We start from the raw sequence: 57,671 nt of genomic DNA, 5'->3' as shown, positions 1-57,671 counted from the left end.
AAAATTCTACATCAAGAGATAATATTTTTAAATTATTAAGAAAAGTAAATAGTTCAGAATCAATCCAATTATTAAACGAACTGAATGATTTTAAATCTGAATTGAATTCTTTAACAGACACAAGGGATAAATTTTATGCGCATTTAGATGAGGATTATAGAGACTTTTTAAAGTCTTTTGAAATAGAAAATTATTATAAGACATTTGAATATATTGAGTCGGCCATTATGATTTTAGGTAAAGAAAAAGAATTGAGAGAATTACTTAAAAACATTCCTTCAAGAGATGAATTTAAACTTAAAATATAAAACTAGCTACAACAAAGAACCAAGCCAAAAAATCACTCCTTCCTATCAAACCTAAAAACCTTACCATTTTGCTTTACATGAAAAAACTTGCAATTTGAGTAATGTACAAATTCAAAAGATTCATGATAATTAAAAACTTCAGTTTCTAATTTAAAAACAGCATGTACATCTACGTTTCCAACGGGAGAAATTCTTCTAAAAATATATTCTGAATTGGTTTCTGTTCTATGTAACTCAAACCACGCTCCTGCTGCAATACCTGGCAGCCATTGTGCATTTTCATGCAAGCCATCAACGGGTTTTGGTTGTAGCGTTCCTATAAAATTAGGCGTGTGGTTTTTAAGCTTATCTAAAAAACAGCGGACGTTTTCGCTTTTTTGAGAGCCTTCAAATTTTGAAATGAAACCGGTTTCACTCACTTCAAAAGCATGGGCTTCCGTGTTTGCCAACAGCACATTTCCAACCGTACTTGGTGTAAACCATTTTGATTTTTCAAGTTTCTTTTTTATCGAATTATCGGTTACCGAAGCTATCAACGTATCAGTTACAAAACGCGCACAATTGCAGGCATCTTTTATAAAAGCGGCATAACGTATAAAATGTTTTTCCTGCATGTAGGTAATATGCGCTCGTGCCTTTTTGTAATCTACGGCTTTACATACCGATGCCAGCATTTTACCATCACCATGTGTTAGCTTAGGGTGGGTTGCCAAAAATTCTAAAATGCTATCTAAGTTGGTTATTTCGTCATTCTCAATATTTGCCACCAACGGAAAATGCAATTCGTTATCGGTATCACTACCACGAACACGTCCCGTTGGTTGTGGGGTAATGTATCGGCCAAAATCGTGGTACTCCAAAATACCTGTTTCCTTATTTATAAGTACCAATGCCGCATGACCAGCACGTAGATAATTCTTTTTTCCAACACCCAAAAACCTTAAAAATGGAGAAAACCATTCTTTTGAAACCATGACAATAGTTTCTGGGTATGCCAAGGTTAAAATAATACCTGTATTATTCATTTACAGTTTCGGACATATGAAAGGTTTTACTAGAAATGGTTTTATTTTGAAAATTTTCATAATACATTTCAAGCGAATCACCGAATTTTTCAACCTGGGTCATACTGGTTGTTTTTACAAAACCACGATTCATGATAACGCCATAATCTTTATTATCTGATGCCGTTGTTTTATGAAACTTCAACAAAGATTGGGCATTTAAGCTGTTTTCTTCTTTAAAAGCTTCAAACCATTGCAAGCGTTCATGTTTCATTTCGGCATCATAAAGTGTGGAAGATGACCACAATTTAGGTTCTAGAGGTAATTCTTGAAAGTGTTTTTCAATACCATCCCAAACCAACTCATAAAACTTTAAAGTAGTATTCCAATCGGCAATCACGGTGGTAAAAGGTTCTATGTCTGTCAAATCAAATTTTTCAATGGCAGTAACTATTTCATCTGCTGTCATGAAATCTAAAGCTACCAAACCACGACTTTTTCTGTAATTATCTTTTCGCTCATGCATGGTAAAACCTCCATTCAACATACAAACCAATCGGTTTTTTTCACTTAAACCAATCCACGTTCCACCCGATTGTTCATCCATAGGGAATAACAATTTCGCACCCTTTTTTAAATAAAAATCTGGAGGTAACGATTTTCTGTTAGGCGCTTCGTCTCTATTAGAAGTTAGCACAAAATCGTTGTTTTCTTTTGGAAAAATTGTAACTGTACACATAAAACCTGTAGTCTAAAAACCGTGTAGCAACTTACAAAAAATAAATAAACTTTAACGTGCTTTTAAGAGCCAATCATTCATGTAAATCGTTTGAAAATTCGTAGATTTGTAGCTCATTTACTGATAATTCAATAACAAAAATAAACAAAACATGGGAAAAGGTTTTTTTAATGTACCAATTGCTGTTAACGAACCTGTAAAAAGTTATGCTCCGGGAACTCCAGAGCGCGACGCTGTATTACAGGCTTATAAAGAGATGTACAACAGTACTATTGAGGTGCCATTATATATAAACGGACAAGACGTAAAAACAGGAAACACCAGAACCATGTCGCCTCCACACGATCATCAACATGTGGTTGGAAGCTATCATTTAGCCGAAAAAAAGCATATTGAGGATGCCATTGCAACTGCTTTGGAAGCTAGAAAAACATGGTCTCAAATGCCATGGGAACAACGTGCAAGTATCTTTTTAAAAGCAGCTGAATTGGTTGCTGGTCCATATAGAGCAAAAATTAATGCCGCTACCATGATAGCGCAATCTAAAAACATACACCAAGCTGAAATTGATGCTGCTTGTGAATTGGTTGATTTTTTACGCTACAATGTACAATACATGACCGACATTTATGGTGAACAACCAGAAAGCACGAGTGATGTATGGAACCGTGTAGAATACCGCCCACTTGAAGGTTTCACCTATGCAGTAACACCTTTTAATTTTACCGCCATTGCTGGAAATTTACCATCGTGTATGGCACTTATGGGCAATGTAGTGGTTTGGAAACCTAGTGATAGCCAAATATATTCAGCTAAAGTAATTATGGATATTTTTAAAGAAGCTGGTGTACCTGCAGGTGTTATTAACGTGGTTTTTGGAGACCCAGTGATGATTACCAATACCGTTTTAGCGAGTCCTGATTTTTCCGGATTGCACTTCACCGGTTCTACCTTCATATTTAAAGAACTTTGGAAACAAATAGGCGGCAACATACACAACTATAAAACCTACCCTAGAATAGTAGGAGAAACAGGTGGAAAAGATTTTATTATGGCACACAAAAGCGCTGTACCAAAACAAGTTTCTACGGCTATTATTCGTGGTGCTTTTGAGTTTCAGGGCCAAAAATGTAGTGCAGCTTCCAGAGCTTATATTCCAAAAAGCTTATGGAGCGAGGTTAAAAAACTGGTCATAGAAGATGTGAAATCTTTAAAAATGGGTTCTCCTGAAGATATGAGCAATTTTATTACTGCCGTTATTCATGAGGGGTCTTTTGATAAATTAGCAAAATACATTGACCAAGCGAAAACCGACAACGATGTTGAGATTATAGCTGGAGGCAATTACGATAAAAGCAAAGGTTATTTTATTGAGCCTACCGTTTTGGTAACCACAAACCCAAAATACACTACCATGTGTACCGAGTTGTTTGGACCTGTAATAACTATTTATGTATATGAAGATGACGCTTACGCAGATACCTTAAAATTGGTTGACGGAACAAGCGACTATGCTCTAACAGGTGCTATTTTGGCAACCGATAGATATGCCATAAATGAAGCAACTACTGCTTTACAAAACAGTGCAGGAAACTTTTATATAAACGATAAACCTACTGGCGCTGTTGTAGGGCAACAACCTTTTGGAGGCGCTAGAGCTTCTGGAACCAATGATAAAGCCGGAAGTGCTCAAAACTTATTGCGTTGGGTTTCCCCAAGATTAATAAAAGAAACTTTTGTAACGCCAACAGATTATCGCTATCCGTTTTTGGGTGAATAAAAAAATAACATGCTAAAATAAACCCATCGTAATCGATGGGTTTTCAATTTAAAAACTCTTCAAACAAAAAATTAAACTAATCCATAATAATTTTTTTGCTAACAATTCCTTTCTCTGTATTCAATTTAAAAATATAAATACCTAAACCTAAGGACACTTTTATTGAAGCATTTTTATTGGTATTTAGTTTTGAATATTTAACTTCGTGACCAGACAAATTGTAAAGCGCCATATCATTAAGCTTAATTTTGTTGTTGTTAATTATATTAATTTCGGAGGTTGTAGAATCATAATAAGCTATTGCTGCACTATTTTCCTCATTAAGAATTTCATTTAATCCATTTTGATTTCCTTGAAATACTAATTTGAATCTTTCATTATATATTCCAGCATCTAAATAGACCTCAAAAGAATTGTAATTTATTTTATGTGTTAAACCAGTCGAAACATCTTTGATGAATATATCCTGGCTTGCTGATAAATTTTCTACAGCATCCAATCTAATTTTAGCTATACCACTTTTATTGACAATTAAACCTAATGAAAACTCTTGGGAAGCGTTAAAATCAGAAACACCTTGAATCACAAATCTATTATTGGAAAAACTCCAATACATATCTTCTTTATTGGTATCGAGCATAAAAGCATCATAACCCAAATCGAAACCATTAGATGCTTTTTTATTAGCTCCCAATACAATTTGTCTGTGAAATCCAGATGGAGAATCAAACATTAATCGAATGGTTGGGTTATTATCTACAATATCGTTACGGGATATTTTACTGGCCGTTTTACTTTTAGAAGATTTCATAAAAACTGAAGCTAGGACACTGGGTGACGATTCCTCTAATTCTGTAACAAAAACACGTTGACTGTTTTTAAATACAATATCACCACCGTCTACCGTTACAATTGGCGTACCGTTATAATTATCAAAGCCTTCTATTGCCGTCGAAACAAAGAACCCTTGATTTACGGGAATATAAGGCCCAGGAACTTTTGTCCCTGTAGACAAATCATTATTTATTCGAACATCATTGGAAATGGCCGCAGCACCCCCTATTAAATTACGAGTGGCATAACCACCAACATAATCTTTTAAAACATGTGAGTTTGCTTGTCCGAAATGGTCCCAAAAATAAAGTGCTCCATTAATAACGGTCCCAGTTGCATTGTTACCACCATCTGCAATACTTAAATTATCTAAAATAAATGCTGTGGCATCAATTGCAGAAGGATATGGATTCCCAATCAACCTATCAACATCACCTGATGATTTATCTAATGCTAAAGTAATATCACCGTTATTTGGCAAGCCTTTAAATACATAATTTTGCAGTGTCGATATTGGAGTTGTAGATAACCCACTTGTACCCTTCATTGTAAAACCTTCACCAGCAAGTAGTGATGATGTTTCGTTAATTTTTTCCCATGCATAATAATCATCGGTAGGACCATAAAATTTATATAACCAATAGGTGCTTATCGTTTTCGCAAAACCTGGGGGTGGTATAGTGCCACTTCCATTAAGAGATGCATTAAATAATAGGGGTTGATAGATTTCAGAATCTGTCCCGTCGTTTAGAACATTGGCTATGGTATAGCTAGTATTTGTATTAGCGACTCCGGTTCCTCTTGTTGCAGAATTCCCTATGATTGGTCCAACAGAAGATGACCAATAGTTATAGTTAAACCCGTTGGCTGTACCTTGTTGGTCTCTTTCAATGTAACCACCGCTATCGGCATCCACAATACTTCCCTCAGTTTGAATTAATTGAGATTCCCCAACCAAATCAATGACACCATCTAATTCTAGATAATGCGTAATAGTTAATGCCTGACCAGAATTAGTTTCATCTTGAGAATCTATAGGATCAGCAATAGTTAATGTCCCAGAATTGCTAAGCAGCCCTAAAAGGGAAATATCCCTATCACCCGAAACAATATCATGATTTAATTCAACTATATTCCAATCAATTATGGTCGTTCCATCTAAACTTAACGAATTAGGAATTATTTGGTCTGCATTATTGCTCCAAGTTGTACCTGTATCCCAATCACCATTAGCAGTCGATATATAAGGTACCGGTATTGTTTGTACGTCTACAACGGTTTTATCTTTATTTAAATATTTTAGTCTTAAAAAATTTCTATCATCTGTCAGTCCCTCAACAGTAGTTCCGTAAAACGAATTAAAATCATAGTAAGCTTTAAGTTTGCTCCAGCTAATTGTTGATACTTCGTTACTTGACGCTGCAAACGGAATTATTTTTCCACCAACTAGATTGCCCGAAACTTTTTCCACTTCTTGATTCATAAGGTAACGAACTTGACTTTCGTTTAACCCCTTATCCCAAACATACACTTCATCAATTTCACCTAAAAAAGGATTTAAAACAGTGTTTTTATCTATATATAATGCTCCAACAGCAAAACGATTGAAATTAGGTGAAGGAGCCACAACATTCAATTCAGACTTATCTAAAACACCATCTACATATAAAAAAATGGTTCCGCTATCATAAACAAAAGATATTTGGTGCCATTTATTATCATTTAGTGCCATTGACGAAACAAACTTAGGCGTTACATCATCATCTACCATCACTTCTATTTGATCACTAGTATTGAGCCTAAGTTGCAATTTACTTCCTTTAGACATGATTGTTCTAGGATTTACACTTGCAGTGCTATTTTTCACCCAAGCTGAAATAGTAAAATCATTAACATTTAAATTAAGTGAATACTCTCCCACCAAATAATCGCCAGAAGAGATGCTTACTGAATGATTTTCTGATAATTTAGGAGCTTTACCAAATGTAAAATACTTAGTTCCATCAAAATCATACCACGTTTTAAGATTTCCAAATCCGTCTGATTTTAAAGGGATAACGTCTATAATATCTGTATTAGCGAACGCATCATTATCAGCAACAATAAGTACATATTCTTCATTGGCATCTAATAAGAAGCTACTAAAAGCAGTAGATGGCACTGATACATATACATTTTCAACATCGCCTCCAGAACCAGCTTCAATAGATTCCACGACTTTCCATTTTCGATCAATCCGTATTAAAGAAGTGGTAACGCCAGTAGCAATTGTGATTGTATTAGCATTTGAACCAGTATAATTACTATTGTTGCATCCCCAAACCAAAAAGTCGCCATTTTCATTAAATTCATTGCTATTTGCACTATTTGTGCTAAAAATACCGTTTAGGCCAATAGTTACTTCGTTGGCTGTATTTATGGTTTTGGATTGCTTTTGATTCAAATCGGAATCATCATCTCTACCAATTCCTGCCACGTGGTGGTTATAACCTAAATTTGCAGTAATATCCCAAACTTTAGTATCAAAAGAATTGATATAATCCTTTTGAGCTTGACTCGATGTCCCTAGAGTAATGCCATATTTAATTGCTAAATAAGACTCTATTTTTTGTCTTCCCGCTGCATCTACTCTAGTTCCAAATGTAAAAATTTCAGCGATTCGTCCATTTAGACTGCCAACTAAGTCAAAATTTCTACCAATCCAATATTTATTACCATTTACATTTGTAAAAGAATTTGAAACTGTAGATGTTGTTAAAAGATTAGAGTTATACAAAATCTCCTGACCTGTTGGAGTTGAAGTTGTATTGTTTCTGATATTTATAATTCCTGCTTTGGAATAGGTTGAACTTATTTCTGCAGTACCGTTAAAAGTTCCCGTTCCTGCTACATCTTGATTGTACGATAAAGTTTCGTTTGCAAAAGCTGTTGAATAATTTCCAAAGCCAACACCAGTAATGTCGCCTGCGGTTTCAGAATCCACACCTGCAAAAATGGTATTTCTTGAAGAGGCGTTTGTAATGGTAGCGTCTGGAATGACTACAATAAATATATCTGCACTATAAAAACCACTTAAAGGTGCATCACTGTTATACATATATTGTTCTGTAGCTCCGCCATCATTTTGAAACTTTACAACTGGATTAAAATTTATATTATCTGTTGCAGTATCCAAATAAGTAGGCTCTTTACCTGCAACTGTAGTTGCATTTTTTCCATTAGAGCCTACATCATTCCATTCGGTAAGAATAGATCCTGTTTTTGATATTCCTCTTGTAGATTTTAACCAAAGCCTAAAGTCGGTAGTAATACCTCCAGGACCCGGAATGTTATAATTAAACATTTCCGCGCTTACATCAAAAACAAAGGTTGTATTGGCATTGTTAGAAATACTTATGGTTGATGTTTGGGTTCCTGTACCAGCTACTGGACCTGTAAAAGTTACTTGTAAAATAACATAAGAACCTGGGTCAATACTTGCTGTAAAACCCGTTGGTGTATAATTTGGTAACAAAACGTACGCCGGCACCACAAAATTAGGAGATGAACTTGAAATCGTAGATACATTTAAAGGACAGCTTCCTGTATTGGATATAGAAAAATAACGCGTAACACTTGCTCCTTCATCTACTACACCAAAATAGGTACCATTGGTAGCACTTGTAGCAGTAGAACCATTTAGCACATCTGCAGAAGGGCTGCCTCCTAAAACATTAATTTTAGGATTACCACTTATAAAAAATGTAAATATATAGTTAGGAGTATTTTTAACCACAATATTGATATTTGTGCTAGCACCACAATTTCCACTAATATTTCTTAATGTAAAGTCTACATATTTGGTACCTCCATTACAGTTTAAAGGTTTTATTTTTTTAGGCAGGTCATCGGACGAAAGTGAAAAATCAGTAGCGTTTGTAATATTAATATCCTGAATTTCCATATAACCGCAATTACCAGCTATATCGGTAATTCTAAAATTAATAGAATTCCCTGCGGTAATAGAAATCGTCGATCCCTCGGCTACAATTGAGCCTCCAATAATTTGAACTTGAACATCTCCTTGTGCATTACCAATAAATCCTAAAATAAAAAACAAAATTAGGTATCCAATTGATTGCAGATTAGGAGCAATTTTTGTGAGATAGTTTTTTTCCATTAAAAAAAGATTGCAATTTACGCTCCAAAAATAGCATTATATTTTTAAAAACAAACGATAAAGTGTATAAAATTATCGACAAAATGCATAATTAATGCATTTTGTCGATATAAACGAAAAATTATGTTGTTATTTGTAAGAAAAAAGTTTTTTTTTATTAAAAGGTCTATAACATTTCATAAAATCCATATTTTTTGATTTTATGAAGTTTTAATAAGAAATAATTAAAGTGTAATTTTATTAGATTTTTTCATTATTCAAAATAAATAATATACTATTTGAAAATGTTAAGTTTATAACAAAGTGTTTATAATTTATATTTTTGTTATACGTTTATAAAAATAAAAGTCTATGAAGAAGTTTGTGCTTATTGCAATTTTATTTCCTTTAATCTCTTTTGGGCAAGCCAACAAGTTTTTTAGACAAGCTACCAAAACAACCAATTTAAGCGAAAAAATAGAACTTTACACCAAAGTGATAGAGTTGGAACCTAAAAACCTTGATGCTTATTTTTACAGGGGCATTGCTAAAAACGATTTAGGTGATTATTCGGGCGCTATTGTAGATTATTCTAAAATAATCCTTTTACAACCTGATGCCGACACTTACTACAACAGAGGAAATTCTAGATATAGTTTAAAAGACCTAGTTGGCGCACAAGAAGATTACCAAAACGCCTATAATTTAGACCCAAATTTTATTGATGCCCTTTACAGTTTAGGTTGCGTAAAGTACGATTTAGGCGATTATGAAGCCGCCATAAAAGACTTCTCATTGGTTATAAACAAGGCTCCTAGAGAACCCAAAACGTATTTACTAAGAGCATCAGCTTATGTTGCTTTAGAAAAATATCCATTGGCTTTACAAGACTATTCTTTTGCTATTTTGGCAGACCCCAGTTCTGATTCTTACTACAAAAGAGGTGTTTTTTATATGGACATCAACTATTACGAAAAAGCATATCAAGATCTTACATTCGCATTAAAGTTGAATGAAAACAATAGTTATGCGTATTTTTACAGAGGTGCTTCCCAGTTACTTTTAGGTAAATATTTGAATGCTGTATCAGATTTTAATTCCGCTTTAGATTTCGATGCTTTAGATTTTGATGCCCTACTTGGTCTAGCTTTAACCTATTATAAAATGAACGATATGGCTAATGCTAAATTATTCTTTCAAAAAGCTAGATCCATTATAGTACCAAGTGAAAATGAAGCAAACATCGAAGCTTTTAAAAATACCTATTGGTACCAAAACCAATCTTTCTTTTTCAAGGATAATTTCAAAGGATTATCTTCCTTATAATTAAAATTTTAGCCTCTATACTTTAACGGTAAATGCACTACTTTTTTGGTTTCGTAGAAGTCTTCAGTATAAAAATCGCTTAAATTATAAATGGTTGCTGTTTTGTAATCCTGTAATTCCTCACTTAAATCGCCTCCTTTTAGATATAAAATACCATTTTTCAGGGTGTTTCTTTGTTCTTTGGCAATTTTTCCTTTTACCCAATGCACAAATGTTGGCATAATGGCTACGGCGCGACTTACTATAAAATCGAACGTGTCATTAATTTCCTCAACACGACTGTGCGTTGTTTTTACATTGGTTAACCCTAAACCTTGTACAACCTCATCAACTACTTTTAACTTTTTAGCAATGCTATCCACCAAATGAAACGAGCAATTTGGAAACAAAATAGCCAATGGAATTCCTGGAAAACCACCACCTGTACCAACATCTAAAATTTTACTACCATCTTTAAACGCCATCACTTTAGCTATACCCAATGAGTGCAAAACATGGCGCAAATAAAGCTCATCAATGTCCTTACGAGAAACCACGTTTATTTTCAAATTCCAATCTTGATAAAGTGCTTCCAATTGTTTGAATTTATTTATTTGGTCGTCTGTAAGATTAGTAAAGTATTTTAGTATCAGCTCCATTCTTGTTAAATTTTCAACAAAAATATACTTTTTAAATACATATTTTTACAAAAAAACGTTATTACTTAAGTTGGTTTATGCCTATCTTTGCACCGTATTTAATATAGCCAACTAATTATTTACAATCATTAAATTAATAGCATGACAAAACAAACTCTTTCGTTTTCGAGAACAGATTCTGCAAAGTTCTTTAGAACACTTAACAAGCGTGTGAACGATTACTTTAAAGATAACGACATAAAAAGAACAGGAAACTGGAAACTATGGGCAAAAACCATTGTTATGTTCTCTCTATTTTTAACGCCTTATTTTTTACTTTTAACTTTAAACATACCTGGTTGGGCACAGTTGCTATTGACCATAGTAATGGGAGTTGGTATGGCAGGAGTAGGCATGAACGTAATGCATGATGGCAACCACGGCTCTTTTTCCAATAAGGAATGGATAAACCGTTTAATGGGAAGCAGTATTTACATTCTTGCCGGTAATGTTTATAACTGGAAAGTACAACACAATGTTTTACACCATACATACACGAACATTCATGGGCATGACGAAGACTTAGAAGCAGGTCGTATCATGCGTTTTACCGAACATTCCGAATGGCGTTGGTACCATAAATTTCAACAGTATTATTCAGTTTTACTATACGGATTATTAACTATTAATTGGGCTATTACTACCGATTTTCAGCAAATGCGCCGTTATATGAAACGTAAATTATCTTATGGAAAATTCCCAAACCCCGTTTTAAATTGGAGTAAATTGGTTATCTCTAAAGTGATTTATGTAGCTGTTTGGATTGTGCTTCCTATGCTGATTTTAGATATTGCTTGGTGGAAAATTTTAATTGGCTTTTTTGTGATGCATTATACTGCTGGTTTAATTTTAAGCGTAGTGTTTCAATTAGCACACGTTATGGAAGATGCTGAAATGCCTCTACCTGAAAAGGATGGCACCATGAAAAACACATGGGCTGTTCATCAACTTAAAACCACGATTAATTTTAGTACTAAAAGCAAAATAGTAAATTGGTTTACTGGCGGATTGAACCACCAAGTAGAACACCATATTTTTCCACATATTAGCCATATCCATTATACTAAAATTTCAAAAATAGTTAAGGAAACCGCTAAAGAATTCAACTTACCTTATAACGAATATAAAACTACCCGTAAAGCCATTATTGCCCATTTCAAGCATTTAAAAGAAATGGGAATGAAACCAGCTTTACACGTCTAACAATTATTATTTATTTTAAATGCAATTACTATCCGATAGAATTTTAAACATGGCTCAGTCTGCTACGTTAGCTATGGCTGCAAAAGCAAGAGAGTTAAAAGAAGAAGGCAAAGACATTATTGGGTTAAGTTTGGGTGAACCAGATTTTAATACACCTGACTTTATTAAAGATGCCGCTATTCAAGCAATTAACGACAATTACAATTCGTACTCACCTGTTGATGGGTATGGCGATTTAAAACAAGCTATCATCACTAAGTTTAAGCGTGATAACGGCTTAACTTACACGCCAAACCAAATTGTAGTTTCTACAGGCGCAAAACAATCGTTAGCAAATATTGCTGCGGTTATGACCAACAAAGGCGATGAAGTTATTATGCCTTGTCCTTACTGGGTTAGTTATGCCGATTTGGTAAAATTAAACGATGGTATTCCTGTTGAAGTTAAAACAAGCATTGATACCGATTTTAAAATGACACCTGCACAGTTAGAAGCGGCTATTACACCAAAAACAAAAATGATTTGGTTTAGTTCGCCTTGTAACCCAAGTGGCTCTATTTATAGTAAAGAAGAATTACGCGGTTTAGCTGATGTTTTGGTGAAATACCCTAATATCTACATAGTTTCTGATGAAATTTATGAACACATAAACTATGTTGGCGGTCATGCAAGTATGGCTCAATTTGAAGATATGTACGACAGAACCATTACTGTAAACGGTGTATCGAAAGCGTTTGCTATGACTGGATGGCGTATTGGATATATTGGTGCTCCTGAAAAAATTGCTCGCGCATGCAACAAAATGCAAGGTCAAATTACAAGTGGTGCTAACTGTATTGCACAACGTGCTACTATTACTGCGCTTAACGAATCGCCAAGTCGTGTACAATACATGATTGATGAGTTTAAAGTTCGTCGTGATTTAATTTTAAGCCTATTAGGTGAGATTGAAGGTTTTAAAACAAACGTTCCTGAAGGTGCTTTTTATGTATTCCCTAACATTTCTTATTTCTTTGGAAAAACCATAAAAGGACACACTATTAATAATGCTTCCGATTTTTCAATGTTTCTATTAGCTGAAGCTTTAGTTGCAACTGTTGATGGTGAATCGTTTGGAAATCCAGATTGTATTAGAATTTCATATGCGGCTTCACAAGAACAAATTATTGAAGCTATTAAACGTATTAAAGTGGCTGTAAGTTAAAAACTTCGCTTTTATAAATATAAAAAAAGACTGCTTTTGGGCAGTCTTTTTTTGTTTTGCTTAATATTACTAATTTACAGCGTCTTCAATTCCATCTCCTACTTCTTCCACACCATCTTGAATTTTTTCTCCAGGTGTCTTTTTCTCTCTACAACTTGTAAAAACAAGCCCCACTGTAACCAAAAGTAAAAATGTATATACTAATTTTTTCATCTTTTTGTTTTTTTAAGTTAATTAGAGACCTTATTAAAACTGATATCTAATACCTAAAGCAATATCAAAATCTAGATCGTTATTATCATAAACCTCATTACCAAAACCTATTTCTGGTCTAAAGTCTAACGAAATCAATAAAGGAATATCAAAATTGTATTCTATACCAATATCACCTGCTGCAAAGGCAAACGTATCGGTATAATCATTTCCATTATTATTGTTAAAACTATAAGATCCTAAACCACCACCAACACCAGCGTACCAATTAAAACCTCCATCTATATTCCAAACCCATTGGTGTAATGCTGCTAGCTTAAAACCATCATAGTATTTACCATCTCTCCAACCTAAGTCTAATTCTAACCTACGATCTGGAGCTAAACGCGCTTGGTAGGATATTTCGCCTCCAAAACCATCGCTATCACCTAATCGCAATCCCAATGCGTTTTTCGAAATGTCTTGTGCATTCATTGATACACTTGCTATTAATACTAAAATACCTGTTATTAAATATGTTTTCATTTTTTTGATTTTTAAGTTATTTATTTACTAATGATTATTTTTTTGCATCGGCATTTTCTTCCGATTTGGCACCCATCCTGTTAAATGTGTACATAGGTGCGAATTTCAATTTTAAACCGGCAATTTTTCTATTATCAGCACTCGACAGGCCTTCTTTTTCAACGGTATTTTTTCTGGTGTCTATAGCTTCATAAAGCAATTTGATTTCATCCCAATCTTCTCGAGAATACGAATCTTTATTTTTAGCAACGGTATCAACAAAATTTTGGTAAACACTTAAAATATTGTCTTTGTTAATCCATTCAAACTTCATATCGCCTCCTGTATATTGACCGCCAAGTAATGATTTACGCATCATCACCTTAGATGCTTCAGCTTGCTTTCTTTCGTTTTCTGCAATTACTTCTGCTTTATACGTTTCGTATTTTACAGTAGATTCGTCTATGGACATTTGTAAGTCGGCATTTTCTTCAACAGATGCAACCGCGCTATTTGTTTCCGCTTTCATTTCCAGGTAATTTGCTTCAATAGCTTCCCAGTTTTCTGCTGCTTTATCGGCCGCTACACTGCTTACGGAATCAATATATTGTTCATATCTATCTACTTTTTGTTGAGCCAGTTCTTTTTGGCTATCGGTACATGCCACAAACATTACGGATGCAGCTACCATTACTAATGTTCTTTTTAGTGTTTTCATTTTCTTTATTTTTTTTTTTAATTTATTTTTCTTTATCTGTACTTACTTTTTTTGAAATAAAATTGGTTACTGTATACTGCATAGCATATCCTAAAATCTTTTTCACTAAAGAATTTGATTTGCCTACGAGTATTTTTTTTGAAAAATACCCACCTGTAATACTTAATATGGTTTCAAAAAGATTTGTCTTTACTTCTGTCCCCTCTCTAAAATCTTTTACAGCTTGGTTGAATATGTTTATGGGTCTAAAATTTTCGGAAGTTTCATAAAATTGAAGTTTTAATTCTTCATATTCCTCCCGTCTCCTTTCCTCAAGAAGCAGCATAGCATCATTTAATAACTCAATCTGATTTTTAGGCTTCTTCATGATCGTTTTCTTTAAGGATGTCTGGAATATTAAAATCGGAATTTTTAGATTTTAATAATTTTGCAATTATTAAGTTGGCTACGGGTGTTTCAATAAGTTTGTCCTTAAACTTATAAAGCACTAAAGCCAATATCAAATAAAACCCAGACACTATAAAAAACCCTAAATAATATTCATCTAATAGATTACCTATAAATAGGCTTAAACCTATATTAACAAATAGCGTAAACATGGCTACAACTATAACAACAAGCACTATAGATGTTAAGGATGAAAGTACATCGGCCGTTTTATCAACTGCTTTTAGTGCGAGTAATTCAGCACTTATTTCGGTGTACTTTTTGGCCTTTTCATAAAGCATATCAATACTTTCTGCCATATTCCCTGGGTTATTCATTCTTTTTAATTTTTAAAATTTACAGTTTCTCATTCACTGTTTTCTTAACTTCTTTTTTTCCTTTTTCTAAAATTTCCTCCCCATTCTTAACCACTGAGTCGTATTTTTTTGATACGGTATCTAAAAAGTTATCGAACTCTTCTTTTAAGCTTTCTTTAGCTTCTACAGTTTTGTTCTTTATTTTTTTTCTGGTTTTTGATCCTTTATCTGGCGCAAATAGCACACCTAATACTGCGCCTGTTGCAATTCCTGCTAATACTCCTAATACACTTGATTTCATAATTTAAATTTTTTGTTTTTTTCTATTGTTAATTTCCCTTCGTATGATGGTGTTTTTGTTGTTTTAATTTTAGGCATAAGCTAAATGCCCTTACCGCCTATTAATCTTAGTAAAATGGCTACTACAGCTATTACTAATAAAATGTGAATTAATCCTCCTGCACTGTAAACAAAGAACCCTAAAGCCCAACCTATTACAAGCACTACTGCTACTAGATATAATAAACTTCTCATAATATTATTTTTTTAATGGTTAATAATTATTTTAATGTTTTAAACGATTCCACAATACTTGATTTTACTACACCAACTTTAACAAATGAATTCACTATTCTTTGTGCTTCTTCTAAGCTTGTTGATACACCTGTAGAATGTCCATTATTGGTTACAACATTCCATGTATATATCTTTTCGCCTGCTTCCAAAGCATTATCTATAAATGGCATGGGTGTAATATTTTTTTTAAGAATTTTTTCTCCTTTTGCAACATGAGCTATTTCTTCATTTACTTTATTTATGCTTTCACAGGTTCCTGTAAAAACATCAAACTCCGTTTCTATAGTCCATTGATATGATGCTGTTGTATAGCTATTACTGTTACTGATTTTTGCTTCAGCCGTATTATTGTAAAGCATACTTGACGCCACTATACCTGTTGCTATGATTGCTTTTTTCATAATACTTGTTTTTAACTATTACTAATTCTTTTTAATTATTTTGTTTATTTGATTTAAGTTATAATCTAACTTTACTAATATTTTTGCTGCTAGCACTTTAAAATCTATATCGCTTGTTATGTTCGATAAATATTCCAATTGCATGATTTCACTTTCTAACAGTTCCTTTACTTTACTTAGATATGCTTTAGAAAAATCAGTTTTATCAATTTCATTTAGTTCCTTAATTTCCTTTTTATCTAAACTATTTGGTAGCAGTATTAATTTTTTATAGGCTAAATCATTTAAGCTTTTATTAATTTCTGTATTATCTTTTATTAGCTTATTTGATATGGTTTTTACACTATAAATTGTACTTCTTTCTGCTGATAGTTGACTCAAACCAATTATAGTTTTGTTTAAAACAACTATGTCTGAAAGCACTTTAGCTTCTTCTATATTGGTTTTTACTCTATCGTTTACAATTTCACTATTGAATAAATTGTTGTCGTTTTCTTCTCTATCAAAATCGCAAGAAATAAAGCTGACACCTACTGTTATAATTAGTGTGAGTACTAAGTGCTTTATTATGTTTTTATTAATTGTCACTTGCTATTGTTTTACTACATTACAAAGATGCAACCCTCTTTAATATTTTGTGTTACAGTATTTTTTGTGTTTGTTATAGAATTTCAACACATGCCAAAAAAAATCATATTTTCCGCATAAAAAAGCCCCAAAGTATTTTTTACTTTAGAGCCTTTTTATAAAACTATTTTGAATGCTTAAACTGCTTATACAGGGAGATAAATGGTGAATACAGCACCTACTTGCGGTTCGCCATTGGCTATAATAATACCGTTGTGGTTATCTACAATTTTTTTACAGATTGAAAGCCCAACTCCTGTTCCTGAATAATCTTGTTTGTTATGAAGTCTATTAAACAATTCGAATATTTGTTCGGCATATTTTGGTTCGAAACCGATGCCATTATCTGAAAATGTTATTTTATGATAATGGCTTTTTGGTACATTTACCAAATTTGAATGATCTTTAGAATTGACTTTTGAATACATAACCTTAATGATTGGCACCACATCATTTTTACTGTATTTTAACGAATTGCTTAATAAGTTTAAAAACAATTGGTGTATTTGAAAAGGTATTACAGATAGTGTAGGCAGCTCATCACTTGTAATTAAAGCATCTTTTTCCGCAATGGTCTCTGCCACATCTTGTTTTGCATTTTCCAGTAGTTCATTTAAATTGGTTTCAACAAATTCTTTGTCGGGTTTGTTGGTTCTTGAAAACTGAAGCAAATCGTCTATTAACAAACGCATTCTGGTGGCAGCTGCATTGATGCGTTCAAGGTATTGAACTCCCGAACTAGAAAAGTTTTTCGCTTCTTTTTCTTCCAACCTAGATATAAACGTTTGTATTTTCCGGAGCGGTTCTTGCAAATCATGACTGGCAACATAATTGAATTCTGAAAGTTCGGCGTTGTTTTTTTCGAGTTCCAAATTACGCTCTTCAAGTGTTAAATAATTTTCAATTTCATCTGAAATATCAGTTATATTACCAACAACTCGTTTATCTCCGTCTGAATTCACCAATAATTTACCATAGCCTTTTAAATGTCTTACCGTACCGTCTTTTTTAATAATTCTAAAGTATGTAAAAGGCAAATCTTCTGTTTTCATCATTTCATCTATATCTAAAGCAAACTTTTGCTTATCGTCTGGATGAACAAACTCCATAAAGTTTTTTAAAGTAGATTTAAAAGCACCTGGGTTTTCACCTAAAACCCGATACAGATTATCTGAAAACGTAAAAGTATTTGTGTCTACATGCCATACCCAATTACCATGCTTTCCAATACTTTCTAATTGAATTGTAGCTTCTTTAAATATTGACAGTTGGTTATTAAATAGTTTAATATTTTTAAAATCATTACTTATTCTATTATATGAAATTATGATTAGCACCAATGTGAACAAAAGCAATAAATACAAGAACAAGGGGGTAAATTGCAAATTACTTTGGTACTGTTTTTGGCGTTCTTTAAGTTCCTGATTTTCAATTTCAATCATCTCGTTAACTTTCTGCCTAATAGAATCCATAATTATTTTTTCTTCAAAAAAATTAGATTTAAATTCTTCGGTTAACGTAAGTTTGTTTTCAACAAACGCATTAGTTTGTGTAAAATTTCTAAACAAATTATCAATATATCTGCTTAATATTTTTAAATTTTCTTCTTGAACCTTACTATGGCTCGCTATTTCTTTTAATTCCGCAAACGATTCATTAACATTTTCTCGGGCAGTTAAATAGGGGTCTAAATGTGTAGTGTCTTTAGTTAAAATATAATTCCTATGACCGTTTTCGGCATCTTTTAAGTATGAAATAACTTGCTCTAACTCTACATTAACTTTATAAGTACTAACAACTTGTTTGGTAGAGTTTGTTAAATTAGAAATATGCCGGTATGTAAAACCACCTATTACTAAAATAAGAAATACGCTGACTAGAAAAACGATTCTTAAAAATAAAGCCGATTTTGTAAATACCAGTTTGTTCATCACAGCCTCATTAAAAAATTATCTTTATCTAAACCGTTGGTATGGTATTGCCAATTAATAGACACCACTTCTGATAAGACTTTTTTAAGCTCTTTAAAACTACTTGGCTTTTTTATGTAAATATTGGCCCCTAACACAAAGGTTTCTTCAATATCTTCTTCGGATGCTGATGTGGAATAAATGGCAATGGCAATATCAGACATTTTGTTATGGGCTTTAATTTCGTTTAAACATTCTATTCCAGACTTTTTGGGCATGTTCAAATCCAAAAAAAGCACGTTTGGCAATATAACATCATCGCTTTTTAAATAGTCCATAAGTTCTACCCCATCGTTAAAAGTATTCACTTTGGTATTCATATTTAATTCATCAAAAGCATCGGTGAAAAATAGTCTGTCGTCTTCGTCATCATCAGCAAGAATGATATGTATATAATCGTTTGGCATATTAATATTTTGTAAATACTATTATTTTTTTTGTTGGGCTATGGTTCGACGTTTAGAAATAATGCGTTGAAAAGCAGATGGTGTAATACCTGTAGCATTTTTAAATTGCGTACTTAAATGTGCAACGCTGGAATAATTTAGCTTAAAGGCTATCTCGGTTAAACTTAAATCGGTAGTTAATAGTAATTGCTTGGTATATTCTATTTTTTGAATGATTATGAAATTTTCGATGGATGTATAAGTCACCTCAGAAAACAGGTTGGATAGATAGCCGTAACTATGTCCTAATTTTTCAGATAAATACACAGAACTTTTAACGTTTACTTCCGAATCTTCATTAAAAACCATATCAATAATAACATCTTTAATTTTTTGTACTAAGATACTTTTTTGGTTTTCAACTATTTCAATTCCGAAGTCGTTTAACGAATTGTTTAAAATTTGGTAAGTTTCTGATGGAACTTTTTCTAGCAACTCAACTTCTCCAAAAGCCAAAATGCGATACTTTATATTAAGGGCATCAAGTTTTGTTTCTAAAACTTTTTTACAAACGGTGTTAAAGTCGAACTTTATAAATAATGTCATATAGCTTATAATTATTGTAAAGTTAAGAAAGGATTTTGTTTAAACCTCAATTTATTTCAAACCACAACCTATTTTGCTTTTCTAATACGCTTCCATTTTTTTAAACGCATGCGTGCCCTACTGTGAAGGTGTTTATTTACGGGTTCGCCAATAAGGAATCCATAAGCTTCATATCCTGGCGTATTATCAAATAATATTTTTAAGGTTGCTGTAATTGGTAAGGCTAAAATCATCCCTGTGATGCCCCAAAGCATGGAAAACAGCACCAACGATGTAATAACAACAAAGGCATTTACGCTTACTTTAGATCCGGTAATTTTTGGGGTTATAAAATTGCCTTCTAAAAATTGAATGAATCCAAAAATAGCGATAACACCAAAGGCATACCATGCCGAATCTTTAGTTGCCAAAGCTAATATAGCTGGCAATAACGACCCTATTATTACTCCTATATACGGAATTAACAATAAAATGGCTGCCAAAAACCCAAAGAAAAACGGATTGCCTATACCTAAAATTAGCAAGCCTATACTATTTAAACAACCAACTATAATGATGACCTTTATTAGACCCAACAAGTAGTTTTGTTGTATTTCATATATCTTCTTTAAAATGCTATTTATAAATGATTTTGATTTTGATTTGAATGCTTTATAAATAAAGGTTCTAAAAAAACTTCTATAATAGAGAAAGAAAAATATGTAGATGGGTATTAACACCAAATCACTTAAAAGGCTACTGGACTCGGTTAAAAGAAGTCCTATTTTATCTAAATTATCTTTAATTATGTTTTCTGCTTTAAACTCCTGTTCAGAAAAAAGCCTGTTGTTGCCTATATTGAATGTGTGTTCTAAACTGTTTACTGATTTGTGAAATAGTTCGCCCAACTTTTGCGAGTAAATTTCACTATTATCCATAAAATACATTAACCGTGTGCTAATTAAAAAGAAAAGTAGCGCTGTTAAAATAAACAAGGTTATTAAAGACGTAACTGTTGCAAATAGCCTATTACAACGCCATCGTTTTTCAAGAAACCTTTGGATGGGGAATATCATAACGCTAAGTATAATAGCGAACAATATGGGTACTATAAATGGCTTTAATATGTATAAAACAAAAACCACCGCAATTAGTGATAATAAACTAAATGCACTGTGGCTTACATGGTTTTTTGCATTCATACTTCTGTTATATTTCAATAAAAATAGAAAACTGCTTAGAGATTACAAAAACATGATTTCATTAACCAACCAAACAACCATTTCGTGTAACTACTCTAAGCAGTATATATTTTCTACAAATCAGAAATAATTTTGTGTATTTCCTCTTTTGTTTTTCCAAGTTTTTCTTGTAATCTACCAACCAACTCGTCTTGCTTTCCTTCTGCTAAAAGCAAATCATCGTCCGTTAATGTGGCATATTTTTGTTTTAATTTTCCTTTTAGCTCGTTCCAGTTTCCTTTTATTTCTGCACTATTCATAATTTTAAATTTTTATTATTAAACTTTTTTACCAGCTAAAAAGCTAATAAGTAGCGCCACAAGTCCCAAACCAATAGTTATATATGCGTTGGTGTTATCTTGTGCCTCTACAAGATCTAAATCTCCAATACTTATTTTTGTTTCTGGAATAATCATATTATAAATGCCATAACACAACAACACAATACCTACTATCATTAAAATTGATTTTACACTCTTATTCATAGCTTTATAGTTAACTGGTTGCAAGAGCACTTTACTCTTTGACACAAAGATAGAGTGATAGCTAAGGTTTACTGTTACACAATTCTTACAGTTTGTTATAGAATTTTAATAAGGTGAGTGTTTTGGTATAAAAAAACCACTTGAGTAAAGTGGCTTTAGATTATTTATGATATGTATAATAAAAAGGCAATTAAAGTAAACAGCATAATTATAGTGGCTATTATTTGCCGAATCCTGTTTTGTTTGTTTTTAATTTGAAGACGTTCTCTAATTTCCTCTAATTGTTCTGCTGTGGCTTTTGGAAATTCCTTTAACTCAATATTTGAATAACTCCCTTCCAAAGTTTTGGTTTCTTTTCTTTTTGCCAAAAGGCTACGGTTGTTTTTTAGCGAGTTATTTGCAGCCATCATTGCACCTTCTCCACCCATAATTTCTAAGTTTTAAAAATGAATACTAATTGATTTTTTTAAAAAGCTGCTTTTAACTATTAGTATTGTATTTTATTGAAATGTTACAAAGGCTGACGGGAATTTATATGTTGAAAAGTTGGTTTTGGAATAATTTAAGAAATATTATTGTTTAGCTCAATTCATGGGAAACTACCCTGCTTTACAAGTGTGTTAGCGATAGAAGAGGATGGCTTTTGGCGAGTAGGCTCAGCGAGCTAAAACTAGTAACCTTTCGACTGCTCTCAAGGTAAACTTATAGTATAACTCTTTGGGTAACGTCAAAATATTAAGAATTCGTTTAATTATCTATTTCGCCAAAAGAATGGGGTAAACAGAATGAGTACGGTAAATAGTTCTAAACGCCCAATAAGCATTAAAAAAGAAGACCACCATTGTGCTAACGGTGGCAATGCGGCATAGTTGTTTACGGGACCAAAATTACCCAACGCTGGTCCAATATTACCCAAACTGGAAGCGGATAGACCTATGGCCGATTCAAAATCTATATTAAACATAGAAAACACCAAAGCTCCTACTATAAACGACAGCATATAGAGTATAAAAAATGCCAATACATTAAATACAATAAACCTATTGATGGCTTTATTATTGTAACGAACGGGTACAATGGCATTAGGGTGCAGTGTTCGCTTAAATTCTAAAAAACCGTTTTTAATAAGGATTAAATGGCGCACTACTTTTACACCACCCGAAGTACTTCCTGCCGACCCGCCAAGAAACATGAGCCCGAAAAAGAAAACTGTTAAAAAGGGCGTCCATAGGGTATAATCTGCACTTATGAAACCGGTTGTAGTAATAACCGTTAGTACTTGAAATAGTGCATGCCTAAACACGCTTTCGCCCTCGCCCCAAACCATAGGGTGGTTGATGGACGATTTAGATATATCTGCATAAAAATAAATAACCAGTGCCGCAATAATGGTAAAAACCGCTACAAACTTAAAGTAGAGTTTAAACTCTTCATCATTAATTATTTTTTGAACTTTTCCTTTGAAGGCGAAATAACTTAATACAAAGTTTGAGCCCGCTAAAAACATAAACAATATGATGATGTATTGTATTACGGGTTGGTTATTCCAATAGGCTACACTGGCATTCTTTGTTGAAAACCCACCTGTGGAAAGCGTTGCCATGGAATGATTGATAGCATCGAAAAACGACATACCTGCCAGTTTAAGCAACAAGGTTTCGGCTGCGGTGTAACCAAAATAGATGAGCCATAAGCGTTTAGCAGTATCGGTTATTCTGGGGTGTAATTTATCGCCACTGGGTCCTGGAGCTTCAGCGGCAAAAAGCTGCATCCCTCCTATGCCCAATAAAGGCAAAATAGCTATGGCCAGTACAATAATACCCATACCACCTATCCAGTGTGTGGTGCTACGCCAAAACAATATCCCTTCGGGCATTATTTCAATATCGTTTAAAATGGAAGCTCCTGTGGTGGTGTAACCCGATATGGTTTCAAAAAAAGCATTGGTAAAATTGGGGATGCTTTCCGTTAATACATAAGGCAAAGTACCAGAAAGCGACATAATAATCCAACCAAAGGTTACTACAATATAACCTTCACGTTTATTCATTTCTTTTTTATGCTTGGTGGTAAGAAGCATGGTTACTATGCCAATTATGATGGTAAACAGACCCGCAAAAAATATTTGGAGCGTAACCCCGTCTTTATAAATCAAACTTATAAGTGCAGACAATAGCATAAAACCGCCATTAAACAACAATAGCAATCCTAAAAAGTGAAAAATAATTTTATAGTTGAGTTTCAATTCTTATTTTTTTTAAAGGAATAATTTTTCAACCCGTTTAATGGACTGAAGTAAGCAACATACCACAACACGATCACCCTCTTGAATTTTGAAATCACCAAGTGCAATCATACCAACACCATCTCTAATAACACCTCCTATAATGGCAGACCTAGGAAAATCGATAGCCCTAATGGTTTTGTTACAAACTGCCGATGTACCTTTTACTTCAAACTCCAGCAATTCAGCATTCAGATTGTTCAGTTTTGTCATGGCAACTACTTCACCGCGTCTTATATATCTAAAAATATTATTGGCGGCCAATAGTTTTTTATTTACCAGCGTATCAATACCTATGGAGTGCGAAAGCTCAAAATAATCCATATTTTCAACCAATGCTATGGTTTTTTTAACGCCTTTAGATTTAGCAACCAAACAAGACATAATATTAGTTTCGGAGTTTGCCCCCACAGCAATAAAAGCATCCATGTCGCTTAGGTTTTCTTCGTCCAATAAATCAACATTGCGCCCGTCGCTATTAATAACCAATACCTTTGTAAGTATTTCGGCAAGTTCAAAAGCTTTGTCTCTATTGCCTTCCAGGAGTTTGACGTTAAAGCCTTTTTCGCTTAAATCCCTTGCTGTTTTAAAACCTATTTGACTTCCGCCTAAAATCATTACATTTTTCAAGGCTTTATTCATTTTCCCGGTAAGCCTACACAGTTCATCCCCACCACCTTCCGACGTAATAAACACCACATTATCACCCCGTTTAAACTTTGTATCGCCACGAGGAATGATGGTATATTGCGTACCAAAACGCTGAATGGCAATAGGCACAAAATGCAATTCCGGAAAAATTTGAGCTGCTTCCTTTACCGTTTTTCCAACAAATGATGCCGACCTAGACAAGGTTAAACCCGCCATGGTAAGCGCTCCATTTTCAAACTCATAATTTTCATTGAATGAAGACTGTTTTAATGATAATTCAATTTCTGAAGCCGCTAAAGCTTCAGGAGAAATCAACTCATCTATACCAAATTTTGTAAACCCAACTTCTTCTTTATGATGAATAAATTCGGTATTTGAAATCCTAGCAATGGTTTTTTTAGCGCCCAATTGTTTGGCCAACACACAAATGGTAATATTGGTGGTTTCACTTGAGGTTACAGCTATAAATAAATCGCAAGTATTAACACGGGCTTCTTTTAAAATAGCAATAGACGTGGCATCGCCTCTTATAACTCGAATATCTAAATGAGTATCGGCATAGGCTAAACTTACCTTGTTTGGGTCTATTAAAGTAATTTCTTGAGATTCGTAAGATAGCAATTTTGCTAAATGAAATCCAACTTCACCAGCTCCAGCAATAATTATTTTCATGTGTTTACTTCAATTGTTTTTTTCAATGGTTAGTTAGAGCATCTATATAATAGTTTCAATGTGAATCAAAATTCCGTTATGAATGTTTCATCTATTAGCGTTCATTTTAAAACACCTTTAAAGGTAGTGCAATATACTATAATTTACAATTCATGAATTAAAATAGCTTTATGCAACCAATAATATACTATAAATTGTATTAATTAAATATTGTAGAAAAGATAAAATTAATCAAGCAACTAATGTATTTAGATTTTAATTGATATTTTAAAGTAGAAATAAATTATGTAGGTTTGCCAAAAAAAAACAGCACATTGACAAAAATTAAGCCTTACAAAGACAGCGATTTAGGAAAAAAAGAACAAGTAACCCAAATGTTTGATACCATTTCTGGAGATTATGATGGGCTGAACCGCGTTATTTCTTTTGGAATTGATATTAAATGGCGAAAAAAAGTAGTAAAACTTGTTAAGAAAACCAATCCTGAAACCATATTAGATATTGCCACTGGAACAGGTGACTTAGCTATTAATTTAGCCGAAACCAATGCTACCAAAATTATTGGTTTAGACATTAGTAGCGGTATGCTAGATATTGGTAAGGAAAAAATAAAGAAGAAAGGTTTAGAAACTAAAATTGATATGATTTTAGGCGATAGCGAAAACATGCCTTTTGATAATAATAGTTTTGATGCCATTACCGTTGCTTTTGGGGTTAGAAACTTTGAAACGCTTGAAAATGGCTTAAAAGAAATTTACCGTGTACTAAAACCTAATGGCACATTTGTTATTTTAGAAACTTCCATTCCAACCAAAACACCTTATAAACAAGGGTATAAATTTTACACCAAAAACATTTTACCTCTTATTGGAAAACTGTTTTCTAAAGATAGAAGTGCTTATAAATATTTATGCGAATCGGCATCTGTTTTTCCTTATGGTGAAGCTTTAAACAATATTTTACGTAAAATTGGGTTTATTAATGTTGAAGATTTTCCGCAAACATTTGGTGTTGCGACAATTTACAAATCATCTAAATAAAACTATGAAGCATTTTTTTGCATGTATCGTATTACTGCTACTATTTCAAACTTCAAATGCACAGCTATTTAAGAAAGAAAAAGTAACTTATGATGCTAACTCTGGAAACGGTTCTACAGATAACAACTTATTGCGTTGGGGCTACTTTTTAGGTATTAACAATTATGATTTCAACTTCGATTACAACGAAGATTTGCGCGATATTTATGTAAAACGAAGCCCTGGTTTTAGTGTGGGACTTATAGGAAACTTACGTATTAACGATTATTTAGATTTACGTTTAGAACCCGGTTTATTAATTACAACCAGAGAACTTTATTATAGCCAAACCTACTTTGATGGTGTAGCCTTTACAGAATCGGATTTAATACGCGAGGTAAAATCCACTTATATACATGTGCCACTATTGCTAAAAGTATCAACCAAACGCATCAATAATTTCAAGCCCTTTATAGTAGGCGGTTTTTCAACGGCATTGAACCTGTCTAGTAATGAAGAAAACCCAAACGACAACGCAAACGGGCAATTTAGAACCACCAAAAACAATGTGTTTTACGAACTTGGTTTTGGTATAGACTTTTATCTATACAATTTTAAATTCACACCATCTATTCGTGGATTATTCGGAATTAACGATGAACTTGTTCGCGATGAAGACCCAAACAGTCCTTGGACAAACAACATAAACAGCATGAAAACCAGAGGTGTTTTTGTGAATTTCACGTTTCAATAAATGTTTGTTGTTTAGTCGTTTGTTGTTTAGATGTTCTAAACCATTCGACTTAACAACCTACAACTAAACGACTCACCTTCGTTTAAATTCACTCAATAAAATAGCGGTAGCGGTGGCCACATTCAAGCTTTCGGTGGCTTGTAAATCGCCAAATCTTGGGATGGATATTTTCTCGGTTATTACTGCTTCCACTTCTTTTGAAACGCCGTTGGCTTCATTCCCCATAACCAAAACACCTTGTTCTGGAAGTTTACTTTTATAAACGTTTTCACCTTCCATAAACGCACCAAAAACAGGTAAGTTTGTCGATTTTAAAAAATCAAACAAATCAACATAACTAATATTCACTCTTGTAATAGAACCCATGGTAGCCTGCACCACTTTGGGGTTAAAACAATCTACCGTTTCGTTGCTACAAACTAAATTTTTTATACCAAACCAATCACAAAGCCTTATAATGGTTCCTAAATTCCCAGGGTCTCTTACGGCATCAAGCGCCACAATAAGTCCGTTGGTTTCAATAGGTTTTTCTTGTGGTATTTTAAAAATTGCCAATGCGGTATTGGGCGTTGTTAAAAAACTTATTCGCTTTAAATCGGTTTCAGAAATTAAAATTTCATTTTTGGCATCAATATTGAATGTTTCAGTCGTATATAACGCATGAAGTTCTAAATGAGATTGCAGTAGTTCTTTTATGGTTTTAACACCTTCAACAACAAAAAAACCATGTTGCTGTCTCTGTTTTTTTTGCTTTAAACTTGTTATTAATTTTATTTGACTTTTAGACAACATAATTTATTGATTATGAAAATGAAAATAAACACACTAAATAATGTATTTTTGAGTCCGCAAAGGTCTTAATTTTTAACCAAATAGTTTATTAATACCTTTGAACCTGAATTAATTTTAATTTGATTTGAAATGAGTTACAAAAAACTCCAAAAAACATACGAGTTTCAATATTATGAATTACATCTGACCATTTTAAAAAACAGAAATTAGCAGATGAAATTACAATTCGTAAAAATAACACTTTTAGTTTTAATTACAGTATACCTTACATCCTGTGATGCTGTAAAACGAGTTCCGTACAACCAACATTTACTTACCAATAACACCATTTTAATAAACGGTAAAAAAGACAATACCGAAACAATAAATAATTTATTATACCAAGAACCGAACAGCAAAATCCCTCTTATTGGCACACCTTTGCGTTTACACATATATAATTTAGCTCGAAACAACAGAGATTCCTTATTTGAAGTTTGGTTAGACAAAAAACCGAACCGCAGAGAACGTTTAACAAAACGCTTATCTAAAAAACAGTTGGATAAATTAAAAAGGTCCTCTATTGGGTTTAATAATTGGCTCCGAAAAACAGGAGAAGCACCTGTAATTGTTAGTGAAGATAAAGCTAAAAAATCGGCAGATAGACTTGAAGCCTATTACACAAACAATGGTTGGTTTGATGTTGAAGCAAGTTATAGCATCAACAAAAAAGATAATAAACGTGCGGATGTGGAGTACCAAGTTGAAACGGGCGTTCCTTTTGTTTTAGATACCATTTCAGAAAAAATAAAATCTGAAGTTGTCAATTCAATTTATCAAAAAACAAAAAAGAATTCGTTAATTAAGCATAACCAACAATACAGGTCTACAAATTTTTCGCAAGAACGCGAACGTATTTCAAATGAATTGAGAAACTCGGGCGTCTATCATTTCAACCAGGATTATATCACTTTTGAAATGGATACTATTGGAACCAACAAAAAAGTAAATGTTGATATTCTAATTCAAAATAGAGCCATAAGAACACAAGATTCTGTAAAACGAGTGCCATTTGATATTTACAGAATTAAAGATGTAAATATTATAACCGATTATACATTTGAAAACCGAAACAAACCTTTTCAAGATTCTATAACTTACGAGGGCTATAAAATTTTTAGCTATGATAAAATCAAATACCGACCAAAAGCACTAACCGACGCTGTATTCATTACACCCAATACCCTTTTTAAAGATAGCGACCGAACACTAACTTACAGACATTTAAACGAATTGCGTACTTTCAAATATCCTAACATTGAATATATTGAAAATGCCGATTATACATTAACAGACACTATTAGATTAACCCCTTTAAAGAAATTCAGTTTAGGTTTTAGTACCGATGTTTCAACAAGTAATATTCAAACTATTGGGTTTTCATTAAACCCAAGTTTAATGATAAGAAACGTTTTTAGAGGCGCCGAAACTTTAGAATTATCAGCCATTGGTGCCATTGGTGCTTCAAAAGACAAAAACGAAAACGATCCTTTTTTTGATATTAATGAAATTGGTGCCAATTTAAAATTAACCATTCCACGGTTCTTTTTTCCTTTTAACACCGAAAAAATCATCCCTAAATACATGTCGCCAAGTACGCGAATAAGTTTAGCAACAACCAGTCAAACCAACATAGGATTGGACAAGCAAACTTTTAGCAGTACTTTTAACTATAATTGGCAACCTTCATCCAAAATTACCAATAGCTTAAATGTTTTTAATATTCAATATGTAAGAAATTTAAATATTGAAAATTATTTTAGTGTTTATGAGAATTCATATAGCTCGTTAAATAACATTGCTAAAAATATAAATTATACCGACGAAGATTTAGCAATTCCTTCCGAAACAAATGATTTTTTATCATACGTTTTAGCAAATCCAACACCTAGTGGAATTTCATCTACACAGTTAGCAACTGTAAACAGCATAAACGAACGCAAACAACGGCTTACAGAAAACAACTTAATTATTTCATCAAGTTTTAGTTTTACCAAGGATGAGCGTACCAATTTGTTTGATAACAATTTCTCCATTTTTCGCTTTAAATTAGAATTGGCAGGTAACTTACTTTCAAGTTTGTCTGATGTTATGGGTTTGGATAAAAACGCGAACAATAAATACGAACTTTTTAATGTGGCTTATTCTCAATACGTAAAAACCGAATTAGATTATGTAAAACATTGGAGTTTGGGCAAAAAGAATGTATTAGCTACCAGAAGCTATTTTGGTATAGCCATACCTTACGGAAACTCCAATAACATACCGTTTTCCAAAAGTTTCTTTGCAGGTGGTGCTAACGATAATCGTGCGTGGACCGCTTACCGTTTAGGTCCTGGAAGTTCAGAATCCAGTAACGAATTTAACGAAGCTAATTTAAAATTATCTTTTAGTGTAGAACAACGTTTCAATTTATTTGGCAATTTGAACGGTGCCATTTTTGTTGATGCTGGAAACATTTGGAATGCTTTAGACGATGTAACGGATGAAAATGCTAGGTTTACAAATCTAAGTTCTTTAAAAGATATTGCCGTAGGTTCTGGTTTTGGTCTCCGCTACGATTTCAGCTTTTTTGTTTTCCGTTTTGATATCGGCTTTAAAACTTACGATCCTTCTTACCAAGACCAAAACCGCTGGTTTAACGACTATAATTTTTCTAATGCCGTTTATAACATAGGTATCAACTATCCATTTTAACTTTTAAATCATTCAATATAAACTATAACGTTTTAGTACTTTTTTAGTGTTTTCAAACCATAAAAACACTGAAAATAATTTAAAAATTGATTACTTTTGAATTTCACAAACTAAAATAAAATTTCAAATAATTATGGGACATAACATAAAACCGGGCGTTGCTACAGGAAAAGAAGTACAAGCCATTTTTAAACTTGCAAAAGAAAAAGGATTTGCTTTACCTGCCGTTAACGTTATTGGGTCAGATACAATTAACGGTGTATTAGAAACTGCTGCAGCACTAAATGCGCCTGTAATTATTCAATTTTCTAATGGTGGTGCTCAATTTAATGCTGGAAAAGGCTTGAATAACGATGGACAAAAAGCTGCTATTGCTGGTGCTATTGCAGGGGCAAAACATGTACACACGTTAGCTGAAGCTTATGGCGTTCCTGTAATTTTACATACAGACCATTGCGCAAAAAAATTATTGCCTTGGATAGATGGTATGTTGGATGCTAGTGAAAAACATTTCGCTGAAACCGGAAAATCGCTTTTCAGTTCACATATGATTGACCTTTCGGAAGAACCAATTGAAGAAAATATTGAAATATGTAAAAGCTATTTGGAAAGAATGTCTAAAATGGGAATGACTTTAGAAATAGAGCTTGGCATTACAGGTGGTGAAGAAGATGGCGTAGATAATAGCGATGTTGATGACTCTAAATTATACACACAACCAGAAGAAGTTGCTTATGCTTACGAAGAACTAAGCAAAGTAAGTGACCAATTTACCATTGCTGCTGCTTTTGGAAACGTACATGGTGTTTACAAACCAGGCAATGTAAAATTGACTCCAAAAATCTTAAAAAATTCTCAAGATTACATCTCTAAAAAATACAGTGTAGGTCATAACCACATCGATTTTGTATTCCACGGCGGTTCAGGTTCTACAGTTGAAGAAATTCGCGAAGGTATTAGCTACGGTGTTATAAAAATGAATATAGATACCGATTTACAATATGCATTTATGGCTGGTATACGTGATTATATGGGATCTAAAGCTGATTATTTGAAAGGGCAAATTGGTAACCCTGAAGGTGAAGATTCTCCAAACAAAAAATACTACGATCCACGTGTTTGGTTACGTGAAGGTGAAAAAACATTTATTGAGCGTTTAAAACAAGCGTTTGAAGATTTAAACAATGTGAACACACTATAAAACAAATGTATTATTAAATTATAAAAATCCTGTTTAAAGCAGGATTTTTTCATTTATAAATACTTACAAAAAATTATTTCACCAATAAAAAAGGCAAGGTGTTACACCAAAATTAAAATAAAACTTTAATTTTGTAATCTAGCTTTTAGCTTTAGCTATAATAATAAAAGCCCAAAACCCTAACAAATAACGATATAAGGTTTTAAAATCTGAAATCGTAAATCATAAATCGCGAATCATTATGTCTTGGTTTAAAAGAAAAACAAAAGGAATAACAACAACAACAGAGGAAAAAAAAGATACTCCTAGAGGACTTTGGTACAAATCTCCTACTGGGAAAATTGTAGATACAGACGAACTTGAAAAGAATTTCTATGTAAGTCCAGAAGATGGCTACCACGTTCGCATAGGAAGCAAGGAGTATTTTGAAATACTTTTTGATGATAATAAATTTAAAGAACTAGACGCTAACTTAGAATCTAAAGACCCGTTAAAGTTTGTTGACACTAAAAAATATCCAGATCGTTTAAAAGCGGCTCAAGACAAAACCAAATTAAAAGATGCGATACGTGTTGGCGTTGGTAAATCTAAAGGAAAAGATTTGGTCGTTGCCTGTATGGATTTTGCTTTTATTGGAGGTTCAATGGGAAGTGTTGTAGGTGAAAAAATTGCGCGTGCTGCCGATTATTCATTAAAAAACAATGTACCTTTAATGGTTATCTCAAAATCTGGTGGCGCACGAATGATGGAAGCCGCCTTGTCGTTAATGCAGTTAGCAAAAACATCGGTTAAGTTAGCACAATTGGCTGATGCTGGCATTCCTTATATTTCATTATGTACCGACCCAACAACTGGAGGCACCACAGCATCGTTCGCTATGTTAGGCGACATTAATATTGCGGAACCTGGCGCTTTAATTGGTTTTGCAGGACCTCGTGTTGTAAAAGACACAACAGGTAAAGATTTACCGGAAGGCTTTCAAACCTCAGAATTTTTATTGGAACACGGTTTCTTAGATTTTATTACTTTAAGAAAAGACTTAAAAACCAAAGTTAATCAGTATTTAGATTTGATTTTGAACCAGCCTTTAAGAGCTTAAAAATTATTGATAATATATTATATACATCTAACATTTGTAAATCATAATTAATTACTATATTTGCCGCTCGAAAGAAAGTCTTTCGTGTACATAAAAATTATTTACAACAATATTAGCATGTATTTAGATCAAAAAGAGAAAGAAGCTATCTTTACAAAACATGGTAAAGGTGCTAAAGACACAGGTTCTGCAGAAGGACAAATTGCATTATTCACTTACAGAATTAATCACTTAACTGAGCATTTAAAAAACAATCGTAAAGATTTTAATACGGAGCGTTCTTTAGTGAAATTAGTAGGTAAGCGTCGTGCTTTACTAGATTACTTAACTAAGAAAGATATCTTAAGATATCGTGCGATAGTAAAAGAATTAGGATTAAGAAAATAAAAAAAAGAGGCTTTTCAGCCTCTTTTTTGTTTTAAATATAACTCTGCGCAGAGTCTAAACCCGTATTGAAGAAGCTTATTATAGTTTTTCATTGGTCACACAACAACTACACACAACAACACAACGACCATTGTTTAATTAGAATTAAAAAATTTATGATTCCAAAAGTTTTTAAAGAGGTCATTGACCTTGGTGATGGAAGAGAAATCTCCATTGAAACCGGAAAATTAGCAAAGCAGGCACATGGGTCTGTTGTTGTGCAATCTGGAAAATGTATGCTTTTGTGTACAGTTGTTTCCAACTACCAACAAAGTGATGTTGACTTTTTACCGTTAACGGTAGATTACAGAGAAAAATTTGCTGCTTCTGGGCGTTATCCTGGAGGTTTCTTTAAAAGAGAAGCAAGACCTAGTGACGGCGAAGTATTAACAATGCGTTTAGTAGACCGCGTTTTACGTCCGTTATTCCCAAAAGATTATCATGCTGAAACGCAATTAATGATACAGTTAATGTCTCATGATGATGATGTTATGCCAGACGCTATGGCTGGATTAGCAGCTTCGGCAGCGATTCAATTAAGTGATATTCCTTTTGAAACACCTATTTCTGAAGTAAGAGTTGGTCGTGTTGATGGTAAATTTGTTATTAACCCAACAAGAGCTCAACTAGAAGTTTCTGATATTGATATGGTTATTGGCGCATCTGCTGATTCTGTAATGATGGTGGAAGGTGAAATGAATGAGATTTCTGAAGAAGAAATGGTAGACGCTATTAAGTTTGCGCATGATGCCATTAAAGTACAATGTGCTGCGCAGGTAAAATTAGCAGAGGCGTTTGGCAAAAAAGAAACTCGTGAATATGAACCGGAACGCGAAGACGAAGCTTTAGCTAAAAAAGTTCATGATTTAGTTTATGATAAAGTATATGCTGTAGCAAGAGCCGCATCGGCAAAACACGAACGTAGCGCTGCTTTTGAAGCTATTAAAGAAGAAGTTAAAGCAACGTTTACCGAAGAGGAATTAGCTGATTTTGGTGGTTTAGTTTCTAAATATTTCTACAAAGCTGAGAAAAAAGCGGTTAGAGATTTAACCTTAAATGAAGGTTTACGTTTAGATGGCCGTAAAACGACTGACATCAGACCAATTTGGTGCGAGGTTGATTACTTACCATCAACACACGGTTCTTCAATCTTTACTCGTGGAGAAACTCAAGCACTAGCAACGGTTACTTTAGGAACTTCTAGAGAAGCAAACCAAATAGATATGCCATCTTTTGAAGGTGAAGAGCGTTTCTATTTACATTATAACTTCCCTCCTTTTTCAACTGGTGAAGCGCGTCCATTAAGAGGAACGTCTCGTCGTGAAGTAGGACACGGAAACTTAGCACAACGTGCTTTAAAAGGTATGGTACCTGCAGATTGCCCTTACACTGTAAGAGTCGTATCCGAAGTATTGGAATCTAACGGTTCGTCTTCTATGGCAACTGTTTGTGCTGGTACTATGGCGTTAATGGATGCTGGTGTTCAAATGAAAAAGCCTGTTTCTGGTATTGCTATGGGATTAATTTCTGATGCAGATACTGGTAAATATGCCGTTCTTTCTGATATTTTAGGTGATGAAGACCACTTAGGTGATATGGACTTTAAAGTAACGGGTACTGCCGATGGTATTACTGCTTGCCAAATGGACATTAAAGTAAAAGGTCTATCTTATGAAATTTTAGTGAATGCTTTAAAACAAGCACAAGCTGGACGTTTACACATCTTAGGCAAGTTAGTGGAAACTATTGCTGCACCAAATGCAGATGTGAAACCACATGCGCCTAAAATGATCACGAGAGTGATTCCTAACGAATTCATTGGTGCTTTAATTGGACCTGGTGGAAAAGTTATCCAGGAATTACAAAAAGCTACCAAAACAACGATTGTTATTAACGAAGACCCAATTACCGAAGAAGGTATTGTAGAAATTTTAGGAACAGGACAAGAAGGCATTGATGCTGTATTAGCTAAAATTGATTCGTTAATGTTCAAACCAACAGTTGGTAACTCATACAAAGTTAAAGTTATTAAAATGCTTGATTTTGGTGCTGTTGTAGAATATTTAGATGCACCAGGAAACGAAACCTTATTACACGTAAGTGAATTAGCATGGGAACGCACTGAAAACGTAAGTGACGTAGTTAATATGGGTGATGTTTTTGAAGTGAAGTATTTTGGAGTTGATCCAAAAACGCGCAAAGAAAAAGTATCTCGTAAAGCGTTGTTAGAAAAACCTGAAGGTTATGTTGCAAGACCACCAAGAGATAATAACGACCGTGGTGGACGTGATAACAGAGGTAGAGATAACCGTGGGCGTGATAATCGTAGAGATGATCGTCGTGATGACAGAAAACCTAGAGAAGATAGAAAAGACGATTAAGTTTTTTTTAATCTAATAAATTTAAAGCCTCACAAGAAAACATCTTGAGAGGCTTTTTAATTTACTGAAATCTTTGTTCATCTATTGCTTTTTGAAATAAACTCCAATTCACTTCATCAGCATTAATAGCAAAAGTTTCTGATTTTTTAAAAAGAGCCGTTATACCTCCTATAACACCACCACCTAAAGCTCCTATCCCACCAAAAGCGACTGCGCCTTCGCCAGCTGTATATGAGAAAAACAAAGCGTCTGGATCTGCTGAAGAAATACCCATGATAGCCCCTAATGTAGCTCCTGATACAGAACCAATAAGAACATTATTACCTGGTGATCGTTTGGTTTTAATAGAACCAATTTCTTGAAAACTAATGTTTTCTTGCTTGCTTCCTACTTTTAATCTCAAAAGCGAATCATTAATAAAAACAACATGTCCTTTACCAATTTTATTTCCTTCTAAATTATACACCCTTAAAAAAGCTTTTTTAACAATTGCACTTTCTTGAGCATAGAAATTTATGCTTAACATTATAATCAAACTTAATGTTAATGTTTTAATTTGTTCTTTATACGTCTTCATAATTCATTTTTAATTATTAATTGCGATTGTATTTAACAAACCATTTAACAGCTTCATTAATGGCTTCTCCAATGGGGTTAAAAGCGATTCTCAGCTCAGTCTTTGCTTTGTTATTGGAATAATAATTGTTTGAGCATATAGCTTTCATATTTTCCATTGACAAACTCGTTCTAATTTTTAACCACCTCAACATATTTCCAAAATACCCGATGGTTAGCAAAACAGGTTTTGGCAATTCAAGTATTAAATATTTTCCATTTGTAATTGTACGAAGCAATTGAAAAAATTGTTTAAAAGTTAGATTTTCATTTGCCAATAAATATAATTGGCCATTTTTACCTTTTTCCAAAGCCTTTATTATTCCTTTCGAAACATCCTTAACGCCCACAAAATTTCTGCCTCCTGGTGGGCAAAAAACAAGTCTTTTTCGCAACCCCATTAGAACGATTTTTCCTGAAGTGGGCTTACTATCATATGCACCTATCAAAAAAGTAGGATTCACGGTAACAACTTCTATCCTATGCTTTTGTTTAGCTATATATTCTTGTGCTTCAAGCTTACTAATTGCATAAAATGATTTATCAAAGGGATCTCTTATTTTATGCGACTCGCTACCCAAATTATCTAGGGATCCAAATCCAATAGCACTGGCTGTACTCACATAAATAAACCTTTGAACATTATTGATAATAGCTGCTTCTATGGTATTTTTAGTTCCTTCAAAATTCACTTTCCTGTAATCCTCATAATTTAAAACACTCTGACTAGTAGTTGCAGCAATATGTACAACATATTTAATATTACCCATAGATGAACACAAACATTTGTAGTCCATTATATCTCCCTCAATAAGTTCAAGGTTTTCATGTTCGAAAGCTGGAAATTTTTTCTTATCTCTTAACAACCCTTTAACTGAATAGCCTTGAGATAACAATTCCATAATGGTATTAACCCCTAATAACCCATTTGCACCTGTAACAAGTACTGTAGATTTAGAAACAATATCAGATTTTTTCATTTATATAATATTTAAAAATTATAGCATAAAGTTGCTTTTACTATAGCACTTTGTATGTTTTCTGATTCATTAAAATTGAATTTTAACAACCCAATATTATAAACATGCGTAAACGTTAGTCTATTAATTAGTTCATATTTTATTCCCAGTTTTAGTCCCAAATCAAAATCGTCAAAATAGTTTTTTAAATTAGTAATGCCTTCAACATATTTAAACGATTCATTAAACAAACCTCCTAATTGAGGTGTTATCAAAAAATCAAACGAATCAAAAAGATTGATGCTCTTATCTAATTCAACACTTTTTTGCACTTCTTTATTCTTAAATATTTTAGAAGAAGAAAGCTTTATACTTTGTGCGTTTATTTTAAGGACAAATACAATTAGAAAAATGATGCTGAAAATGGTTTTCATAATTTCAATTATTAATGATTTGATATATTTACTGTACAATTCAAATTTAAATGATCTCCAAAAAACCGGTATCCGAGATTGTTTATAGACGATAATTTCGGACACATTTCCTCTTCAATAGAACCTCCTTAAATGGCATTGCTGGTCAACCTGCTTTTAATTGCCGTTGGTAGAATAGCATCTAAAAACATAAAGGTTTTATTTACGCTTCCAGGAATAATAACTTCCTTGCCTTTTTCAAACTCAGTAATAGTAATTTTAGCAACGTCCTCTGGGTTCATTATTGATTGTCTGGAAACCCAATCTAACTTTCTATTTTGAACACATAAACCTATTGTGGTATTCATACCTCCGGGGCAAACAATGGATACCGAAATACGATGTGGCTTTAACTCCTTTCTTAAACTTTTTGAAAAAGATAACAAATAGGCTTTTGTACCACCATAAACCTGCTTCTTTGGAAGATGAAAAAAACTGGCCATACTACTTACATTTAGTATTCCAGACGGAGCATTCTCCTTAAAATCATCCATAAACAACTTGGTCAATAATGTTGGTGTTGCTACATTGACATTGATTTGAGCAAGAAAATAATCTTCATTCATATTTTCAAACAAACCTTTACTTAACATTCCAGCATTATTGATTAAATATTTAATAGAGATACCTTTTTCCTTGATTGCTCGGTACAAACGCATACAATTTGTTTTAGAACTAAGATCCATTTCAAAAAACAAAACATCGATTTGAAAATTCGATTTTAGGAATTCGCTTAATGCGTACAATCCGGAATTCGGAAGTGCCACTAACACCAAGTTCATCTCTTTTTTTGCGTATTCAATGGCCAGTGATTTACCAAACCCTTGACTTGCGCCTGTTATTAGTGTAAAATTTTTCATGATTATTTTTTTAATAATATTTTTTGGTTTTCTATAAACACTTTTCTTCAATTTTTTTATTTGATCGAATTAAAATTCGTTCGACCAAATCTGGTAAAATTGGTTGTAAAAAAGCATTCAACCTACCAAGACCTGTTAACGTCGTTCTAAATTTTCTTTTTTTTATATTGTTAACTATTGAACTTGCAACTTGTGCTAATGTTTGGACATTGCGCTTAGCTCTATCTCTTAAAATAATCAGTGCGCCGTCTTTATCAATTGTAGTTTTTTCTTTTTCAATTTCTGTTATTCCAACAAATATTAAGCCTACATGAATATTTGAATTTACTTCTTCAATCCTTATAGACTCAGCAATAGCTCTTAAAGCCATTTTAGAAGAACAATAAGCCGAATTATTTGGCAGTCCTCTAATACCTGCAACACTAGAGACGAAAACAACGCTTCCTTTAGATTTTCTTATATGGGGTATTGCATGTATTGAAGTATTTACAGATCCAAAAACATTAACGTCAAAAACTGCTCTAAATACCTCCGGGTTCAATTCTGAAAAATTCCCCCGCATTGATACCCCCGCATTATTAATAAGAACATCTAACTTTCCAAATATTTTTATGGTATAATCAACTAATTCCTTTGCTTGATTTTGATCAGAAATATCGCAGCAAAAAAATGAAACTTTCCCTCCTATATCTTTAATACTCTTTTCTACTTCAAGCAATTTTTTTAAATTTCTACCATTCAACATAATGCTTGCTCCTTTCTTAGCCATTGTTAATGCAGTAGTTTTGCCAATTCCTCTACTAGACCCAGTAATTAAAACTACTTTGTCTTTAAATGTTTTGAGTATCATGATTGAAATTTTAAATAATTAATAGTTTGAAACAACCCGTTTTTTAGTGGTGTTATGCTATACCCCAAATCTGTAATTGCCTTTTGGGAAGTTGAACATCTGTTTACAAAAAGAGAATCAATCACCTTAGCGGTAATACCTAATGAAGCCCCCATAATTCTTTGAATAGTATTCATTATTGAAAAACACATTTTTAAAAATCCATAATTGATTTTTATGATTTTAATTTTGCTTTTTGTTAAATCTTTAATCGTCTTAAAGAGGGCTTCATAACTCATGTTTTCGCCTCCAATGATATACTTTTCGTTTGTTTTGGCAGGTTTCATTGCTAATATGTGCGCATTGACCACATCATCTATAAAAACATAATTAGCAGTTACATCCAACTTAGATGGAACAAATAGAAAATCATTCTTAACCATTTTAGAGATTAATGTGTTCACCCCTCCTGTGAATGTTTTAGGTCCAGGACCATATACTCGAGTGACGTTCAAAGTAACGCTTGACAATCCTTTTTTATGATATTCACTAACCAGCTCTTCTGACATGCTTTTGGTCAATTCATAATCATTTGAATAAGACACCAATCGGGGTTGATTTTCATTAATTGAAACACGCTTATAAGACGGACCATATACAGCCAAAGTGCTCGTGTAAATCACTTTTTTAACTTTGTGATATAATGATGCTTTCAAGATATTTTCAGTACCCAAAACATTCGTATTATAAAAATTATCGAACTTTTCAGATTTAAGATTGGTATAAGCGGCTGTATGAAAAACATAGCTGCAATACTTTGATGCACTTTCTACAGATTGGTAATCGCATACATTGCCTTTTATAAGTGTTATATTTTTATGGATTGGAATCTTGCTGGAATTTAAATCCCTAACCAAGGCATTTACTTCATAGTCTCTATTTGCAAGAGCTAACGCCAATTGATGGCCAATATAACCAGTGGCTCCAGTAACTAATACTTTCATGATATTTTGCTTTTTAAGGTTAAACAGTAAAACAGAGATATTTCATAAACAGCCGATAATGCCAAATGGATAAAAAAAGCATACCATATACTGTTTGTAAAATAGGTAAAGACATATAGAACAATTCCGAAAGGAATAGCTCCAATAATTTCTTTTTTTGAATCGAATATGTGAATAAGCACATATAGTATGGTGCCATATAAAATTGCCAATGGAAGATTTGTGAACTCTAAGAATTTAAAGAGCAATACACCCCTAAAAAAGAATTCATAGCATAGCAAAAAGCTAAAACGAATAATGAAATAGACCCAAGCATTTGAAAAATCGTAATGACTTTTATCTTCATTCTCAATTTCAAATTCATTAGCAGACAACTTGGAAAGGTAGGCACATAAAAACAGGATACTCAAAAAAAGCAACAGCACATATAATCTAGGAATGGTTATAGAATCCACCAGGAAGCGTAAATCTGGGATGATTGTATAAAATAGAATTCCAAAAAGAACTATCCCAAGCAAATGCTTTAAATTCAAAAGGCGCAAACCATTACTAGCCACTAATGCAGTTTGCAAATTATTAACACCTAACTTTTTATATATCATACTTACAATAAAGTATGTAGTAAAGCTTACGGATATTAAAACCCAAATAATAACTGAGGTATTCATGATTTTGCTGGTATTAGGATTACATCAAACAATGGACTAAAGGCTTCAATTTTCACACATTTTCCATGCTTGTAATGAAATAGGTTGTACTTCCCTTTAGAAAACTCAACTTTATAAACTCCATTACTAATTGCTTTTACCGGAACCATCTTATTTAAATTGTCACAAAAAATATTTTGTACACTTAAGGGTTCTTTAAAGTACATACAAACAAGATTTTGTTTTATAGGATTTAAGTCAAGAATACTTGTCTTGTCAAAAGACTCAAGATTGTACTCACCATTTTTCAAGCTAATACTGTGATTAGATTTCACCTTATTGTTTACTTTTCTAAAAACTGAGGAATGGATTAATATCCCTTCTTTAAAAATGGATAGCTCCTTGCCTGTAATTTTAAACTTTAAGAGATACTGAGCTTCAATATTACTTTCTAAAGTATATGTAACCGAGTCTCCCTGCATCAGTTCGTTCATCTTAATAGTCCCTATTACCACATTGTTTTTAAGCACGTTATAAGTAATCACTTTACTTATAGGAACCTCACTTGCAGCTAAAGAATTGGTTAATACCAAAAGGAAAAACATAAGTTTTAATCTTATGGCCAACTTCTTAAACCCTGCTATTCGTTTAGATAGGAAAGAATCTTTTTTTAATCGCTTAATAACGTATAAAATTAGTACTGGTATCATGACTAACGGTTTTAGGATTATTTTTATAATCGTAAAAGTATTAGGCAACATCAATACCAATATCCGATATATTCTAAGTTGTGAAAATTAGGATGTCCAACGATAATTTCGGACTAAAAACTTAAAATTGGGCCCTAAAATCGGATGGAGTTTGAGAAGTAAATTTTTTAAAAGCAGAATAAAAGGTAGATTTTGAATTGAAACCACACTCTAAACCAATAGCCACAATAGTATAGGCACTAAATTCATCTTTGGATAGAAATTTTTTGGCTTGTTTTACTCGCAATGAATTGATAAAGTCTGAAAAATTATAATTGCTATAGGTATTTATTAATTTGGAGAAATGACTTTTACTAATCCCTAATTCTGAAGTTATGGTTTCCATACCCAACAAAGGATCTAAATAGAGCTTTTTATTTATAATGTGGTTTTTAATGGCTTCAAACTCATTTTTATGTTTTTCGTTGTGGACTTCATTATAATTAAATGATTTATTTGCTTCAATATCTGAAGAAATCAACACATTATTATTAGTAATGGTACTTCTTAATGAAATACGGTCTTGTACAATATTATATTTATAAAATCCTTGATAACCTATCCAATACAATAAAATTGAAGTACCAAATCGCAAAGGAATATAAGCCATTTCATTTCCTGTATTGCTTTTAACAATTATTGCAAAGATCCAAAAAATGATAATTAAGACTCCAAACTTTATAAACCATTTAATCCAGTTTAAATCGTCATAAGCTAAAATATAATTAAGCAAACTATGCTTTCTAAAAATAAGTAAACAGGTATTGACAAAAAGAAACACACAATAAATAAGATTACATATTTCTTCAATTTTTGTGTATTTTTCAATTAAAGCATCGTTTAGATTTGGCACGTTATAATACACATAAGAAATTAAACAAAGTCGAATTATAATTTCAATAATAAAAACAAGAAGGGTTAGTTTTATAAAATCATTTACTTTGTTTTCTATTTTTAGAAAATGGGTTGTAAATGCATAAAACATGGGAAAAATTAGAACGTACCATGGCACCTCTAATTGTTGGATTAAAAATAAATCTGAAATAAACCCATTATCAATAAGCCACCTTTGTAAATTATTTAAAGAAATGAATAAAACCACTAAGTTTAAAAAAACAACGGTTTTGTTGAATTTCTTCTTCACAAAAATAGTTACCAGATTAAATCCAAAACCCTGAATAACACCGGCAATTAGCAAAAAATTGATAATTGGAACTATATCCATCTCAGTACGATTAAAATAAAAGAATGCCTTAGAGACGTTCTAAAATCAATTAAAATCAAACTATTAATAATACAAAGGGAAACACTAAACTTACTTAAGACGAATATAACAAAAAAAGATATTGTTTTCAACACTAAACACTTATAATCAATTTGTTTACAAGGCGATGTTGCTATTTCTTAATAGAAATTATGAAGATATTTTAGATACTTTTCGTTTAAACTCTTGATAATTGAGATTGGTTGTTCACAAAGCCTACTTGAGAGTGACGTTTAGCTTGCTTTTGAGATTTGTTTACTACTACATAATAGATATACCCATCTAAAAGTCTATCTATAAAAGTTTTCGGAAATATAATATTCGTTTTCATAATTAGCTGGATATTCAAGTTTATACTCAAAAATAATTGCATTTTTCGAGAAACCATTTAGGAAATGTGCTAAACATTTCAACTATTTTTATTAAATTTCACAAAGTCTTCCAAAACCTACTTATAATTTCTCAAAAAATGCAAGAACAATTTATTCAGTACTTAAAGGAAAAAACACTAAACAACAGCTCTTTTGTGGATGAAATTGCTAATGTTTTAGACATAGGCTATGACGCTGCTTACAGACGTATTAACTCTAAAACAAGCTTAACACTGGAGGAAGGAATAAAACTTGCAAAACATTTTAAAATTTCACTAAATAAATTATTTGAAGTAGGAAGCCAGAACACAATCATTACTGAGTTGTCGCCGCCAATTCATAATAAAGAAGGATTAGAAATGTGGCTTAAACAATCGTATAATAGTGTTTTTCCTTTAACCAAACTTAAAAGCGCTTCCATCATTTATTCTGCTAAAGACATTCCATTATTTCACACCTTAAAAGACTCTTTACTATCTCGTTATAAAATATATGTTTGGTTGAAAGATGTAGACCCTGACATGACAAGGAACAAACTTACTTTTGATGACTTTATCAAAAATATCCCAGAATCTCTACTCGAAAATGCTTTTAAATTAGGCGAAGTTTATAAAGATATAAATATTACTGAAATATGGAATAACACAACTATTAATGGCACCTTACAACAGGTTCTGTATTATTTTGAAGCTGGAGCACTTTCTAAAGAATTAGCATTGCTTATTTGTAAAGACATAGAAGATGTTATTCGCCATATAGAAAAACAAGCTATTCAACAGTCTTTAATCGGTTCTAAAAACAAAGCTATTTATAATTTATACATTAACGATATTCATACTATGAGCAATACTATTATGGTAAAAACACCTTATCAAAAAGTTTTTTTTACACCATTTACCGTTATTAGCTATTTTAAAATTGAACATCAACCTACTTGTGAGCTTATGTTTGAATTTTTCGAAAAACAAATGAGCATCTCTAAACTTTTAGTCAATTCAGGTGAAAAGGATAGATCATTATTTTTCAACAGAATGCATCAAAAAATTAACCGATTACGCGAAAGAATAATAATTGATAACGATGCTTTTGATTTTGAATAAACCGATATTAAACGTTAAACCTTGTTAAAAATTTGCTTTTCTTCTCATTTTCATTATATTACAAGTTATGATACACGAAGACAAAGCAAAATACTCAGACATTTTAGAAAATTCCATCACCTATTTAAAAAACCGCGGTTTTGAAAATATTAAAGCCGATATTGATGGATACGAAACTCCTAAATCGTACTCCAAAGCAGGAAGTAAAATTACCATAACCCCAGATATTGTAGCTGATAAAGAAGGCAGAAAACATTATTTCGACATTAGTCTAAAATCAGAAAAGCCCAATTTATTAAAATCTAAATGGCTTTTTTTAAACGCTTTAAGCACTTTGAAATCATCAAGATTTAAGCTTATAACCACTCGCGGGCATTATGCCTTTACTCAGGAAATGTTGAATGCTACCAATCTTACCAATAAAACACTTATTAAAATTTAAGACTATTTTTTTAGTACTGCCCCCACAAACGATAGAAATCGTTTCCTTTTTTGAAACACAAAAAAAACATAATCCTTTGAGTGGGCTCAAGGTAAACTACTGATGTGACATTTTTAATATTTCAGGGTCTAAAAAAGTGATTACAAAAATAAATTGTATCTTTTTTGTAACATTTTTTGATATAGTTACGTATAACTATTGAATAATAACATTCATTTTTAACTTACAGGAGCACTTATAGATGAGACAACTTAAAATTACGAAGCAGGTTACCAACAGAGAAACCGCTTCGTTAGACAAATATCTTCAAGAAATTGGAAAAGTTGACTTAATTACCGCAGACGAAGAAGTAGAATTGGCACAACGTATTAAAGCTGGCGATCAGGCGGCTTTAGAGAAGTTGACTAAAGCAAATTTACGTTTCGTGGTATCGGTAGCTAAGCAATATCAAAACCAAGGTTTAACATTGCCCGATTTAATTAATGAAGGCAATTTAGGTTTAATTAAAGCGGCACAACGTTTTGATGAAACACGTGGTTTTAAATTTATATCATACGCTGTTTGGTGGATTCGTCAATCGATTCTTCAAGCATTGGCTGAACAATCGCGTATTGTACGTTTGCCTTTAAACAAAATTGGTTCTATCAATAAAATCAATAAAACATTTGCGTTTTTAGAGCAAAGCCATGAGCGCCCACCAAGTGCTGAAGAAATTGCAAAAGAATTGGATATGACCATTAACGATGTTAAGGAGTCTATGAAAAATTCTGGTCGCCACGTAAGTATGGATGCGCCTTTAGTTGAAGGTGAAGATTCAAACTTATACGACGTATTAAATAGTGGTGAGTCTCCAAACCCTGATAGAGAATTATTACACGAATCATTACGTACCGAGATTGAACGTGCTTTAGAAACTTTAACACCCCGTGAAGCAGACGTTATTCGTTTATACTTTGGTTTAGGAAACCAGCACCCAATGACTTTAGAAGAAATTGGCGAAACGTTTGATTTAACTCGTGAACGTGTACGCCAAATTAAAGAAAAAGCAATTAGAAGATTGAAACATACTTCTAGAAGTAAAATATTAAAAACATATTTAGGCTAGTAATTTCCTCATAAGAATTGCGACTAAATTACAGTAACAAACAGTTACACATAACTGTTCGTTTTTTGATTGATGAAAGAACCCTCGGCTGATTACCGAGGGTTCATTTTTTTATTCATATTCCTAAATCACTTCCAAAAGCAAGGAAACTTCCAAAAGAGTTTTTCTATATTTGCAAAAACTTTATAATACCTAAAAAATAATGGGTTCTAAACTAATTGCTCCTTCATTACTTGCAGCCGATTTTGCAAATCTTCAACGTGATATAGAAATGGTTAATAATAGTGAAGCAGATTGGTTTCATATAGATATTATGGATGGTGTTTTTGTGCCAAATATTTCATTTGGCATGCCTGTATTGCAAGCCATTACTAAGCATACAAAAAAAACAGTAGATGTACATTTAATGATTGTTGACCCAGACAGATACATCAAAACATTCGCAGATTTAGGTAGCGATATTTTAACGGTGCACTATGAAGCTTGTCCGCATTTACATAGAACCTTGCAAGCTATAAAAGCTGAAGGCATGAAAGCGGGCGTTTCATTAAATCCGCACACCAATGTAAATCTTTTAGAAGACACCATTTGCGACATAGATTTAGTACTTATCATGAGTGTAAATCCTGGTTTTGGCGGTCAAAGCTTTATTGAAAACACTTATAATAAAGTAAAACAACTTAAAGAATTAATTACACGTAAAGGCGCTTCAACCATTATAGAAATTGATGGAGGTGTTACAACCGCAAACGCCAAAGCTCTTGCCGATGCCGGTGCCGATGTATTAGTTGCTGGAAGTTTCGTTTTTAAAAGTGGCAACCAAATCGAAACTATAAAGGAATTAAGAACTGTAGCTAATTCTTAATCTTGCTTTATATAATAATATAGCAAATCTGTAGTAGTTACAATTCCAACTAAAACACCTTCATCTACAACTGGCAGTGCATGAAATTCTCTTTCAGCTAAAATAGTAGCAGCTTCTTTTATTGTAGTATTACTGTTTATTGCTACAATATTTTTGCTCATAACCTGCTCTATTGTAAAATTATTATATACCACTGCATCAACATTATGCTCATCTTGCGTGGTTTCAGCGAAACTGATTTTTAACAAATCAGAAAAACTTAACATACCTATTACTACATCGGAACTAACTACCGGAATGTGCTTTATTCTGTACTTATTAAAAAGCATTTCAGCTCTTTCCAAGTTGTCGCTTCTTTTTAATGCAACAACTTTTTTGCTCATTATTTCTGAAACTGGAACAGATTGTTTCATGGTTTATATTTTATTTATTTTGGTTGTTTAAAACAATTTTAGTAGATATTTTATTAAATCGGTAGTGGTTACAATACCGACTAATTTATTGTTATCAACAACTGGCAGAGCATGAAACTCCTTAGTTGCCAATATTTCAGCGACTTCTTTTATTGAATTTGAAGACGTAACTGTTACAATATGCCTTTTCATTACTTGCTTAATAGTAAACATATTATAAACCATAGCATCTGCATCAGCATCCGAATCTAAATCATCTGTAACATCAGCAAAACTTAAACGAAGTAAATCGGTATAGCTTAGCATACCCACTACAGCATTACCACTTACTACTGGTATATGTCTTATATGGTACTTTTTAAAAAGTCTTTCTGCCGTTTCAAGACTGTCATTCTTTTTTAATGTAATAACAGGCACTGTCATTATCTTTGAGATAGGTGCTTTTTGTATCATGACTTCAATTTTAGTTTTCACTACACTAAAATTATAAAATCAAACCATAAAAAATCATGACAAAAGTCATTTAAGGCTTTTTAATAACCTGCTATATTAAAATTTAGCATTTGCCTTACTTTACCGTAAACGTAGGGAAATTCAGCTTTAAATGTTTGGGGCGTTTCTATAAAGTTTTCTATAATAACCGCTAAAAACTCAAACTGATTGGTAAAGGCATATTTTCTGAAGTAATCGGAATCCTTTAATTTATTTCTTAATATTTCATCTGAAGCCAACATATCTGATAGTTCTTTAAACGAATCGCTGAAAATTGTAGAACTTACATCACGTTCTTTCATACTATTTATATGGATGGCATGGGTAAACTCGTGTATTCCTAAGTTAATATTATCCTTACTATTACTAAAACCTTTCTTAAAATCTTCCCAAGAAATAACTAATGCTCCAAATTTCGGATTAAACTCACCTTTATGATACGTTTGATTAGTATTGGAATAAAATGCACTGGGATATACTACTATTTTAGAAATTAAGCCAATATAAAAATCGCGAAAACCAAAGGTTAGCATAACGGCCGTGGCTGAAATTAAAACTTTTATTTCATCATTAATTACAATACCATCCCTACCAATGAAATCTTTATCGTTAACAAAAGATGCAACACGATGCTCGAAGTATTTTTTTTCCTTATTATTTAGCTTGTTGTAAAACGAAAATTGCTTTTCTAAAACATTTCTTTGATTTTTATTTAAATGTCTTAACCGGAAATAAAAATGATTATACAAAGGCTTTTTTTTTCTTAAAACATAGCCCATTTCCATCATTTTAAACATATAGTGCAAAATAATGTAGCCCAAAACAACAAGCAAAATACCTATAAGAATTTTGCTGCCTAAAGTAAAATTTTTAGTAACTAGTAGGTTTAACATGAGGTAAAACGTCTGTTTTAAAAAATAAATTATATTTTAAAAACTTAAAAGTACAAAACCTGAGTTTAAAATATTGAATTTTATGTTAGTGTTACACATAAATATCATTAAATAACCACCTCCATTCTCAAAACTAGAGTTATTTAAAAAAATAATGGTGAGCAAAACCACAAAAAAAACAAAAACGCAACTAACTAAAAATAAGCTAATTGCGTTTTAAAATTGTGACCACGGAGGGATTCAAACCCCCGACCGCTGGAGCCGAAATCCAGTGCTCTATTCAGCTGAGCTACGTGGCCAATTATTTTTGAGTCTGAATTATTTTAAGACAATTTAGCCTTTACTATATTGGATATGGTTTTACCATCGGCTTTCCCTGCAAGTTCTTGACTTACTGCGCCCATTACTTTACCCATATCTTTCATGCCCTCTGCTCCAAGTTTTTTTATGGTATCTACAACAACTTGTGTAATAGCTTCTTCGCTCATGGCTTCCGGTAAAAACTGATTGATTACCTCAGCTTCAGCCAATTCCGGTGCCGCTAAATCTTCACGACCTTGTTCTAAATAAATAGCAGCACTGTCTTTACGCTGCTTTACTAGTTTTTGAAGTATTTTAAGCTCTTGCTCTTCGCTTAGTTCTTCTTTAGCGCCACTTTCGGTTTGCGCTAAAAGAATGGCAGATTTTACCGCACGCAAGGCTGTTAATGCTGTTTGGTCTTTAGCTTTCATGGCTTCCTTTAAAGCCGTCATGATATCCTGTTGTAAACTCATTGTTTATTTTAATTAGAGTGCGAAGATAAAAAAAAGTATGCAGTCTTCAATCTATAGTTATAAGTTAAAATATATTAGATTCCTGCTTTCGCAGGAATTAAAAACCCGAAAAGTTGAGGGACACTTTTCGGGTTTCATAACTAAAGTAAGGTAGGTTTCAATTAATCTACATTATCGTGTAAAAACGAGTTATTACTTCTTAATTTAATATCATCGTTATCATCTATTCCTATGCTTGTTCTGGACATATCGGTTTCAGAAGAATGTTTAGAGTCTTCTAAATTGATACCTTGACGTCTGTAAGCAGGCACTCTTTCTATATCATCAATTTTAGCGCTATTGAATTTATAGTTGAAATCTTTCATTTTACGTCGGCGCTCTTCGGCACGTTCTTTAAGCAATTCTGAAATAGGACTGTTCATTGGGTCTATATCACCATCAGCAGTTTCATCTTGAACTGGTTCTTTAACAACTTTCTTTTCGAATACTATTTCTTGATCGAATTCCTCAATCATTTCTTTAGTTTCCACTTGTTTTTTATTCATTGAAGATTCCACTTCAATATAGTCTTCTAGAGCATAACGCACGTCACCTTTTTCATTAGTTTCGTTAACTGGTATTAACTCGACATAATCATTCACTGGAATTTTTTTAACCTCATCGTCTAATCGAAATGAAACAATTTCATCTTCTTCTTTTTCTACTTTATCATTAGAGAACAGAGGTAAATCGAATGTTAATGTTATTTGTTTTTCTTCTTCAATATGATCTGAAACTACTTCTATATCGGTAATATCTTTATCAGCTTTAGACATCCTTGTTACAGGTTTAATAATGAAATCATCATCTTCCTGAATATTAGCACTTACCTCTTCATAAACAACTTTTATGTTTTTTATAAGTTCTGAAGTTGGAATTAAATCGATATTGTTTTCTACTGAAGGTTTGCTTATTTTCTCTTCCTTTACGATTGTTTTTCCAGCTTTCACAGGTGCATCATCTTCCATATCGAAATCTAAAGTATGTTTTACCACGGTTGGCTCTTTATCTTCTTTTAATTCAATAATAGGCGCAATAATAACCGGCTCTTTATCTTTAGCTTTGATATCTAAATCGTCACTTAGTGAGTGTACTACCTTTTTAGTTTCGGTATTAGATATTTCATCTTGTTGCTCTATATTAAAACCCGTAGCTATAATGGTTACGGCAATAGATTCTTCTAAACTTTCATCTTCACCAACACCCATAATAATATTAGCACCATGACCAGCTTCATTTTGGATATGATCATTAATTTCACCTATTTCATCAATGGTGATTTCATGGGTTCCTGAAACTATTAGCAGCAATACATTTTTAGCTCCAGTAATTTTATTATCATTTAATAAAGGTGAATCCAATGCTTTACGAATAGCATCTTGTGCACGATTTTGACCTGATGCCAATGCAGATCCCATAATGGCAGTTCCGCTATTGCTTAATACAGTTTTAGCATCACGTAAATCGATGTTTTGAGTGTAGTGGTGCGTAATAACTTCGGCTATACCACGAGCAGCTGTAGATAGCACTTCATCAGCCTTAGAAAATCCTGCTTTAAAACCAAGATTACCATACACTTCACGAAGTTTGTTATTATTTATCACAATTAATGAATCGACTACATTTCTTAAGTTTTCGATACCAATTTGCGCTTGTTCAATACGCATTTTACCTTCAAATTGAAACGGCATGGTTACAATACCTACTGTTAAAATGTCTAAATCTTTAGCCATTTTAGCAATAATAGGCGCTGCACCCGTACCCGTACCACCACCCATACCAGCAGTAATAAAAACCATTTTGGTATTGGTATCTAGCATATTTGCAATATCTTCAAAACTTTCAACCGCCGATTGCTCACCAACGTGTGGATTTGCGCCTGCACCCAACCCTTCGGTTAAGTTAAGACCTAATTGGATTTTGTTTGGGACGCCACTATTTTGAAGCGCTTGTGCATCGGTATTACAGATGTAAAAATCGACTCCTTTAATGCCTTGTTGGAACATGTGGTTTATAGCATTGCTACCTCCACCGCCAACACCAATAACCTTAATAACATTTGATTGATTTTTGGGTAAATCAAATGCGATACTTGCGAATTCTTTTTTGCTGCTCATAAATTCTGTTTTACTGGTATTATACTTTAATTATTACTTTTTGTTCTTTGGATTTATTTTTCACTCTACTCTGCGTTGTCTAAAAAATCTTTAACACGCTCTGTTAACTTGTCTAGAAAAGAACGACGTTCTTTTACAGGTTTCTCTTTAATTTCTTCGGCAGGTTTCTGTTCTTCCTTTTCTTCCTGCTTTTTCTCTTGTTGTTCTATCTTTTTACGTTCATTGCGTTTTAAACCATCTAAAACCAAACCTACAGCTGTTGCGTATAAGGGGCTTGTAATATCCTCATCGCTGTCTCCTGCTAAATGTTCATTAGGGTAGCCTATTCTGGTGTCCATACCCGTTATATATTCTACCAGTTGTTTTAAATGCTTTAATTGTGAACCACCTCCTGTTAGAACAATGCCTGCAATCAATTTTTTCTTTTGTTCTTCGTGTCCGTAATTTTTAATTTCCACGTACACTTGCTCAATAATTTCAACAATACGCGCATGAATTATTTTAGAGAGATTTTTAAGGGTTATCTCTTTTGGTTCTCTGCCACGTAAACCAGGAATAGATACAATTTCGTTATCCTTGTTTTCCCCTGGCCATGCTGAACCAAATTTTATCTTTAATAATTCTGCTTGCTTTTCTATAATGGAACAACCTTCTTTAATATCTTCAGTAATCACATTTCCTCCGAAAGGAATGACTGCTGTATGGCGAATGATACCATCTCTAAAAATCGCTAAATCGGTAGTACCTCCTCCTATATCAATAAGGGCTACACCTGCTTCTTTTTCTTCTTGACTTAAAACCGCATTTGCTGATGCTAACGGTTCTAAAGTGATGCCTTCCAATTCTAAGCCAGAACTTTGAATACAACGTCCCACATTTCTTATAGAAGACACCTGTCCAACCACTACATGGAAATTCGCTTCTAAACGACCTCCATACATTCCGATTGGCTCTTTAATTTCACCTTGTCCATCAACTTTGTACTCTTGTGGCAAAACGTGAATTATTTCTTCACCGGGAAGCATAACCAATTTATGCACTTGGTTTATCAGTCTGTCAATATCCTCATCATCTATAACCGTTTCAGAATTTGCTCTTGTGATATAATCACTGTGTTGCAAACTACGTATGTGCTGCCCCGCAATACCAACCGTAACACCTTCAATTTTAATATCGGAAGCTGCTTCTGCTTCTTGAACTGCTTGCTGTATGGATTGAATGGTTTGTGTAATATTGTTTACCACACCACGATGTACGCCCAAACTTTTAGATTTACCAATGCCTAAAATTTCGACTTTGCCGTACTCGTTTTTACGACCAATCATAGCCACAATTTTTGTGGTCCCTATGTCTAATCCTACTGCTAAATTATGCTCCATGGCTTATATTTTGGTACATACTACTTGGTTATCAAACTGTAAATTGACTTTACTATAACTATTAAGCGTGTTCTCTTTCATACTCTTTTGATAAAACGCTTTTAGATTATTTATTTTTTTATCTAAAAATGTTACATCTCCTATTTGCACTAAAAATTGGCACTGTCTTAGCTTTAAATAAACAGCCTTATCAATACCTTGATGAATTTCTATAACATGTTTTTTTAAGAATTCATCTTCTTTAATTTTATTCGCAACTATGTAGATGCTTTTTAAATTGTTTTTTTCAACATAACCAGTAACTAGCGGCACTCTAGCAGAAAAATTGCTTGAAAGCGGCATCGAAAAACCGTCGCTATCAACATAATAAGACGCGTTAGTACTTACTCTTGCAATAGGTGTTTTTTGTTCAATTTCCGCATTAAGTGTACCGTTTACAGCAACATACACTTCTGCATTTTTAATCATGGGGTTAGATTTTAGGGCATTTTCTAACTCATTCAAATCTAAAGTTTCTTTAGGTACATTTTTAACACCTTTAAAATTTTGTATTAACAATTTACTAACATTCTCGTTTGTTATAAACAAATCACTTTCTCCTTTAAATTCGATATTAGGATTCGATATATTCCTAACAGAATTTCTATTGGAAGCAAATGCAAACAGAAAAACAACCAAGGCTGCTAAAGCAAACATTTTTATGTAATTCCAGTTAATTTTCACGAGTAAATTCCTTTTTAATATCTTTTACTTCTTCACCTATATCACCAGCACCAATAGTTAGCACAACGGTTGCACTACTTTCGTGTATTTTTTTTAGTAATTCGGTCTTATTTACTAATTGTTTATTTTCATTTTCTATTTTACTCAACAACCAAGACGATGTAACTCCTTCCATTGGCAATTCTCTAGCTGGGTAAATATCCAACAACAACACCTCATCAAATTTTGATAAACTTTTAGCGAAATCATCAATAAAATCGCGGGTTCTACTAAATAAATGCGGCTGAAAAATGGCCATTACTTTTTTGTTTGGATACATTTCCCGCACTGCCTGATGTACTGCGTTAATTTCTTCTGGGTGATGCGCATAATCATCAATAAACACAAAATCATCCGTTTTAATTTGATAACTAAATCGGCGCTTTACGCCTTTAAAAGACGCTAATGCTTTGGCGAGCTGTAGGTGAGGGCAACCATATTCCACAGCCATCGCCAAGGCTATTAGTGCATTAGACAGGTTATGTCTACCAGGTAGGTTAAATTGTAAATTTTCCAGCACTGTTTTTGGTGTTTTTACATCAAAAACATAAGCGCCGTTTTCTATTTTTATATTTTGAACCGAATAATCGGAATCATCTTCTATACCATAGGTAATGCCTTGAATGGGCAACCCGTTTCTAACAAATAATTTCCCGTTAGGTTTTATTTTCTTTGAAAAATCTTCGAATGATTTTATTAACTCTGAAGCATCACCATAAACATCCAAATGGTCGGCATCCATAGAAGTAATACAGGCTAAATTTGGTGATAGTGTTAAAAATGAACGGTCGAATTCATCTGCCTCTACTACCGAAACTTCAGTGCCGTTGATTATTAAATTCGAGTTGTAATTTTCGCAAATACCACCTAAAAAAGCGGTCATTGGCACATCGCATTCATTTAACAAATGCCCTAAAATACTGGATGTGGTTGTTTTTCCGTGCGTTCCTGCAACAGCCAAACAAAAAGTGTTTTCGGTTATTAATCCTAAAATTTGAGAACGTTTTAGAATTTTAAAATGGTTCGCTTTAAAGTATTCAAACTCTAGATGCCCTTGCGGAATGGCGGGCGTATAAACAACCAACGTGTTTTCCGCATCTAAAAATGGCAAAGGAATATTTTTGACAGCATCTTCAAAATGAACTCCAACACCTAAAGCCACCAAACTATCGGTGATTTCAGAAGGGGTTTTATCATACCCAGCAACAAGTTTACCATTCGCCACAAAATAACGTGCCAAAGCACTCATGCCGATGCCTCCAATACCTACAAAATAAACGTTATGTACTTTGTTTAAATTCATTTGCTTTTTAAAAGTTTTTCAACCTCATCGGCTATTTGATTTGTTGCATTAACCAATGCCAATTTTTTTATGTTTTCTCCTAATTTTTTCTGCTTTTCTGGTGACGATATAAGCTGCGAAAATTTGTTCTCGAAATCGGCATCCAAATCTTCCTCCTTAATTATCATAGCCGCTTCCCTATCTACAATAGCCATAGCGTTTTTTGTTTGATGGTCTTCAGCTACATTTGGTGACGGTATAAAAATGACCGGTTTACCCACAATACAAAGCTCGGACACTGAACTTGCTCCAGCACGAGATATCACTATATCAGCCGCAGCATAAGCAAAATCCATGTTATTTAAAAATTCATAAACCTGCACGTTAACAGTATTATTATAAATTTTATACTGATTATAATAAAGCTTACCACATTGCCAAATAACCTGAACGTTTTGGGTATCCAAAAAATCCAATTCTTTCTCAATCAACTGATTGATGCGTCTAGACCCCAAACTACCACCTAAAACCAAAAGCGTATACTTTCCATGTTTTAAATTGAAAAAGTTTTTAGCCTCAATTGTTTTTGTTTCAATATCCAACAATCCTTTTCGAACTGGATTCCCTGTTTTTATTATTTTATCTTTAGGAAAGAAGCGCTCTAACCCATCATAAGCCACACATATTTTTTGAGCTTTTTTAGACAATATCTTATTGGTTATTCCCGGATACGAATTTTGTTCCTGTATTAAACACGGAATATTATTAAAAGCCGCCACTTGTAACAAAGGCCCGCTGGCAAAACCACCCGTACCAATAGCCACATCGGGTTTAAAGGACTTTACAATCTTTCTTGCATTCCAAAGACTACTAATTAGCTTCAATGGAAATGCTAAGTTTTTCAAGGTTAGCTTTCGCTGAATTCCGGTAATCCAAAGTCCTTTAATGTCGTACCCTGCTTGTGGCACTTTTTCCATTTCCATTCTATCTTTTGCGCCAACAAATAAAAATTCAGCATCTGGAAATCGAGATTTCAACTCGTTTGCAATAGCAATGGCAGGATAGATATGACCTCCCGTTCCGCCTCCAGATAATATGATTTTATAGTTACTCATTTATAAAGCTTCGCTTAATATTTCAAGTGGATTTTCATCCATTGTTTCTTGTTCTTTAATTTCTTCACGTTTGGCACTTACGCTTAAAATAATTCCTACAGCTAAACAAGTCATCCAAATAGATGTTCCACCACTACTTATTAATGGCAATGTTTGTCCTGTAACAGGAAATAATTCTACTGCAACCGCCATATTTATTAATGCCTGAAACACAATTGGCAATCCAACACCCAATACGAGTAATTTACCAAAAACCGTATCGGCCTTTTGTGCTACTATAACAACCCTAAACAAAAACCACATATAAAGTATCATGATGAAAAATCCACCAACAATACCATATTCTTCAATAATGATGGCAAAAATGAAATCGGATGACGATTGTGGTAAAAAATTCTTCTGAATACTTTTTCCAGGACCAACACCAAAAACATCGCCCGATGCAATGGCTATTTTAGCTTTCTCGATTTGATAATCGGCTTCGGTATCTTCACCGTTAGAATAATTCTTTATACGATTTTCCCAAGTTTCAACCTTCACGCTTAACGGCCCTGTAGTTAGTTTTGCAACCATTACAAAAAGCACCAAACCTAATATTCCCAAACCTAAAATAATGCCTATGTAACGAACGGGATACCCACCCAAGAACACCAAGATTACAACCATTAAAAACATGATGGCCGTTGTTGAAAAATTTGAAGGAAGTATTAATGCCAAAATCATGAACACAGGTACCCAAAGTGGTAAAATGGAACTTTTAAAAGTGATGTCTTTATCTTTGATTTTAGACATATACCTTGCCACATAAACCATAAGCACTACCGATGCAAAAGTGGATGTTTGAAATGACACCCCCACGATGGGTATTTGAATCCATCTACTGGCGCTTGCGCCCTCTACAACTGTACCTTGCAACATGGTAATTCCTAACAACACCAACACTATAGGAATCATCACCAACGACAACCCTTTAAAATATCTGTACGGAATTTTATGAACCCCATACATAATGGCAAACCCTAAACCTAAATGCACCAAATGTTTTACAAAAAAGGTGAAAGTATTTCCGCTAACGCTTCTATACGCCAAATTACTTGCTGCACTATAAACAGGCAAAAACGACACTATTGCCAACAACGCAACAATTGCCCAAATTAACCTATCGCCTTTTATGTTATTAAATAGTGTTTGCACGTTTTTAATTTCTATTTTTTTAAATGAAATGCTTCGACAAGCTCAGCATGACAAAATCATCGTTTATTATAAGTTTCTTACTGCTTCTTTAAATTGACGCCCTCTATCTTCATAATTTTCGAACAAATCGAAACTTGCACATGCTGGCGACAGTAATACATTATCACCTGCTTCGGCAAGTTTGTAAGCTATTTTTACAGCTTCACTCATAAATTGTGTTTCAACAATAACATCAACCATACCTTCAAAAGC

Annotated in this window: 59 protein-coding genes and 1 tRNA gene (2 of these 60 cut by a window edge); 16 read left to right on the top strand and 44 right to left on the bottom strand. The window is 33.1% G+C overall.

The genetic code is table 11. From position 1 onward, the window contains the following. A protein-coding gene (locus ACGK9U_RS07135) for a hypothetical protein (RefSeq protein ID WP_394465679.1) crosses the window boundary here: on the top strand, positions 1-308 show its 3' portion. The gene continues 208 nt to the left of window position 1, outside the view; 308 of the gene's 516 nt are visible here — the last part of the coding sequence; the start codon falls outside the window, past its left edge; its stop codon occupies positions 306-308. Positions 309-340: 32 nt separating this feature from the next. On the opposite strand, the gene ACGK9U_RS07130 is transcribed toward ACGK9U_RS07135, so the two are convergent. Both ACGK9U_RS07130 and ACGK9U_RS07125 read right to left on the bottom strand, forming a co-directional pair. Next, on the bottom strand, positions 341-1,333 hold the full coding sequence (locus ACGK9U_RS07130; RefSeq protein ID WP_394465678.1) for a DUF6695 family protein: 993 nt from the start codon (positions 1,331-1,333) through the stop codon (positions 341-343). After that, positions 1,326-2,051, bottom strand: coding sequence for an NRDE family protein (locus ACGK9U_RS07125; RefSeq protein ID WP_394465677.1), 726 nt, complete (start codon positions 2,049-2,051; stop codon positions 1,326-1,328). The genes ACGK9U_RS07130 and ACGK9U_RS07125 overlap by 8 nt, the downstream gene beginning before the upstream one ends. 151 nt (positions 2,052-2,202) lie before the next feature. On the opposite strand from ACGK9U_RS07125, the gene pruA reads away from it, so the two are divergent. Next, on the top strand, positions 2,203-3,831 hold the full coding sequence (pruA, locus tag ACGK9U_RS07120; protein ID WP_394465676.1) for an L-glutamate gamma-semialdehyde dehydrogenase: 1,629 nt from the start codon (positions 2,203-2,205) through the stop codon (positions 3,829-3,831). Between the two features lie 76 nt (positions 3,832-3,907). On the opposite strand, the gene ACGK9U_RS07115 is transcribed toward pruA, so the two are convergent. Continuing rightward, entirely contained in the window at positions 3,908-8,824 is a 4,917-nt protein-coding gene (locus tag ACGK9U_RS07115) for a LamG-like jellyroll fold domain-containing protein (RefSeq protein ID WP_394465675.1), read from the bottom strand. Between the two features lie 351 nt (positions 8,825-9,175). On the opposite strand from ACGK9U_RS07115, the gene ACGK9U_RS07110 reads away from it, so the two are divergent. Further along, the gene (locus ACGK9U_RS07110; protein ID WP_394465674.1) at positions 9,176-10,129 is read left to right on the top strand and encodes a tetratricopeptide repeat protein; all 954 of its coding nucleotides are present in this window, start codon (positions 9,176-9,178) and stop codon (positions 10,127-10,129) included. Between the two features lie 8 nt (positions 10,130-10,137). Here ACGK9U_RS07110 and rsmG read toward each other — a convergent pair whose 3' ends face one another. Then, positions 10,138-10,767, bottom strand: a complete 630-nt coding sequence (rsmG, locus tag ACGK9U_RS07105) for a 16S rRNA (guanine(527)-N(7))-methyltransferase RsmG (RefSeq protein WP_394465673.1) — start codon at positions 10,765-10,767, stop codon at positions 10,138-10,140. Positions 10,768-10,908: 141 nt separating this feature from the next. On the opposite strand from rsmG, the gene ACGK9U_RS07100 reads away from it, so the two are divergent. Beyond that, a complete protein-coding gene (locus ACGK9U_RS07100; RefSeq protein WP_394465672.1) occupies positions 10,909-12,009 on the top strand; it encodes a fatty acid desaturase family protein in 1,101 nt (366 codons plus the stop codon). Between the two features lie 19 nt (positions 12,010-12,028). Next, positions 12,029-13,213, top strand: coding sequence for a pyridoxal phosphate-dependent aminotransferase (locus ACGK9U_RS07095; protein ID WP_394465671.1), 1,185 nt, complete (start codon positions 12,029-12,031; stop codon positions 13,211-13,213). Between the two features lie 69 nt (positions 13,214-13,282). Here ACGK9U_RS07095 and ACGK9U_RS07090 read toward each other — a convergent pair whose 3' ends face one another. The 18 genes from ACGK9U_RS07090 to trkA all read right to left on the bottom strand — a co-directional run bounded on the left by ACGK9U_RS07090 (position 13,283) and on the right by trkA (position 25,269). Further along, positions 13,283-13,426: a hypothetical protein gene (locus ACGK9U_RS07090; protein ID WP_394465670.1), complete on the bottom strand. Its 144-nt coding sequence runs from the start codon at positions 13,424-13,426 to the stop codon at positions 13,283-13,285. 33 nt (positions 13,427-13,459) lie between these two features. Next, entirely contained in the window at positions 13,460-13,951 is a 492-nt protein-coding gene (locus ACGK9U_RS07085) for a hypothetical protein (RefSeq protein WP_394465669.1), read from the bottom strand. Between the two features lie 34 nt (positions 13,952-13,985). After that, positions 13,986-14,648 (bottom strand): hypothetical protein, encoded by a 663-nt coding sequence (locus ACGK9U_RS07080; protein WP_394465668.1) that lies wholly within the window; start codon positions 14,646-14,648, stop codon positions 13,986-13,988. A 22-nt stretch (positions 14,649-14,670) separates the two neighbouring features. Further along, positions 14,671-15,015, bottom strand: coding sequence for a hypothetical protein (locus ACGK9U_RS07075; RefSeq protein WP_394465667.1), 345 nt, complete (start codon positions 15,013-15,015; stop codon positions 14,671-14,673). After that, positions 15,002-15,412: a hypothetical protein gene (locus ACGK9U_RS07070; protein WP_394465666.1), complete on the bottom strand. Its 411-nt coding sequence runs from the start codon at positions 15,410-15,412 to the stop codon at positions 15,002-15,004. Before ACGK9U_RS07070 ends, ACGK9U_RS07075 begins: the two co-directional genes overlap by 14 nt. Before the next feature lie 19 nt (positions 15,413-15,431). Beyond that, entirely contained in the window at positions 15,432-15,692 is a 261-nt protein-coding gene (locus ACGK9U_RS07065) for a YtxH domain-containing protein (protein WP_394465665.1), read from the bottom strand. 80 nt (positions 15,693-15,772) lie between these two features. Further along, the gene (locus ACGK9U_RS07060) at positions 15,773-15,925 is read right to left on the bottom strand and encodes a lmo0937 family membrane protein (RefSeq protein WP_394465664.1); all 153 of its coding nucleotides are present in this window, start codon (positions 15,923-15,925) and stop codon (positions 15,773-15,775) included. Positions 15,926-15,951: 26 nt separating this feature from the next. Next, the gene (locus tag ACGK9U_RS07055) at positions 15,952-16,368 is read right to left on the bottom strand and encodes a hypothetical protein (protein WP_394465663.1); all 417 of its coding nucleotides are present in this window, start codon (positions 16,366-16,368) and stop codon (positions 15,952-15,954) included. A 21-nt stretch (positions 16,369-16,389) separates the two neighbouring features. Further along, a complete protein-coding gene (locus ACGK9U_RS07050; protein WP_394465662.1) occupies positions 16,390-16,956 on the bottom strand; it encodes a DUF4142 domain-containing protein in 567 nt (188 codons plus the stop codon). A 185-nt stretch (positions 16,957-17,141) separates the two neighbouring features. After that, positions 17,142-18,926, bottom strand: coding sequence for a CHASE3 domain-containing protein (locus ACGK9U_RS07045; RefSeq protein WP_394465661.1), 1,785 nt, complete (start codon positions 18,924-18,926; stop codon positions 17,142-17,144). Beyond that, positions 18,926-19,372: a response regulator gene (locus ACGK9U_RS07040; RefSeq protein WP_394465660.1), complete on the bottom strand. Its 447-nt coding sequence runs from the start codon at positions 19,370-19,372 to the stop codon at positions 18,926-18,928. The genes ACGK9U_RS07045 and ACGK9U_RS07040 overlap by 1 nt, the downstream gene beginning before the upstream one ends. A gap of 21 nt (positions 19,373-19,393) precedes the next feature. Beyond that, positions 19,394-19,957, bottom strand: coding sequence for a helix-turn-helix domain-containing protein (locus tag ACGK9U_RS07035; protein WP_394465659.1), 564 nt, complete (start codon positions 19,955-19,957; stop codon positions 19,394-19,396). 68 nt (positions 19,958-20,025) lie between these two features. Beyond that, positions 20,026-21,138: an AI-2E family transporter gene (locus ACGK9U_RS07030; RefSeq protein ID WP_394465658.1), complete on the bottom strand. Its 1,113-nt coding sequence runs from the start codon at positions 21,136-21,138 to the stop codon at positions 20,026-20,028. A 113-nt stretch (positions 21,139-21,251) separates the two neighbouring features. Beyond that, positions 21,252-21,437: a CsbD family protein gene (locus tag ACGK9U_RS07025; RefSeq protein ID WP_394465657.1), complete on the bottom strand. Its 186-nt coding sequence runs from the start codon at positions 21,435-21,437 to the stop codon at positions 21,252-21,254. An 18-nt stretch (positions 21,438-21,455) separates the two neighbouring features. After that, positions 21,456-21,662 (bottom strand): hypothetical protein, encoded by a 207-nt coding sequence (locus tag ACGK9U_RS07020; RefSeq protein WP_394465656.1) that lies wholly within the window; start codon positions 21,660-21,662, stop codon positions 21,456-21,458. Between the two features lie 164 nt (positions 21,663-21,826). Beyond that, entirely contained in the window at positions 21,827-22,090 is a 264-nt protein-coding gene (locus tag ACGK9U_RS07015; RefSeq protein ID WP_394465655.1) for a hypothetical protein, read from the bottom strand. Between the two features lie 323 nt (positions 22,091-22,413). Then, positions 22,414-23,907, bottom strand: coding sequence for a TrkH family potassium uptake protein (locus ACGK9U_RS07010; protein ID WP_394465654.1), 1,494 nt, complete (start codon positions 23,905-23,907; stop codon positions 22,414-22,416). Positions 23,908-23,919: 12 nt separating this feature from the next. Then, positions 23,920-25,269, bottom strand: a complete 1,350-nt coding sequence (gene trkA / locus ACGK9U_RS07005) for a Trk system potassium transporter TrkA (protein WP_394465653.1) — start codon at positions 25,267-25,269, stop codon at positions 23,920-23,922. Positions 25,270-25,583: 314 nt separating this feature from the next. Here trkA and ubiE point away from each other — a divergent pair, with 314 nt between their 5' ends. Next, the gene (ubiE, locus tag ACGK9U_RS07000) at positions 25,584-26,309 is read left to right on the top strand and encodes a bifunctional demethylmenaquinone methyltransferase/2-methoxy-6-polyprenyl-1,4-benzoquinol methylase UbiE (protein ID WP_394465652.1); all 726 of its coding nucleotides are present in this window, start codon (positions 25,584-25,586) and stop codon (positions 26,307-26,309) included. Positions 26,310-26,313: 4 nt separating this feature from the next. Then, the gene (locus tag ACGK9U_RS06995; RefSeq protein WP_394465651.1) at positions 26,314-27,042 is read left to right on the top strand and encodes a porin family protein; all 729 of its coding nucleotides are present in this window, start codon (positions 26,314-26,316) and stop codon (positions 27,040-27,042) included. A 72-nt stretch (positions 27,043-27,114) separates the two neighbouring features. Here ACGK9U_RS06995 and ACGK9U_RS06990 read toward each other — a convergent pair whose 3' ends face one another. Continuing rightward, positions 27,115-27,834 (bottom strand): TrmH family RNA methyltransferase, encoded by a 720-nt coding sequence (locus tag ACGK9U_RS06990; RefSeq protein WP_394465650.1) that lies wholly within the window; start codon positions 27,832-27,834, stop codon positions 27,115-27,117. 213 nt (positions 27,835-28,047) lie between these two features. Here ACGK9U_RS06990 and ACGK9U_RS06985 point away from each other — a divergent pair, with 213 nt between their 5' ends. The 5 genes from ACGK9U_RS06985 to ACGK9U_RS06965 all read left to right on the top strand — a co-directional run bounded on the left by ACGK9U_RS06985 (position 28,048) and on the right by ACGK9U_RS06965 (position 35,677). After that, a complete protein-coding gene (locus ACGK9U_RS06985; protein WP_394465649.1) occupies positions 28,048-30,570 on the top strand; it encodes a BamA/TamA family outer membrane protein in 2,523 nt (840 codons plus the stop codon). A gap of 133 nt (positions 30,571-30,703) precedes the next feature. Next, positions 30,704-31,771 carry a class II fructose-bisphosphate aldolase gene (gene fbaA / locus ACGK9U_RS06980; RefSeq protein ID WP_394465648.1) on the top strand — a complete coding sequence of 356 codons (1,068 nt, stop codon included), beginning with the start codon at positions 30,704-30,706 and terminating at the stop codon, positions 31,769-31,771. 241 nt (positions 31,772-32,012) lie between these two features. Beyond that, on the top strand, positions 32,013-32,870 hold the full coding sequence (gene accD / locus ACGK9U_RS06975; RefSeq protein WP_394465647.1) for an acetyl-CoA carboxylase, carboxyltransferase subunit beta: 858 nt from the start codon (positions 32,013-32,015) through the stop codon (positions 32,868-32,870). A gap of 117 nt (positions 32,871-32,987) precedes the next feature. Beyond that, on the top strand, positions 32,988-33,257 hold the full coding sequence (gene rpsO / locus ACGK9U_RS06970) for a 30S ribosomal protein S15 (protein ID WP_209656607.1): 270 nt from the start codon (positions 32,988-32,990) through the stop codon (positions 33,255-33,257). A 155-nt stretch (positions 33,258-33,412) separates the two neighbouring features. Next, positions 33,413-35,677 (top strand): polyribonucleotide nucleotidyltransferase, encoded by a 2,265-nt coding sequence (locus ACGK9U_RS06965; RefSeq protein WP_394465646.1) that lies wholly within the window; start codon positions 33,413-33,415, stop codon positions 35,675-35,677. A gap of 61 nt (positions 35,678-35,738) precedes the next feature. On the opposite strand, the gene ACGK9U_RS06960 is transcribed toward ACGK9U_RS06965, so the two are convergent. From ACGK9U_RS06960 to ACGK9U_RS06920, 9 genes are all read right to left on the bottom strand, one after another. Beyond that, positions 35,739-36,254: a hypothetical protein gene (locus ACGK9U_RS06960; RefSeq protein ID WP_394465645.1), complete on the bottom strand. Its 516-nt coding sequence runs from the start codon at positions 36,252-36,254 to the stop codon at positions 35,739-35,741. 16 nt (positions 36,255-36,270) lie between these two features. Further along, positions 36,271-37,272 carry an NAD-dependent epimerase/dehydratase family protein gene (locus ACGK9U_RS06955; RefSeq protein WP_394465644.1) on the bottom strand — a complete coding sequence of 334 codons (1,002 nt, stop codon included), beginning with the start codon at positions 37,270-37,272 and terminating at the stop codon, positions 36,271-36,273. An 11-nt stretch (positions 37,273-37,283) separates the two neighbouring features. Beyond that, positions 37,284-37,685, bottom strand: a complete 402-nt coding sequence (locus ACGK9U_RS06950) for a hypothetical protein (protein ID WP_394465643.1) — start codon at positions 37,683-37,685, stop codon at positions 37,284-37,286. A 128-nt stretch (positions 37,686-37,813) separates the two neighbouring features. Further along, the gene (locus ACGK9U_RS06945; RefSeq protein ID WP_394465642.1) at positions 37,814-38,584 is read right to left on the bottom strand and encodes an SDR family NAD(P)-dependent oxidoreductase; all 771 of its coding nucleotides are present in this window, start codon (positions 38,582-38,584) and stop codon (positions 37,814-37,816) included. Between the two features lie 31 nt (positions 38,585-38,615). Continuing rightward, entirely contained in the window at positions 38,616-39,434 is an 819-nt protein-coding gene (locus ACGK9U_RS06940; RefSeq protein WP_394465641.1) for an SDR family oxidoreductase, read from the bottom strand. After that, positions 39,431-40,417 carry an NAD-dependent epimerase/dehydratase family protein gene (locus tag ACGK9U_RS06935; protein ID WP_394465640.1) on the bottom strand — a complete coding sequence of 329 codons (987 nt, stop codon included), beginning with the start codon at positions 40,415-40,417 and terminating at the stop codon, positions 39,431-39,433. The genes ACGK9U_RS06940 and ACGK9U_RS06935 overlap by 4 nt, the downstream gene beginning before the upstream one ends. Then, positions 40,414-41,085 carry a CPBP family intramembrane glutamic endopeptidase gene (locus ACGK9U_RS06930; protein WP_394465639.1) on the bottom strand — a complete coding sequence of 224 codons (672 nt, stop codon included), beginning with the start codon at positions 41,083-41,085 and terminating at the stop codon, positions 40,414-40,416. Before ACGK9U_RS06930 ends, ACGK9U_RS06935 begins: the two co-directional genes overlap by 4 nt. Then, a complete protein-coding gene (locus ACGK9U_RS06925) occupies positions 41,082-41,774 on the bottom strand; it encodes a DUF6134 family protein (protein ID WP_394465638.1) in 693 nt (230 codons plus the stop codon). The genes ACGK9U_RS06930 and ACGK9U_RS06925 overlap by 4 nt, the downstream gene beginning before the upstream one ends. A gap of 121 nt (positions 41,775-41,895) precedes the next feature. After that, the gene (locus ACGK9U_RS06920) at positions 41,896-43,038 is read right to left on the bottom strand and encodes a helix-turn-helix domain-containing protein (protein WP_394465637.1); all 1,143 of its coding nucleotides are present in this window, start codon (positions 43,036-43,038) and stop codon (positions 41,896-41,898) included. A 508-nt stretch (positions 43,039-43,546) separates the two neighbouring features. Between ACGK9U_RS06920 and ACGK9U_RS06915 the strand changes: the two genes are divergently transcribed. The 4 genes from ACGK9U_RS06915 (at position 43,547) to rpe (ending at position 46,960) form a co-directional block, all read left to right on the top strand. Then, positions 43,547-44,548: a hypothetical protein gene (locus tag ACGK9U_RS06915; protein WP_394465636.1), complete on the top strand. Its 1,002-nt coding sequence runs from the start codon at positions 43,547-43,549 to the stop codon at positions 44,546-44,548. Between the two features lie 67 nt (positions 44,549-44,615). After that, positions 44,616-44,990, top strand: coding sequence for a hypothetical protein (locus ACGK9U_RS06910; protein WP_394465635.1), 375 nt, complete (start codon positions 44,616-44,618; stop codon positions 44,988-44,990). 241 nt (positions 44,991-45,231) lie between these two features. Beyond that, the gene (locus tag ACGK9U_RS06905) at positions 45,232-46,095 is read left to right on the top strand and encodes an RNA polymerase sigma factor RpoD/SigA (protein ID WP_100610046.1); all 864 of its coding nucleotides are present in this window, start codon (positions 45,232-45,234) and stop codon (positions 46,093-46,095) included. Between the two features lie 202 nt (positions 46,096-46,297). Beyond that, positions 46,298-46,960, top strand: a complete 663-nt coding sequence (gene rpe, locus ACGK9U_RS06900) for a ribulose-phosphate 3-epimerase (RefSeq protein ID WP_394465634.1) — start codon at positions 46,298-46,300, stop codon at positions 46,958-46,960. Here rpe and ACGK9U_RS06895 read toward each other — a convergent pair. The 12 genes from ACGK9U_RS06895 to murD all read right to left on the bottom strand — a co-directional run. After that, on the bottom strand, positions 46,957-47,373 hold the full coding sequence (locus tag ACGK9U_RS06895) for an HPP family protein (RefSeq protein ID WP_394465633.1): 417 nt from the start codon (positions 47,371-47,373) through the stop codon (positions 46,957-46,959). The genes rpe and ACGK9U_RS06895 overlap by 4 nt on opposite strands. A gap of 27 nt (positions 47,374-47,400) precedes the next feature. Then, positions 47,401-47,826 (bottom strand): CBS domain-containing protein, encoded by a 426-nt coding sequence (locus tag ACGK9U_RS06890; protein ID WP_394465632.1) that lies wholly within the window; start codon positions 47,824-47,826, stop codon positions 47,401-47,403. Positions 47,827-47,906: 80 nt separating this feature from the next. Next, positions 47,907-48,758, bottom strand: a complete 852-nt coding sequence (locus ACGK9U_RS06885) for a zinc-dependent peptidase (protein ID WP_394465631.1) — start codon at positions 48,756-48,758, stop codon at positions 47,907-47,909. A 225-nt stretch (positions 48,759-48,983) separates the two neighbouring features. Continuing rightward, a tRNA-Arg gene (locus ACGK9U_RS06880) sits at positions 48,984-49,057 on the bottom strand. Between the two features lie 24 nt (positions 49,058-49,081). Continuing rightward, positions 49,082-49,531: a GatB/YqeY domain-containing protein gene (locus tag ACGK9U_RS06875; protein WP_394465630.1), complete on the bottom strand. Its 450-nt coding sequence runs from the start codon at positions 49,529-49,531 to the stop codon at positions 49,082-49,084. 161 nt (positions 49,532-49,692) lie between these two features. Continuing rightward, a complete protein-coding gene (ftsZ, locus tag ACGK9U_RS06870; RefSeq protein ID WP_394465629.1) occupies positions 49,693-51,687 on the bottom strand; it encodes a cell division protein FtsZ in 1,995 nt (664 codons plus the stop codon). 65 nt (positions 51,688-51,752) lie between these two features. Continuing rightward, positions 51,753-53,066 carry a cell division protein FtsA gene (gene ftsA, locus ACGK9U_RS06865; protein WP_394465628.1) on the bottom strand — a complete coding sequence of 438 codons (1,314 nt, stop codon included), beginning with the start codon at positions 53,064-53,066 and terminating at the stop codon, positions 51,753-51,755. Positions 53,067-53,069: 3 nt separating this feature from the next. After that, positions 53,070-53,762 carry a cell division protein FtsQ/DivIB gene (locus ACGK9U_RS06860; RefSeq protein ID WP_394465627.1) on the bottom strand — a complete coding sequence of 231 codons (693 nt, stop codon included), beginning with the start codon at positions 53,760-53,762 and terminating at the stop codon, positions 53,070-53,072. Positions 53,763-53,778: 16 nt separating this feature from the next. Beyond that, a complete protein-coding gene (gene murC, locus ACGK9U_RS06855; protein WP_394465626.1) occupies positions 53,779-55,131 on the bottom strand; it encodes a UDP-N-acetylmuramate--L-alanine ligase in 1,353 nt (450 codons plus the stop codon). Continuing rightward, the gene (gene murG, locus ACGK9U_RS06850; RefSeq protein WP_394465625.1) at positions 55,128-56,225 is read right to left on the bottom strand and encodes an undecaprenyldiphospho-muramoylpentapeptide beta-N-acetylglucosaminyltransferase; all 1,098 of its coding nucleotides are present in this window, start codon (positions 56,223-56,225) and stop codon (positions 55,128-55,130) included. Before murG ends, murC begins: the two co-directional genes overlap by 4 nt. Continuing rightward, positions 56,226-57,419: an FtsW/RodA/SpoVE family cell cycle protein gene (locus ACGK9U_RS06845; RefSeq protein ID WP_394465624.1), complete on the bottom strand. Its 1,194-nt coding sequence runs from the start codon at positions 57,417-57,419 to the stop codon at positions 56,226-56,228. Positions 57,420-57,485: 66 nt separating this feature from the next. Beyond that, positions 57,486-57,671 carry the 3' portion of a UDP-N-acetylmuramoyl-L-alanine--D-glutamate ligase gene (gene murD, locus ACGK9U_RS06840; RefSeq protein WP_394465623.1) on the bottom strand. The gene runs 1,146 nt beyond the window's last position, so only the last 186 of its 1,332 coding nucleotides appear in the window; the start codon falls outside the window, past its right edge; the stop codon is at positions 57,486-57,488.

This window comes from Mariniflexile sp. HNIBRBA6329 (assembly GCF_043558645.1).
Taxonomy (GTDB): Bacteria; Bacteroidota; Bacteroidia; order Flavobacteriales; family Flavobacteriaceae; genus Mariniflexile.
This window is presented reverse-complemented; position numbering and strand designations above follow the sequence as displayed.

Bases quoted from the DNA above. Each gene is read 5' to 3' on its own strand.
- ACGK9U_RS07130 (WP_394465678.1), bottom strand. From the start codon at position 1,333: ATGAATAATACAGGTATTATTTTAACCTTGGCATACCCAGAAACTATT.
- ACGK9U_RS07125 (WP_394465677.1), bottom strand. From the start codon at position 2,051: ATGTGTACAGTTACAATTTTTCCAAAAGAAAACAACGATTTTGTGCTA.
- pruA (WP_394465676.1), top strand. From the start codon at position 2,203: ATGGGAAAAGGTTTTTTTAATGTACCAATTGCTGTTAACGAACCTGTA.
- ACGK9U_RS07115 (WP_394465675.1), bottom strand. From the start codon at position 8,824: ATGGAAAAAAACTATCTCACAAAAATTGCTCCTAATCTGCAATCAATT.
- ACGK9U_RS07110 (WP_394465674.1), top strand. From the start codon at position 9,176: ATGAAGAAGTTTGTGCTTATTGCAATTTTATTTCCTTTAATCTCTTTT.
- rsmG (WP_394465673.1), bottom strand. From the start codon at position 10,767: ATGGAGCTGATACTAAAATACTTTACTAATCTTACAGACGACCAAATA.
- ACGK9U_RS07100 (WP_394465672.1), top strand. From the start codon at position 10,909: ATGACAAAACAAACTCTTTCGTTTTCGAGAACAGATTCTGCAAAGTTC.
- ACGK9U_RS07095 (WP_394465671.1), top strand. From the start codon at position 12,029: ATGCAATTACTATCCGATAGAATTTTAAACATGGCTCAGTCTGCTACG.
- ACGK9U_RS07090 (WP_394465670.1), bottom strand. From the start codon at position 13,426: ATGAAAAAATTAGTATATACATTTTTACTTTTGGTTACAGTGGGGCTT.
- ACGK9U_RS07085 (WP_394465669.1), bottom strand. From the start codon at position 13,951: ATGAAAACATATTTAATAACAGGTATTTTAGTATTAATAGCAAGTGTA.
- ACGK9U_RS07080 (WP_394465668.1), bottom strand. From the start codon at position 14,648: ATGAAAACACTAAAAAGAACATTAGTAATGGTAGCTGCATCCGTAATG.
- ACGK9U_RS07075 (WP_394465667.1), bottom strand. From the start codon at position 15,015: ATGAAGAAGCCTAAAAATCAGATTGAGTTATTAAATGATGCTATGCTG.
- ACGK9U_RS07070 (WP_394465666.1), bottom strand. From the start codon at position 15,412: ATGAATAACCCAGGGAATATGGCAGAAAGTATTGATATGCTTTATGAA.
- ACGK9U_RS07065 (WP_394465665.1), bottom strand. From the start codon at position 15,692: ATGAAATCAAGTGTATTAGGAGTATTAGCAGGAATTGCAACAGGCGCA.
- ACGK9U_RS07060 (WP_394465664.1), bottom strand. From the start codon at position 15,925: ATGAGAAGTTTATTATATCTAGTAGCAGTAGTGCTTGTAATAGGTTGG.
- ACGK9U_RS07055 (WP_394465663.1), bottom strand. From the start codon at position 16,368: ATGAAAAAAGCAATCATAGCAACAGGTATAGTGGCGTCAAGTATGCTT.
- ACGK9U_RS07045 (WP_394465661.1), bottom strand. From the start codon at position 18,926: ATGAACAAACTGGTATTTACAAAATCGGCTTTATTTTTAAGAATCGTT.
- ACGK9U_RS07040 (WP_394465660.1), bottom strand. From the start codon at position 19,372: ATGCCAAACGATTATATACATATCATTCTTGCTGATGATGACGAAGAC.
- ACGK9U_RS07035 (WP_394465659.1), bottom strand. From the start codon at position 19,957: ATGACATTATTTATAAAGTTCGACTTTAACACCGTTTGTAAAAAAGTT.
- ACGK9U_RS07030 (WP_394465658.1), bottom strand. From the start codon at position 21,138: ATGAATGCAAAAAACCATGTAAGCCACAGTGCATTTAGTTTATTATCA.
- ACGK9U_RS07025 (WP_394465657.1), bottom strand. From the start codon at position 21,437: ATGAATAGTGCAGAAATAAAAGGAAACTGGAACGAGCTAAAAGGAAAA.
- ACGK9U_RS07020 (WP_394465656.1), bottom strand. From the start codon at position 21,662: ATGAATAAGAGTGTAAAATCAATTTTAATGATAGTAGGTATTGTGTTG.
- ACGK9U_RS07015 (WP_394465655.1), bottom strand. From the start codon at position 22,090: ATGGGTGGAGAAGGTGCAATGATGGCTGCAAATAACTCGCTAAAAAAC.
- trkA (WP_394465653.1), bottom strand. From the start codon at position 25,269: ATGAAAATAATTATTGCTGGAGCTGGTGAAGTTGGATTTCATTTAGCA.
- ACGK9U_RS06995 (WP_394465651.1), top strand. From the start codon at position 26,314: ATGAAGCATTTTTTTGCATGTATCGTATTACTGCTACTATTTCAAACT.
- ACGK9U_RS06990 (WP_394465650.1), bottom strand. From the start codon at position 27,834: ATGTTGTCTAAAAGTCAAATAAAATTAATAACAAGTTTAAAGCAAAAA.
- ACGK9U_RS06985 (WP_394465649.1), top strand. From the start codon at position 28,048: ATGAAATTACAATTCGTAAAAATAACACTTTTAGTTTTAATTACAGTA.
- fbaA (WP_394465648.1), top strand. From the start codon at position 30,704: ATGGGACATAACATAAAACCGGGCGTTGCTACAGGAAAAGAAGTACAA.
- accD (WP_394465647.1), top strand. From the start codon at position 32,013: ATGTCTTGGTTTAAAAGAAAAACAAAAGGAATAACAACAACAACAGAG.
- rpsO (WP_209656607.1), top strand. From the start codon at position 32,988: ATGTATTTAGATCAAAAAGAGAAAGAAGCTATCTTTACAAAACATGGT.
- ACGK9U_RS06965 (WP_394465646.1), top strand. From the start codon at position 33,413: ATGATTCCAAAAGTTTTTAAAGAGGTCATTGACCTTGGTGATGGAAGA.
- ACGK9U_RS06960 (WP_394465645.1), bottom strand. From the start codon at position 36,254: ATGAAGACGTATAAAGAACAAATTAAAACATTAACATTAAGTTTGATT.
- ACGK9U_RS06955 (WP_394465644.1), bottom strand. From the start codon at position 37,272: ATGAAAAAATCTGATATTGTTTCTAAATCTACAGTACTTGTTACAGGT.
- ACGK9U_RS06950 (WP_394465643.1), bottom strand. From the start codon at position 37,685: ATGAAAACCATTTTCAGCATCATTTTTCTAATTGTATTTGTCCTTAAA.
- ACGK9U_RS06945 (WP_394465642.1), bottom strand. From the start codon at position 38,584: ATGAAAAATTTTACACTAATAACAGGCGCAAGTCAAGGGTTTGGTAAA.
- ACGK9U_RS06940 (WP_394465641.1), bottom strand. From the start codon at position 39,434: ATGATACTCAAAACATTTAAAGACAAAGTAGTTTTAATTACTGGGTCT.
- ACGK9U_RS06935 (WP_394465640.1), bottom strand. From the start codon at position 40,417: ATGAAAGTATTAGTTACTGGAGCCACTGGTTATATTGGCCATCAATTG.
- ACGK9U_RS06930 (WP_394465639.1), bottom strand. From the start codon at position 41,085: ATGAATACCTCAGTTATTATTTGGGTTTTAATATCCGTAAGCTTTACT.
- ACGK9U_RS06925 (WP_394465638.1), bottom strand. From the start codon at position 41,774: ATGATACCAGTACTAATTTTATACGTTATTAAGCGATTAAAAAAAGAT.
- ACGK9U_RS06920 (WP_394465637.1), bottom strand. From the start codon at position 43,038: ATGGATATAGTTCCAATTATCAATTTTTTGCTAATTGCCGGTGTTATT.
- ACGK9U_RS06915 (WP_394465636.1), top strand. From the start codon at position 43,547: ATGCAAGAACAATTTATTCAGTACTTAAAGGAAAAAACACTAAACAAC.
- ACGK9U_RS06910 (WP_394465635.1), top strand. From the start codon at position 44,616: ATGATACACGAAGACAAAGCAAAATACTCAGACATTTTAGAAAATTCC.
- ACGK9U_RS06905 (WP_100610046.1), top strand. From the start codon at position 45,232: ATGAGACAACTTAAAATTACGAAGCAGGTTACCAACAGAGAAACCGCT.
- rpe (WP_394465634.1), top strand. From the start codon at position 46,298: ATGGGTTCTAAACTAATTGCTCCTTCATTACTTGCAGCCGATTTTGCA.
- ACGK9U_RS06895 (WP_394465633.1), bottom strand. From the start codon at position 47,373: ATGAAACAATCTGTTCCAGTTTCAGAAATAATGAGCAAAAAAGTTGTT.
- ACGK9U_RS06890 (WP_394465632.1), bottom strand. From the start codon at position 47,826: ATGATACAAAAAGCACCTATCTCAAAGATAATGACAGTGCCTGTTATT.
- ACGK9U_RS06885 (WP_394465631.1), bottom strand. From the start codon at position 48,758: ATGTTAAACCTACTAGTTACTAAAAATTTTACTTTAGGCAGCAAAATT.
- ACGK9U_RS06875 (WP_394465630.1), bottom strand. From the start codon at position 49,531: ATGAGTTTACAACAGGATATCATGACGGCTTTAAAGGAAGCCATGAAA.
- ftsZ (WP_394465629.1), bottom strand. From the start codon at position 51,687: ATGAGCAGCAAAAAAGAATTCGCAAGTATCGCATTTGATTTACCCAAA.
- ftsA (WP_394465628.1), bottom strand. From the start codon at position 53,066: ATGGAGCATAATTTAGCAGTAGGATTAGACATAGGGACCACAAAAATT.
- ACGK9U_RS06860 (WP_394465627.1), bottom strand. From the start codon at position 53,762: ATGTTTGCTTTAGCAGCCTTGGTTGTTTTTCTGTTTGCATTTGCTTCC.
- murC (WP_394465626.1), bottom strand. From the start codon at position 55,131: ATGAATTTAAACAAAGTACATAACGTTTATTTTGTAGGTATTGGAGGC.
- murG (WP_394465625.1), bottom strand. From the start codon at position 56,225: ATGAGTAACTATAAAATCATATTATCTGGAGGCGGAACGGGAGGTCAT.